The following is a 55,725-nucleotide window of genomic DNA, read 5'->3' as shown; positions in this document are numbered from 1 at the left end:
TTCCGGGATTTTCAACATATCAGGTGTTTGCATCTTGAGCACACACGTCCGAATGTGGCGGATGTTAATCCGACACAGGCGAACGCGTGTTAGCGAGAGCAAGCAAACAACGATATGTGAAAATAGAGGAAGACGGTCTCTTTCACTTCCGAACCTTTATTCAGCTTTGTAACTCAAATTTTTATATTGTCTATATATGGGCAATATGGTTTTTCCGCCTTGCCATATCGTATTTTCGTTGTATAATAAAAAGCAGGCACCCGCAAGACTATGTTTCATCAGTCCTGCTTCGCCTGCTTATATATTCCTTCAATACCATATTGATGTACTGGCTGAATGAGCGGTCATCTTCTTCTGCGTAATCTTTGATCGTCTGTATGATGTCGCTGTCCAGCGTGATGCTGACTTTCCCTTTTAGCGGTCTCATGCCGTTATCCTCCTTCACTTTTGTACGGTTCACAGTGTTCGCAAACTTTTTTGTACTATAGCATGAAGGCGGATTTGATATTGTTAAGTAGGATAAAGTATGATAAAGTAGGATAAAATTATTGAGGGAGATCATCCAAATGAAATACGAATCCACTTCGGATAAGCCAAATTCTTCTGATAAAAAACTATTATCCTGGGATGAACTGCTGAAAAAAGGAGCACTTTTGAAAGATACGATCCAGCGTCTCTCTCTGACGCCGGACAGGCCTTATCTTGTCACCAAATCCTGCACTGACGGAACCTTCCAGAAGGGTGATCTGATCTTTCTGGAGCCCGGCCGTGACCTTTTCTGTCCCAAAACCGGCCGCCGTATCTCCCCCGGACAATGTGCACGGGATAATCTGGATTTTATCTGCATTCCTGCAGATGTTGATTCATGATAACAGAAGGCCAGAACAGATTTTCACACCTGCACTGGCCCTCTATTCATCTAATTTCGGTTCTATTGCTTCAGCAGCGGTTCCAGAAATCCATACAGCGCCTCTTCCACGCTGGACGCATCGGTTCCTCCGCCGTAATCCAGAATGACCAGGCGGTTGTTATCACTTAAGATCAGCTCATCCAGTACAATTTCCGGCGCTTCCTCCGCTTCCGGCACAGCATTCTGTTCCTTCTGCAATTCCTCCACGGTTTTCCTGTCTGCTGTTATCACTTCCTGCGATTCCGTTTTTTCTTTTTCATCCTCTTTGCGTATGTTGTACCGATACCAGGAAATGCTCACACCGTCCGGCAGTGCGCTTAACGCTTCCGGCACTTCCAACTCCGTCACATCCCACCATCTGGACATATTCTTCGGATAGCACGTTCTTGTCTTCTGAATAATCCAGGAGAAGCGGCTTTTGTAAACCGTCACAACCACCTGATTTCCACCCCTGTCCACCTGAATATCATTGTTCTGATAACTGGCAAATGCAGTCTGTTTCCGGTTTTCATTTATCTCCTCGTTCCCGCACAGATGATCGATCACTGCCCCGGACAGCGGCACCAGAATCATGCAGAGCACAGTCACGCCGACCAGGTAACCGATCCAGTTTTCGCAGGAATCGCCGCTTCCATGCTTCCGGAGCCAGTAAAGCACCAGATATACGCTTCCCAGGATAATCAGGCTGGATATTACCGTGGTGACAACCATGCGGATGGAAAGGGAAAATGCAATGGCAAGTGACACAGAAATCAGCACTCCAAGCAAGATCACCAGTCGTTTTTTGCTTCGCAGTCGTTTCTTTAAATCCATAACCGGAAGATGACCTTCTTCTTTTAACATGCACGCACTGTCCCGCACCCAGCGAAGCAGATGCACATAGGGAATCCCATAAGAAAAGATAAGCACCAGACTAAGGGTCATGGAAAACAGCATCCAGGGATCGGTAAACAGCTTTCCCGGATTCTGAAAGTACTGATACACCAGCCAGCACTCCAGTACCACAATCAGCGGATAGAAAATACGGGTGGACCAGCCAAATACCAGGGCTTTCTGAATCAAAAACTGGTTTGCGTCACTCATTTCCTCTGTAAGCTCCAACGTTTCATCCGTAGTATAAAAAATCTGCCAGTTTGTACCACTGCACTGAAGCTTCCATCCGGCGGCTTCACAGCGTTCCCGGAATTTTCCGGCGTCCCAGGAATCCACCCCAGTCAGTACGGAGGTCTTCGGTGCCAGCATCGCCGCATAACGGCGCTTTTCCGGTTCACCCAGGCGGCATTTCATGCCGATTGTGCCAATGCTTTCCGGATACCAGCCCTCCAGGGCCAACTGTTCCAGATACTGACGCAGCGCGTCTGCCTCCCAGGGAGAAAATGTCCACCAGATGTGTTTTGTCTGTTTCATAAAATCGCCTCCTTCCGCTTTCACCCTCTGTTTTCTCTTTTCGTAACAGTTCCGTATTTTCACTGGTACGACTAAACATCCATTCTTTCTATTTTTATTATATAAAATGTTCCCCCCTCCGCAAGAACACCAAGCTTACCCTTTTCTTACATTTCTGTTACGCGTCCGCATGCTTTTCCAGGGTGTTCTTCCCTTGTTTTTTTCTGCTTTCTGTGCTACAATCCTTATCGGTTAACGGAATGCAATGTGAGGGGGAGCTCCCTGACATTACGATCAGAACGGTACGGTTTTTGCGCTGCATGAACCGAAACAAAAAACATTTATTACGATGACGAAAACCAGATTGCGAGGGAGTCCGTGTTCCGGGCTGAGAGGATCCCAGAAAGGATCGACCGTCCCCTGTCCGTACTCTGTCCAGATACGGGCTGTCAGCATTCTGTCTGAAGGTCTCGTTCAGGCATGCTGCGGCATGCCCTTTTTCATTTTGCAGGATTTCTCCCGCAGATGAAGCAAATCCGAAACGCTTTCAGCAGAATATCGCGCCTGTGCGCACAAATTTATTCTGCCCGAAACGGGCCATTGGAGGTATTATTTTATGAAAAAATTTGTTGTACCAGCACTTTCCCTGGCACTCTGCCTGGGACTTGTCACCGGATGTTCTTCCAAGACATCCGCTCCTGAAACTTCTGCCACAGAGACAACTGCCGCAAACGGCTCTGAGAGCGCAGCTTCTGAATCTACAGAATCCACCGAGCCGAAAGCCGTGGATTCCTTAAAGATCGCATTTTCCCCTTACGCTGACGCGGATACCATTACCACCGCAACGGAGCCGTTAGAGAATCTGTTAAAAGAAGAGCTTCTGACCAAAGGGTATGATGTAGCTGACATTGACATGACGGTTGGCACCAGCTACACCGCCGTCGGTGAGGCCTTAAGCGCAGGAAGCGCGGACATCGGCTTCATCTCCGGCGGAAACTATGTGCTGTTCTCCGATGACTGTGATGTGCTTCTGACCGCCCTTCGCTACGCCATCAACAAGGATTCTGAGGATCCAAAGGGCTGGAACGACGGTACCATTGAGGAAAACACCGATGCCATGAGCACCTACTACCGCTCCATCATTCTGGCCGGACCAAGTGCAAAAGGCCAGGAGCTGCTCGCAAAGGTCAACAATGGTGAAGAGCTGACCTGGGATGACTTAAACAGCGCAACCTGGGCTGTCATGGGACCAACCTCCGCGTCCGGCTACATCTATCCGTCTCTGTGGCTGCAGGAGCGTTACGGAAAAACCATCGCCGATCTGGACAATGCCGTTCAGTCTGACTCCTACACCACGTCCCTGGCACGCCTTGCCTCCGGACAGGCTGATGTCATGGTTTCCTTCGGACACATCCGTACCAAAAATGCCAAAGACTGGAAGGAAAAGCTGGGCGGAACCGATGAGATGGTAAATCAGACCGGCATCATTGGTGTTACCGAACCGATTTACAACGATATGATCGCCTACAGTAAAAACTCCGAGCTGATGCAGGATGAGGATTTCCGCAAGGCACTGGGAGATTCCTTTATTGAGCTGGCAGAAACTGACGAAGGGAAAGAAATCTTTAGTGTATTCAGCCAGATTGGCTATGAGTGGGGCGATGATGCCAACTACGATGGTGAGCGCGCCGCACAGGAGCTGTTAAAGTCTCTCAACTAACAGAAAAGCGTGGCTGTCCTGTTTGCGCACAGTCACGGACAAAACACAGGCAGGTATTTTCTATGGAACTCACATTACAGAATTCCGGGAAGCAATTTCCCGGCGGGACCGTAGCCCTGAAAAACGTAAATCTTTCCGTGTCCCAGGGAGAATTCGTATCCGTGATCGGCCCGTCCGGTGCCGGAAAAACTACGCTGTTTCGCATCTTAAACGGCATGGATACACCAACATCCGGTGCGCTTTTGATTGATGGAACCGCTTATTCCGCCATGACAAAACGGGAGCAAAAGCAGGTCCGCCGCTTGATCGGCACCATCTACCAGGATTTCTGTCTCGTAGAAAATTCCACCTGCCTGAATAATGTCCTTACCGCCTGTCTGCCGGATATGGCGCTGTTTCCCGCTGTGTTCGGTCTCTACGGACATGAGCGCCGCAAAGAAGCCTTAAAACTTCTGGACCGGGTCGGACTCTCCGAAAAAGCGGAAGAACCGGTCAAGTCACTGTCCGGCGGCCAGAAACAGCGTGTGGCCATCGCCCGCGCCCTGATGCGGCATCCAAAAATTCTGCTGGCAGACGAACCGGCCGCATCCCTGGACCCGGTCACCGGTCATCAGATTTTAGAGCTTTTAAAAGAAATCCAGGAAACGGAAGGTGTCACCATTCTGATGAACAGCCACAATCTGGAGCTTTCCCTGGAGTTTTCTGACCGGATTATCGGGTTAAAAGACGGAAGCGTGGCCTTTGACGGGAAACCGGAGCAACTGGATGAGACTATGATCCATTGCATCTATGAGAAAGACGCCTGATTTCCCAGGCAAATCACCACATTCAGAAAGGGGAACCGCCTCCACACACAGGGCAGTTCCAAAGGGTTTATTCTATGCTTCAGACCACACGGCACAATCGAAAAACTGCATATCGTCTGTCCGGCTGGCTCCTCCTTCTGGCTGTTTTCTTCGCCGCTGCAGCCTTCACCGGCTGCGAGCCGGCGCTTTTTTTTGCGCGGAAAAACCATCTTTCTGACCTGGTTTCCGACATGATCCGGCCGGATCTTTCCTATCTTCCCAAGGTCCTGACACCACTTTTTTACACCCTGCAGATGTCTGTCTGCGGAACCATTCTCGGATCAGTTCTGGGACTTCTGACAGCTCCTTTCGGTGCGGTTTCTCTTCAGTTTCCAACCGCTTTGCGCCGCCTGATCCGTCTTGTGATCCAGGTGCTGCGCTCCTTCCCGGCTCTTGTACTGGCGCTGCTTGCCACCTTTTTATTCGGGCTTGGCACCTTTGCGGGCACCTTCGCCATTACCCTTTACACCTTTGCCATCATGACAAAGCTAACCTACGAAGATGCAGACGCAGCATGCACCGCTGCCTACCGGTCACTCCGCTCCATGGGCTGTGCCTCGTTTCCGGCCTTTATCCATGCGGTCCTGCCGGAAATTCTGCCCTCCTATCTGACCAATTCCCTGTATCTGCTGGAGACTAACGTACGGCAGAGCTCCATCCTGGGTTATGTCGGTGCTGGCGGCATCGGCCTGATCCTGAATGAAAAGATTTCCTGGCGGGAATTTCAGAAGGTCGGTGCCATCCTTCTGGTTTTGTTTCTGACGGTCTGTGTCATTGAAGCCATCAGCCGTTATCTGTCTGCGCTGATACGAAGAGAATTCCTGACAGAAATCACATCCGGTCCTAAACGAAAACAGCATCTCCTGCTGCTTGGCTTAGGAACACTCCTGATATTTTGTGTCTGTCTCGCACTCCAGACACCGCCGGACTTTTCCCACACCAGCCCCGGTACCTTAAAAAGCATGGTGAGCGGTCTCTTGCAGGCCGATTGGACATTTTTCTTTTCCACTAAAAAAGACGGCCTCTTTTACCTGTTATTTGAGACCGTCTGCATTTCCATTGTGGGAACCGGAATTGGTGCGCTCCTGGCTGTTCCGTTTGCTTTTTGCGGCACCCGCCGGTTTGTCCCGGCTCCGGTATGCGCAGTTTTCCGCCTGCTGGTGATTGCCATCCGCTCCATCCCGTTTCTGATCTACGGGCTGATCTTCATCCGGGTATCCGGTCCCGGTGCCTTCACCGGAGTGCTGACCCTGGCCATGTGTAGCATCGGACTTCTGACCAAACGCTTCACCGAATGTCTGGATATGCTGGATCCTGGTCCGTACCGGGCACTCATCGCCATGGGTGTTTCCCCTCTGGCGGCCATCCGCCATGCCGTGCTTCCGCAGATTGCTCCTGCATTTGGTTCCGCCGTTCTTTACCGTTTTGATGTCAATATCCGCGAAGCATCGGTGCTGGGCCTGGTGGGTGCCGGCGGCATCGGTGCCCCGCTGATCTTTGCCATGAACAAATATGACTGGTCAAGGGCCGGAGCAATCCTTCTGGGACTGATCCTGCTGGTGTGGATGGTGGATGTGGTGTCCGGGAAGCTGGCGCAAACATAAATACAATAAAACGCAAACAAGGCATACAGAAATCTTCTGTCAGACTTCCATGTGCCTTGTTTGATACTTTTATTTTGAAAATACTGCATCATTTTTTGATAGCAGGTACACACAATACTGATTCATACTGATTCCCTCTCTCTGAGAATGTTCTGCCAGTGACCTGTGCAGACTGCGCGGAATCCTTAATTTAAACTGTCCCGAATAACCTTCAAGACTATCTGGCTCATGAATCTCAGCTCCATCTTCCAAGGCCGCCTCAAGCCATGCTTTTTTGGCATCCTGAGCATTTGCAACCGCCTGTTCTACCGTTTCGCCACATGTAATACATCCTGGCAAGTCTGGATAAGAAACTACAAATCCACCTTCGTCTTTATCTTCTACAATTTCCATGCGATAAGACATAGCCATATAATCATTCAGCGTCTTCATCATTCTTCGCCTCACTTTCTACAATCTGCCTTACCATTTCTACATATACTTTCTTGATTGGTTCATGCTTCGGTATCGTAATTGGCATACAGCCTGCTTTTCTGAATGTGTAATGACTGCTTCCGCTCCTTGGGGCATACATTTCATATCCATAACTCTCCAATACCTTCCGCAATTCGTCAAATCGGAGGTCTTTTGACAAAGTGCATATCCGCGCTATCAGTTTATCCCACTTTGACATTTTCAATACCTCCTACACTCATTATATGTGGTGTCATATATGGTGTCAACCATGTGTCTACAAAAATTTACTGAACACTCTGGATCATCTCTACAAACACAGCCTGACTTCCACCCGGTTCATAATTCAGTGAATATGCAAATCCGTCCTGCTGCCAGATAGCCAGCTTATACTGCCCGTCATCGCCTTTTAATGTCACAGACACTTCCTTTACGGTAACTTCCTTTACATCCGAATAAGTATTGTAGTCACCGGAAATATCATCCGTTCCTCTGGCTTTGCGAAACAGCACTGCTTCATCCTGGCTTTTCCCCTGGTATTCCACCTGGGCGAATTCATTCCAGCCATTTGTATACACGGTGCTGGTCACTTCAAATGGAATGTTTTTTACCTCCGGGACGGAAAAGCCGAGTACCTGGGAAAGTTCTGCCATGGGAGAAAAGCCGGCATATTCCTCTGCTTCTTCCAACGTAGCATTGTCTGTAAACGGATTCGGCATACCCACAAAATCTTCGGGATGCTGTGCCGTCACTGTCTTTCCAGTGCTGCCCTGCCCTCCACAGGCTGTCGCGGAAACTGCCGCTGCCATCATGGCCGCCAACATCACTCCACACACACGATTGTTCATCTTTCTCAGCATAATCTTATTCTCCTCTGCATTCTGAATTTTTCACGGCTGTTTTTACTTTTTATGCCGTTCTATCCTATATACAGATGAGGCATGAGAAATGTTGCAGCAAAAGAAAATTTATTTTAAAAAAACAGCAGAGTTGTGAGGAACAACGGCAGATAAGAAAACGCAGCCAGAACGCTACGATTAGATAAAAACCGGATTACAGGCTTTCGTCAGTAACGTTCTGACTGCGTTATTTATTATCCTGGCATAGCCAGTACAGCAGGAAGTGAATAAGACCGCCTTCCGGACCTTTTTAGCCCTGAATAAATCTGCTTAAGAACTCTTTGGTCTTTGCCTTCTGCGGATTGCCAAAGATATCTGCCGGTGTTCCCTCCTCCTCAATGACTCCGTCTGCCATGAATACCACATGGTTGGAGACATCGCGGGCAAAGGCCATCTCATGAGTCACGATAATCATGGTGATGCCTTCCTTTGCCAGGGTGCGCATAACAGCCAGTACCTCGCCAACCATCTGCGGATCCAACGCAGAGGTCGGCTCATCGAACAGCAGCACCTCCGGCTCCATAGCCAGGGCGCGGGCGATGGCCACACGCTGCTTCTGTCCGCCGGAGATCTGCTTCGGCTTTGCGTTAATGTACGGTGCCATGCCTACCTTTTCCAGATATTTCATGGCATTTTTCTTTGCTTCCTCCTTGGAACGCTTTAACACCTTGGTCTGGCCGATCATGCAGTTTTCCAGAACGGTCAGGTTATTAAACAGGTTGAAGCTCTGGAACACCATGCCCACCTTAGAGCGGTATGCTGGGACATTCACACCCTTATCAGTGATGTCCTTCTCATGATAAAGAATTTCTCCGGTGGTCGGAGTCTCCAGCATGTTGACGCAGCGCAGCAGGGTAGACTTGCCGGAGCCTGACGCACCGATGATACAGGTTACATCGCCTGTGTCTACTGTAAAGTCAATATCACGCAGAACCACATGCTTGCCGAAGGATTTGCTTAAATGACGAATTTCCAGTACATGATTCTCTGCCATCGTTACTCTTCCTCCTTCTTTTTCTCTTCATAACGGTACATGCCGCTGGTATGTGCCAGGGTGTCCGTGGTTGCCAGATCATAGTTGTCAGAACCGTCCATGCGGTTCTCCAGCCACCGCAGGATACGGGAGCAGGTAAAGGTCATGATGAAATACACGATCATAGTGATGGTGTAGGTCTCAAAGTTCATGTACAGGGCGCCTGCTGCGGATTTTGTCTTGTAAAGCAGCTCTGCCACACCGATCACGGAAAGCACGCAGCTGTCCTTGATGTTGATGATCAGGTTGTTGCCGATCTGCGGCATGATGTTTCTGAGTGCCTGCGGCAGAATAACGTAAAGCATGGTCTGTACATGGGTCATGCCGATGGCCTTTGCGCCCTCAGTCTGACCCAGATCAATAGAAAGGATACCGCCGCGGACTGTCTCAGCCATATAGGCACCGGTATTGATGGACAGAATGAAGTAGGCTGCCTGCCACATGCTTAAGTTTAAGCCTAAAAGCGGAAGCATACCATAGTAAATGAACATGGCCTGCGCCATCATCGGGGTACCGCGGAAAAATTCCACGTAGGCATTCATAATGAGCTTGATCACCCACAAAACACCTTTTTTGATCGGGTTGTCTTTTGCCTCAACCGGAATCGTCTGCACGATACCCACTGCAAAACCAATGATACAGCCCACAATGGTACCAACCAGTGCAATTCGGAGACTGACTCCGGCACCCTGCAGCATAGACATTCCGTATCTCTGGAATACGACCATCACACGGCCGAAAAAGTCTGTTGGCATAATACTTTCTCCTCTAAATCTGAAAACTGTAGTTTAAGCAGGCGCGCCTGACGGTGCGCCCACATAGAACCTTGATTAGTTAGCCAGCGGCTGAACGGAAATTGCCTCGTCCATCATGGCTGAGAAATCATCTTTGGTCATCTTGGTGAGGACGCTGTCGATGGCTTCTTTTAACTCTGTGTTGCCCTTCTTCATGGAAATACCGATGTTGATATCCTCATCGCTGACCTGGAAGTCCTTATCACCACCGCCAAACTCAAGCATTTTGAAATCCGGATAAGCAACCAGTGCACCCTTACCGGTCGGCTGGTCGGTTACGACCAGATCACACTTGCCCGCATTTAAGGACATGAGCATATCCGGTGCGCTTGCGGTTGCAGCCAGAATATTTGCATCCGGGATCTGCGGCAGGCAGTTCTGATACCAGATGGTGCTCTGCTGGGAGGTACAGGTTGCACCTGCCAGATCTGCAACGCTGGTTGCATCTGCATAGTTGCTGTCTTTTTTTACCAGAGTAACGATGGTTGCGTAGTAGTACGGCTCAGAGAAGTCTACAGCCTGAAGACGCTCCTGTGTGATGGACTGGCCTGCAATGACACAGTCAGCCTGACCGGACTGAAGTGCCGGAATCAGGGAATCCCAGTCAAGACGGACGATCTGCAGATCATAACCTAACGCCTCACAGATTTTCTTTGCCATCATAACATCATAGCCGTAAGCGTATTCGTTGCTGTCTGCGATCGGAACCGCACCGTTGGAATCATCCGGCTGGGTCCAGTTGTACGGTGCATATGCACACTCCATAGCTACCTTCAGAACCTTCTTCTCGCCGTCTTTTGCAGCCTCGGCTGCTCCTGCTGCGGTGGTCTCTGCCGCATCTGCCGCAGTGGTGTCTGCTGCTGAGGTAGTCTCAGTCTTGCTTCCGCCGCATGCGGTCATGGATGCTGCCATCAGGGCTGCCATAGCGGCTGCCATCAGTTTCTTTGCATTCTTTTTCATAATGTTTCCTCCTCATTCCGCAAAAAAGTAAAGAAGCCCCTTGTTTGAAGGCTCCTTTGCTTTCTTTTTCACGTATATTCTTGGTTTTTAAGCTTGTTTTATCATACAACCCGTCTGTGTCTTTGTCAATTGCTTTATTTTGTTAAGGACTAATCTTATCCACTCGTGATGCTATTTTTATGAAGCTCCCGGGCCCGGCATCTGGGAGCTTCCGGGTGCGCTGCTCACGCCGGGGCCGGATGGACTTCCCTGTGTATTGCCGGGACCACCCGGAGTACTCTGGGTCCCACCGGATCCGGAACCCGGACCGCCGGAAGATGCACTGCCGGAAGAAGACGGTGGAGTTGAGCTGTTCTGTCCCGGATATGCCTGGGCGGAACCATTGCCGGAGGATGCCGCTGTAGCCGGCTGGGACGCTGCCGTGGTCGGCTGAGCTGCTGTAGTTGGCTGAGCTGCTGCCGTAGTGGACTGTGCCGCTGTATGTGGCTGAGTTGCCGCAGATGGCTTGGAAGTGCTGCCCGGATGACTGGACGCAGTCTCATGCGTGCTTCCCTGTCCGCTCTCCGTATTCGTCTGTGCCTGCTGAGTCGGCTGTGGCTTCGTCTCAGCTGCTGACGCGCCGCCATTCTGGGCTGTGGTGCTGGTTGTACCGCTTTCAGAGCCCTGCAGATGATAGCAGAGCACCGGCATACCGGCAGAAATATTCTCATAAACCGTTTTTGCCACTGCCGGCGGCAGATTGATGCAGCCATGAGAACCATTGGTTTTGTAAATTTTTCCGCCAAAGCTGGAACGCCAGTAGGCATCATGCATACCAATGCCGCCGTTAAATGGCATCCAGTAAGAAACCGGTGTCGCGTAGTTTTGCCCCTTTAAGGTAGCGTTGCGCTGCTTATAGGTCAGCGGATATGCTCCTGCAGGAGTACTCCATCCCCGGGACTCATTGCCGGACACAAAATCTGACTCTACCACAAGCTTTCCTTCCTTATAAAAAAACAAATGCTGGGCTGTCAGATTGATCTCCACATAGGTATTTCCGTAATCATTTCCATCATGCACAGCTGCTGTCTGGCTGTAGACCGGCTCCCGCTCCTGGCTCTCACAGGAAAGAAGGAGTTGTTTTAATGCTTCAGTTTCTTCCTTCTGGTTGATTTTCCATCCGTATACACTCTTGCTGATGGTAACCGTCTGCTGCCCGTAGGATGTCTTCAGGCTTTTGGGCTTGTAGGCCGTATTGTAGGTCTGGCCCAGCCAGGACACATACTCGCCAATTTTCGATTCATCCAGCGAAACACCGCCCTGTCCGTCACTCACAAGCCAGGTGTGGATCTTCTCACCGTCCAGCACCTCATTCCGGCTTCCAAAGCGATAGGTGACTGTGGTGTGCACATATTTATTCCAGGCCGCAAGCTCTGTGTTCAGCGCTTCACTTTCTGCTGTAATCTGCGGTTTCTCATAAACCTGCGCATCCTCCAGGGAAAGATTCTCCTGGAAATTTAAAATTGCATTCTTTACTGCATCGGAAAGCAGCTGCGGATCCGGACTTGCCCCCTGCTCCTCCGGGACGATCTCATATCCTGTACCGGAAATGTAGTTGGATATGTAGGCGTTCTGTGGTGCCACGTCCCGCTCCGGGGTCAGACACTTCAGCCCGGAAACCACTGCCGAAAGCTTTGTATCATCAAAAACCGCCATGGTATCAATGGTATAATCCACATAACGGCCGATATGAAAGCCCCATGCAAGCGGACTCTGATTCTCCAGGATTTTCTCCAGTGTTCCATCAAATTCCGGATGCAGATCAATGTCGCTGCCCCGGATGGCTTCGTTTTCCCCGCCCCGCTCCTGAAGTATCATCGTATAACCGCTGGTCTCATCCGTGATCTGCTTTTTGACCTCGTCCGGGGTCAGGCCGGATACATCCAGACCGTTTATGGTAGTATTGGGGAAGTATACCCGCTTGTATTTCTGTCCCATTCCCACATAAACAGCGCCAGCAGCCACAACCGCCGTCAGGACTGTTCCCCCGACTGCTACGGCAATTTTTCTGCCGGCGTTCTTTTCTTCCTGTTTTTCCGGAGTTTCCTTTTCCGGATTCAAAAGATCCAGATGTTCCCTCTGCTGTTCCTTCTGTTTTTCTCTCTCCTTCTTTCTGCTCCACTTTCCGCGGCTGCGGCCATAGCCTTCCCGCTGATTTCCTGTTTCCATATCCTTCCTTTTCCTTTTATCTATCATATCACTTGGTGCCATCCGGCCGTTTCATCTGCCGGATGGCCGCTGTTTCTGCTTAGTTATAGCAGATTACCGGAATTCCTGTGTACACCAGGTCATAAAGAGCTGCTGCCTTGGCCGGCGGCAGATTGACACAGCCATGGCTTCCGCTGGTCTGATAAATTGCTCCGCCAAACTTACTGCGCCAGTTTGCATCGTGAAAACCGATTCCGCAATTGAACGGCATCCAGTACGATACCGGCGTTTCATATTCATACTTGCCGTCTGCCTTCTTCTGCCCGCGCAGGATGCGGTCACGCTGCTTGTAGGTAAGGCTGTAAAGTCCCGGCGGCGTTGTGTAATTCTTGGAAACATTTCCGGTCACACAAGGCGCATCCCAGACTACGGCGCCATCCTTTATCATATAGACATGCTGCGCGGTAAGATCTGTCTCCACATAGGTACTGCCCCATTCTGCCGCACTGCGGTCCACTGCCCTGGAAGCATAGACAGGTTCCCGGCTCTGGGACTGGGCGGCGCGGATTACATCTGCAAGGGCCTGCGCCTCTCCTGCCTGGTCAATCTTCCAGCCAAACGGGCCTGTCACGCTGACATCCCGTCCAGTAGCGGTGTGAAAGGTACGTGCAGTTCCGGCCGTATCGTACTTCGATGCCAGAGTCTGTACATAGGCATTCACCTGATCCATATTCAGCTGGATCTGCCCTTCTGCGCTTCCTGTGATCCAGGAGCAGATGGTTGCAGGATCCAGTACCTCGCTCTGCTCGCCAAAGGTGTATGTAACCGTCATCTCGCGGCACCGGTTCATGGTATCGCAAAGATTTTTTAAGGTTTCATCATCTTTTGTCACAGACGGCGTGTAATAACAGCCGGCTGCTTCGAGATCCACCTCAGTCTCTCCTCTTGCTGCCGCATCCCGGATAACCTGCGCGGTCTTTTCCCGGTCTACGTTATTTCCCCGCACTTCCGGAACAATGGTAAAGGGCTGGCCTTCCTGATAACCGGAGACATAGGCATCTGCCGTTGTGACAATACTGCTTCCGCCAATCGCATTCAGACTTCCGATCTTTGCATCCAGCGCCGCGCTGTCAAAACTGCCAGTCATGTCCGCGCGGTGCTTATTGTCCGCATCCGGTCCGGAAATCCGTCCGGATGCATTCTGCTGATCCAGGATCTGCTGCAGGCAGCCCTCCGGCAGACCCACGGAATACCCGATCTCCGGTCCGGAGATCACTTCTGTTTTTCCTCCCTTTTCCTTTATGGTAAGCTTATAATCGCTGGCGTAAAAATCTGCAATATGCTGAGTGGCCTGCTCTACCGTCATATTGCTGATGCCAAGCCCGTTTACCGACGTTCCGGCCACAAAGGTTGTTTCATCTGCATAGGCTGTGCAGGACAGGGCAAGCGTAAAGCCTGCGGCAAGCACCATACGTTTCACATTCCGTCTCCAGCTTTTTTTCATAATTTCATCCTCCTGACACACGTTCTGCGTATCTTCCATTGCGCCAGCCTCATTCAGGCCGGCAAAATCCGTTTTCACAGCAATCGTAACTCCCATTATAGAGACAGTCAGAAAAACCGTCAAGCGTATGCGCCTGACGGTTTTCTTACGTTTTTAGTAAAAAAGCAAACCTTATGCTTCTTCGCTGTTTTTCTTTTCTGCTGCCTGCCGCTGAAGAGCTGCGGATGCTGCGGCTGCAATAGCCTGGTCTGCGGCTGCCTGTGCTCTTGCTGCCGGATCCTGCGGAGCCGGAGCCGGACGGTTTACCGCAAGCGGAAGGTTCACACCCATAATGTTGAGCACCACGCCCTTTGCCTCTCTGTCCAGTACCTTCGGCAGCTGTGCCGCATCTACAATGACCGGCTTAAATGCCTTATTACGGTTGAACCGGCTGAATTCCACTGCATCAGTGAATACCAGCTGATATTTGTCTCCGGTATTCAGCTTAACCAGCGGAGTTCCCTTGCCATCCTGCTGAAGCGCAAAGATAAATCTGCTCTTCATAAAATCAGCTGCCATCTCCTCCTGGAGCTGCGCCATGCGCTTCTCATCCTGAACCTCTTTCGGTCTGCGCACTTCCTGCGCAAAATACAGGGCTGTCAGATGAAGCTGCGGATTTTCGATCCACTGCTTACCTTCTTCCAGCTGCGGATCTTCTCTGCGCTTTGCGAATTCATCAATCTGGATCAGATCAACCTTATCCTCATAATGGATTTCCAGTGCATTGACTCCCATAGTATAAAGGTTGGTAAAGAACAACAGCATATGGCCGGAAAGAATCTTTGCTGCTCCAACCGGAATCTTCTCTTCCTTCAGTGCCTCTGCCTTAGCCTTGGCAGCCTCTTCCTCCATATATACAAACACTTTATCATCGTAGGTTTCTTTATCACATTCTACATACGGTTCCTTTGTAAATCCAGATATCAGCACATATACTGCACCCTCTGCATCTTTCATCTGCGCCAGCAGTCTGTCTTTTCCTTCACTCATGATATGCTCCTGTCTGCGGTTTCACATGGTCGTTTCTGCGATCCGCCTGTCTTTTCCCGTGAACCACTTTCCTGCTGCTTCACGGTCTGCACCTAATTATACAGGCTTTTCCCCTCTTTTTCAACCAATGTTTTCCGTTAGGAATATGTCAGCTTCGCTGACCAGAATCACGCGCCAAGTCTCACGGACGTTCGACTTGAATCGGCACACGGAATCAGGACCAGTTCATCCGGCCATAGCGCAGGGTCATGCTGCGGATTTCCTGCTTTAAGCCTTCTGTCAGGTCAGACTCTGCCAGACGCCATTTCCAGTTGGTTCCCACCGTGGAGGGCTTGTTGATCCGGCTCCGGTTGTCCAGCCCCATATAATCCTGCATCGGGATCACACAGAGAGCTGACCGGCTCCGGAGGATCAGGCCGATCAGGGATTTTCCAAGCTTCGACTGCGGAGTATACTGGTCGCAGAGATAATCCCGTACCATCTTCTGTTCTTCCGGAGTAATACTCTTCCACCAGCCGGCCAGGGTCTCATTGTCATGAGTTCCCGTGTAGGCTACGGAATTTTCTGTATAGTTGTGCGGCAGATAGTCGTTGGCACAGCCGGAATCCCTGGAATCAAACGCAAATTCCAGCACCTTCATGCCCGGAAAACCGCTTTCCTGCACCAGACGGCGCACCGAATCCGTCACATACCCAAGATCCTCGGCAATGACCTGCTTCCAGCCAAGAGCCTGCTCCACTTTCCGGAACAAATCAATGCCCGGTCCCTTTTCCCAGTGTCCGTTCACGGCAGAATTTTCACCGTAAGGAATGGAATAATACTCGTCAAAGCCGCGGAAATGATCGATGCGCACGACATCGTAAAGCCGGAAACAATGGGCCAGTCTTGAGATCCACCACTGATATCCGGTCTCGCGGTGATAGTCCCAGCGGTACAGCGGATTTCCCCAGAGCTGTCCGTCTGCGGAGAAACCATCCGGCGGACAGCCGGCTACCGCAAGGGGCACATTGTCTCTATCTAACTGAAACAGCTCCGGATGCGCCCAGGCATCCGCGCTGTCCATGGATACATAGATCGGAATATCTCCGATCAGCTGGATACCCCGCTCATTGGCATAGGTTTTCAGCTGGTTCCACTGGCGGTAAAACTGGTACTGCAGGTACTGCTGGAATTCAATATCGAAGTACAGCTCCCTGCGGTAATAATCCATGGCATTGCCCCAGCGCAGTCGGATATCCTCCGCCCACCTGGTCCACGCTGCCCCGTCAAAACGGTCCTTGACTGCCATGAAAAGAGCATAATCCGAAAGCCACCAGTTATTTTCGGCAACAAAGTTCCGGTAATCCTGATTTTCGTGGATACAGCTGCGCTCATAGGCTTTCCGAAGCAGCGGATAACGGCCAAGATAAAGCTTTTCATAGTCGATATCCCGTTCTTTCCTGCCAAAATCTACCGCATCGCATTCTTCTTCGGTCAGAACACCTTCCTCGATCAGTGCTTCCAGACTGATAAAGTAGGGATTGCCCGCAAACGTTGAGAAAGACTGATACGGAGAATCTCCGTAGCTGGTTGGTCCCAGCGGAAGGATCTGCCAGTAGCTCTGTCCGGCCTCCTTCAGCCAGTCCACAAATTCATAAGCACTTTTCGAAAAACATCCGATGCCGTATTTGGACGGCAGACTGCTGAGCGGCAGTAAAATTCCTGCTGATCTGTTCATATGTTCAATACTCCCTTATTGTTTTATCATAACACCAAAATGATCGGATACCACCGGATACAGCGTTCCGTTGCAGATCACTCTGCTGGAACGGATCCGGACCGGATTCCGGCTGAAAATATAATCCAGACGGCAGCTCTCCCCCTCTGTCATCTTATCTCTCCAGCCATCGATCACATGATCCACGGTCGCGCCGTCATCCTTCTTTTCTGCCAGTAAATAGCTGTCCAGCCATCCGGTCTTTCTGATGCAGTCATATCCCTCACCGGACACCGCGGACGGGCTATTAAAATCTCCCAGAAGCCAGACATTTTTCCCGCGTTCCAGCCTGCCCTTTTCCAGCAGGCAGCGGTTTAGCTGTTCCCACTGTCCTGTGAACGGATCTTCTACATCATCCCACCATCCCATATGAACGGTGTAAAACCAGATATCCGGATCTGCCTCCGTAGAGATGCCAAGCGTCTTTCTGGTCTTCCAGTAATGATAGTCAGAGGAACGGCTGATCTGAAGCTGGTCCGTATCCGCGATGGGCGATAAGCTGAAGACAGCCATGCCTTCATCGTAACGGTCATAGCCCAGCTTTGCCGAGATCCAGGTCCAGGAATAGGAAAGCCCGGAATCCTTTAAAAGCTCTGCAAGCCTTCCCGCATGATTTCCTCTCCGCACAGGAAGCAAAAAGCCACGACAGCGCACAAATCCCGGCAGCTCCTCATCCGGCCAGATTTCCTCACAAGCCAGCTGATTTACCTCCTGCAGGGCCAGAATATCCGGTTTTTCTTTCCGGACCATCTCTGCAAATGCATGCAGTTTTTCCTCGTAATGTTCCTCAATGAGACTATGTGTATTCAATGTGATCAGTTTCATGTTCTGTCCCCTTTTTTCTGCCGCACAGGATTTCCATGGATCGTCTGCAGCTGTTTTATTACAGGATATCGTTGATATCGGATTTCAGTACATCAGCCTTCGGTCCGTAAACAGCCTGGATTCCCTGATCTTTTTTGATCAGTCCCAGCGCCCCTTCTGACTTCCACTCCGGAAGCTCTGCCACTTTGGAAATATCTTTAACCGTAACGCGAAGGCGTGTCATGCAGGCATCTACCAGCACAATATTCTCTCTTCCCCCAAGCAACGCGATGATGCGTTCTGCCTGGCTGTTTCCATTCCTGCCTGCTGCACTGTGGTCTGTCGTCTGTGCTCCATCCTCCGGCGCTGTCTCATCAGTATAATTGCCAAGGCGTCCCGGAGTTGCAAAACGGAATTTTCCGATCATGGCATACGCAACCACATAGCCGATTATGAAAAATACCACCACGCAGATCACAAAGTTAATGAGATCGCCACCCAGACCTGCTTTTAAAGACATCGGAATACGGGTGATGAATTCCAGGTTTCCAAAGGAATGGAGACGCAGGTGGATCACACCGGCCATGGCAAAGGCACAGCCCTGCAGTACGGCGTAAACCACGTAGAGCGGCAGTGCGCAGAACATAAACATAAACTCCAGCGGTTCCGTTACACCGGTCAGGAACACGGCCAGAACAGTAGAAACAAACATGGAACGGTAATTCTGACGCTTGTCGGCATCAACACGACGGTACATGGCCAGAGCGATACCAAGCAGCAGTCCTGTAGCTCCGATCATCTGGCCTACCTTGAACCGGGCCGGTGTTACCGTGGTAAGAAGCTGCGTGTAGGCATCCATATCGCCCGCATTCTTAAAGTTGATCAGGTCTGTTGCCCATGCCAGCCACAGCGGATCCTGGCCAAATACCTGGCTTCCTGCGTTCACACCGGTAGCAATGGTGTAGGTGCCGCCAAAGGAGGTATAGTTCATCGGAATGGTCAGCATATGATGCAGACCAAATGGCAGCAGCAGACGCTCCAGCGTTCCGTAGATGAATGGTGCCAGGATCGGAGATGTGGAGGAAGAATTCGCGATCCACACACCAAAGGCATTGATTCCGGACTGTACAACCGGCCATACCAGCGCCAGGATCAGGGAAATGATCACAGACCAGGCAATGCAGACCATCGGCACAAACCGTTTACCGTTAAAGAATGCCAGGGCATCCGGCAGCTTTCGGAAATTATAATAACGGTTATAGATCACACCTCCGGCAAAACCGGAAATGATTCCCACAAACACACCCATATTCAGAGCCGGAGCGCCAAGCACAGAGGTAAAATATCCATTTACCAGGATTTCCTGACCAAACAATGTGTGGGTCACGGCCTCCGGATCACTGAGCATGGCTGAGGTCACCCCGAAAATGGAACCGGTGATCTGGTTGATCAGGATAAAGGTGATGATTGCCGCGAACGCGCCGCCTGCCCGTTCCTTGGCCCAGGAACCGCCAATTGCTACCGCAAACAGAATATGAAGATTATTGATCACGGCCCAGCCGATATTCTCCATCGTACTGCCAACCGTCATCAGCACAGACATATCTGCTCCCGCCATCTGAACCAGCTTTCCAAGGCTGATCATAAGACCTGCTGCCGGCATGACCGCAATGACCGTCATCAGCACCTTGCCAAGCTTCTGAAGAAAATCAAAGTTAAAATTCAGATGCGGCTTTTTGTCCGGTTTCCCATCAGCGCCCACCGCTGCTTTTTCTGTGTTGTCTGCGGTCGCCTCTGTGACCTCTGACAGCTCCATCAGTACCGTTTTACCGGCCTGAACCGGACCTGCTGCAGCGTTTAACTGCTGCCCCTGAAAACCGCCGCATACCAGAACCGGTGTGATCGGATTGATCTCGCGTTCCTTTAAATAAGCCAGATCCACCTCAGCCAGAAGGTCCCCGGCCTTGACCTTGTCACCTGGCTTTACAAAAACCTGAAAGCATTCCCCATTTAAATGTACCGTCTCCAGACCCACATGGATCAAAAGCTCCAGGCCTTCTGCCGTACGCAGGCCATACGCATGCTTTGTGTCCGCCACGGAAACGATCTCGCCGTCCACCGGACTGAGCAGTTTTCCCTCGGACGGGATCACTGCCATGCCATCCCCAACAATTTTCTGGGAAAATACCGGATCCGGAACCTCGCCAAGTCCCACAGCCTCTCCTGTCATCGGAGAAAGAATCTTGCTGCACTTCATAAAAATATCCCCCTCATGTTTTTTTCTGACCGGTCCTGCGCTCTGTGCTGTCCTGTTTGCAAGATTGTTTGCGCAACTAATGCAACCGTTTGCATTAACTATAATTGTTTTGCACAATGATTGCAATCTATTTTTTGTTTTTGGCGTGCTTTCTCCACTTTTCACAACTTTTCAGCGCCGTTTTTGTGCGTATTGTCCATGCATCCTAAAGCAAAATTCTATGCAATTTTTGCATGAATTCGCGCACTGACATTGACTTTTTTTCCGCAATCCCGTAAAATTAAGAAAAAACAGACGAACCATCCGGTTCCATATTTTATAAAAGTAGAAAGGAAGCTGGAATCATGTCCGTGACAATCAAGGATGTAGCCGCACTGGCTGGTGTATCTGCCTCTACGGTTTCCCGCACCTGTAAAAACAGTCCTTCCATCAGCGAAGAAACAAAACGCAAAGTAAGAAATGCCATGAAGGAGCTGGGCTATGAACCAAATTTCCAGGCCAGCAATCTGGCCTCCCGAAACACACGCACCATCGGCATTATCCTTCCGGTATCTGCCCGTGAGGTCTATGAAAACTCCTTTTATCTGGAAGCGATCCGCGGCATCAGCCAGGTCTGCAACCATCAGCATTATATCAGCACCATCGTAACCGGTCAGGATGAGGATGAAGTGTTGGATGCTGTCCGGTCCATGTCCCGCATCGGGCAGGCAGACGGCTTTATCCTGCTCTATTCCAGGCAGAATGATCCCGTGATCGAATATCTGCACCGTGAAAAACTCCCCTATGTTCTGATCGGGAAAGCCTGTCAGTACGCCAACCAGACCATTTACATTGATAATGATAATCTGCTGGCAGGAGATGAGGCGACCGAATACCTGTATCAGCTCGGACACCGGAAAATCGCCTACCTTGGCGTAGATAACAGTCTCGTTTTTTCGGCCGACCGCCGAAACGGCTACCAGCTGGCACTGACCCGCCATGGCATTGTGCCAAAACCGGAATACTGCGTAGAGCTCCCCTCCATTACTGCCGGGGAAGACACACCGGTACATGCGCTGCTCCGGTCTGCCAGCCGGCCGACTGCCATTGTTGTCAGCGATGATATCCTTGCACTGACCCTGGAACGCATCTGCACGGAAACCGGACTTTCGATCCCGGCTGATCTTTCCATTCTTTCTTTTAATAATTCACTGTTTGCGCGTCTCACCTCCCCCCAGCTGACTTCCATCGACATCAACTCCTGCCAGCTTGGCATGGAAGCCGCCGCACAGATGATCAGCCATATTGAAAATCCGGGGCTTCCTGCCACCAAGATCCTGGTACCACATCAGCTGATCGAACGGGACAGCTGCGCGCGTCCTGCATCACATGAGTAAACATAAGGGGATTTACCAATGAGTATGAATCGAAGAAGTGACATTGATATTGCCAAGGGCTTCGCCCTGTTTCTGGTGGTGCTGGGCCACGTTGTGACCATGCACCACACCATATTCCGGTGGATTTACGCATTCCACATGCCAGCCTTTTTCTTTCTCTCCGGCATGACCTTCCGTCCGGAAAAATATCCATCCTGTCTGGATTACATAAAAAAGAGAGGGCGGACACTCATCCTTCCCTATTTTGCGATCACCCTGACTGCGTTGGCTGTCTGCACCATCCGGCCCTATTATCATCAGGCTATCAGCGAATACGGATGGAAGCACATTCTGAAATGGATTTTCTATTATGGGCAGCCCCAACAGATCTACACCGGCCAGCTGTGGTTTTTGCCGGCACTGTTTTTCGCTGGTCTTTATACACTGGTCTGGCTGCGTATTTTTGATCAGAAACATATCGTCACCCGCTGTTATGCCCTGACTGCCCTGATGCTGGCCGGAACCTGCATCCGCCTTGCAGATCCTCTGATCCCGGTCATGGAACGGCTTCCATGGAAACTGGATTCTGCCCTTTGTGCAGCTGTATTTCTGATTGCCGGATACTATACAAACCGGACAAAACTTCTGGAAAAGATGATGCCATACACCGGATTTCTGATCCCGTTTTTCGTGGTCTTAAGCTTCTTTTTCGGCCCGAAGCTCAGCGAATATGTAAACTTATGCGACTGTCGTTACACCGCACCGCCTTACTATTTTGGTGCTGCCTTTTCCGGTATTTTCGCGCTGCTTCTTACTGCAAAGCTGGCTTCACTTCCGGCTATATCAAACAGTGCATTTTCCCGTTTCTGGCAGTTTTGCGGCCGCCGCTCCATGCTTCTTTTTTCCATTCAAAGCTTTGCCCTGTACTTCTTTGTAGAGCTCATTCTTCGCACCACCGGCGTGGAATTAAAACCAATGGAATGGATGCCGACCCGGCTTTCCACCTTCGCCCTGACTGCAGCCACATTCGGTCTGATCTGCCTGATCGGCTGGCCCTGGGACTGCTATAAGCGCAAAAGGGCAGGCACCTGATTTTTCCAGGTACCTGCCCTTGTTTTTCTGTCACATACTCTATACCGTAATACTTTTCAGTGATTTTTTCAGCTGTGTGATTTCTTTTTCCAAAGCAGCTTTTTTCTTTTGATCTGCCTCAAATTCTGCCATCTCTCCGGTCTGGGTCTCCTCACCTGCAAAGCTCAGAAAGCCCTGGGTAAATACCGACGGATATTTGAATTTCTTATCCGCTTTTTCAAAATGCACCAGCAGGGTTCCGTTATCATTTGACTGGACTACACCGACACCATAAGTCTTATGGCGTACCTGCTTTCCCACAACATCCGGCAGACTGACCGGCTTGTCCTGCAATTCTTTCAGGCGCTTCTCCTTTAATGCGATCTCCTGGGCCAGCTTCTCCTGAGCAGCCTTGGCTTCTGCTGTCTTTGTACGCTCCCGGGATGGGATCTTACGGATATCCATACCTGCATAATAACGATACAGGCTTGCGCAGTCCATGATATCGTAAACCAGAATATGAAGCTGATCCTCGTAACCATCCAGCTCTTCTTCAAACAGCCCACTGTAAAGACCGGTCAGCTCCTCATTCTCACGAATCGCGTCGAGAAGCTCATCACACATCTGGTAATAGCTGGCCAGCGAGAAATTCTTGCTGCTGAAATCACCGTCATACTCAGCACAGGCAGCCCAGCCTGCAGCGGAAACTGCGTCAAATATATAGTTTTCCTCCGGCTTCCACAGATTCAGGTAATAGATCACATGATCCCGGGTCTGTAAATATTTTTTCGTTCCGCGCTCGTAGTAACGAACCCGTTCATTGATCTTGTCTGCAAAGAACTCTGCACGGTCCTGGCGTTTCTGAAGATCACTGCCGTCATCACTGAATAAAAAACGGAAGCACTCACGCACATATTCAACCTCAGCTTCCCGGGCAAGAAGCATCCGAAGTCCTGCTACCGGCTGCATGGCAGCATCATCCAGAAGATTGCCGGCCTCCCGCATGGCTTTTTCAAACATACCGGCAAAGTCTGCCGCATCCAGATTCCAAAACCGCTTAAAGCAGCCCACAGCACGCCATTTGTAGACCTGATCACTGTCATCTGCCTGCTCAAGTCCGGCCAGACGTCCCATGTACTGTTCTAATACTGTTTCAAAATTCTTCCTGTTCATATTCCTCACCTGTTCATTAGATTTGCAGTTTGATTTCCAGTTTCTGCATATTATTCTTATTGGATTCTCATTATATAGCAGAGATTATTCTCATTCAAGACTTGACATCGCTTTCACAATGTGCCTAACGCCAAAGAGATAGAATTTTATCTGTGAGCCATGCTCTCCCGGTAATAACAGTTTCCGCTGCATCCTTTTGAAAACAGGGTCTGCTTCATTATTTTCTGATACATTTCTTCTGAATCACACTGCTCCAGAATTTTCAGGGCTTTTCGCAGATTTCTGATATCGCGCTCCATGAAATCCGTATAATTTCCACGGCCAACTAATTTTAAATGGGTAATCCCTGCCCTCTGAAGCTGATACAGGGCGCATAGGCCGCAGCCGGTGGCGCCGCAGAGATAGCCCTCCTCATCGTAGGGCAGCCGCTCCGGAATCTCTTCGGTAAACCGTTTCTGTTTTCCAGGGCAATCCGCCTCCTGTCCCAGACGATAGGGCACCCGACACAGATATCCAAGCTCATCACAATGAAGGGAATTGCAGAATGCACCGCTGAAATGACAGAGCTCATTCATCACAAAGGCTTCATATTCGGTTATCACCCTCTCGCGTTTTCCCGCCTTATCTCCTGGATTCTTTCCATGCTTTACCACACTTTCCATATCAGAAAAACTATTCTTCCGGTGAAAGATCAGGCGCTGAACCGGATACTTTCGAAAGACAGAAAGCATTCGGCTGTTCACCTCACCGATTTCACCGCTCAGGTGAATCTCACAGATTATTTTCTGCTCATTCAGATACTCCATCAATGCCGGATCTGCCAGAATAAAGCTGGTAAATCCCAGGCTCATGCATCTGCGGATGATATCTGCGATTTCCGGGTACTGCTCCGGAATATAATACAATGCATTGAAGGTCAGATGCACAGGTTTGTCATATTTTCGGATCATTCCTGCCAGGATTTCCAGCTCAGAAAGGGAGCCAAGCTGTACATTGCTGCAAAAAACCTCCCGTCGATTCAAAGGCAGGACTGTCCCATATTTTTTATTCCATTCATAAGGCACATACCCTGCAAAAAATTCATCTGCACCTGCTTTGCAAAAACGGATATATTCATCCACAGAGCCAAGACCCGCTACAATTTTCATTCTTACATCCAACATGGTAGCACCAGCCTTTTTACTTGATTTTCCCTGCAAAATTCCTTTGTCTTTTCTGCATCATATGGTGCGATCCCGGTGCGCATGAGAATCTCAGGATCCTTTCCAAACAAAGAATTATAACGCCCCACCATATCCAGATGGCGCGGATACAGATAGGTCTGCCATTCACATCTCCGGTCGCAGCCGGTCACAAGCTGCTGCCTGCCCCGGTCCCCGAACACACTCCCCGCATACAACGTGCAGTATTGCGAGGTATTCATCTGGTAAAACGGCAGATGCAGATGATGTTCCACACTCCGGCCGGCAGCCGGTTCCGGGAATTTCTGCGCATAGCCGCAGCTTTCCCACTCAAAACACCGGATACCAAATTCCTGCTCCAGATACTCCAGGTAAAACTTCGCATTGAGATTGTTTTCCTGCAAAAGCTTTACATTGCCCTTTTTATATGCCATACGCGGATCTTTTTTCCGCTTGTTTAACAATCTTCCATAGCATGGGATCAGCTCCGGAAAATCACTTTTCAGCATGTCTGCCATTGCCCAGTCATTGACCTCAATTTCCAGTTTTCTGTTCTCTTTCCGGCACCACTGACTCAGTTTTTCCAACAGTTTCTCCGTCTGTACCAGCTGATATTCCCGCACATAAGAAAAGGTAAAAGTGACCTGCAGCAACTCCTTTTCTGCCTTTTCAAGCAACGCAAAAAGCTGTTCTGTTTCCGGAAAAAGCAGGTGGCAGAAGGCATTCCCAATATAAAACCGATTCACATTCCTGCCCTGAAGCCAGTCCCGAAAAACCGGATAACGTTCCTGATAGTCTTCCAGAAATTCTTCTCCACTCTTCTGTAAAAACAGTGTGTATGCCCGCGGATGATCCAGTTCCAGCGCCAGCTCCGGTTCTGTTCGATTTGCGTCTGACTGCAAAATTTCTGAATCTTTCCCGGCTTGCTTCACCCTCTCCTGTTTTATTTCTTCCCGCTCCATACATTCCGTTCCAAACCATTCCACCATCTGTTCCTGAAAAGAATCCGCAAACAGATCATCCTCTTTTGCCGGATACCCGGTCATCTGCTCTGCCAGATCACTGTCATCCTCCTCCAGCTTCAGACGGATATAACGGTCATACTGGCAAAACAGCGCACGCACCGCTTTCCGGTAGTCTTCCTGCTGTACTGCCACCGCATAGCTGGTGAAAAATTCTGTTTTCTGCTCTGTCCGCCAGGCAACAGGGATCACCGGAATTTCCCGATACCGGCTCTGCCTCAAATCATAAAAACAAAAACGGAATGACTTCTCCAAACCGCAAAACTTCTCCGCACTTCGAAAGCAAAAGCCCTCCTCTGCCAGCTTTGTGATACGGATTTCCTTTTTACCATAAAAACCAGTCAGCAGACCAAAAGGGATCATCTCCACCGCGCTGTCTGTCCACTCCCAATTTATTTCCCGTTCCACCATCTTTTCTCCCAAACAGAATTCTCGTTCCCGTGACGTTGTCACTCGATTGCCTCGTCGTTTGCCATAACCGTACAAGCACGCTTCTGGCTCTCTTGTACTCGTTATATTATAACAAAGTCTAAATAGGAATCATATGGGAATTTATATTTGCCTTTTTCCATGAAATACGCTATTGTTAAAGAAAAAAACAGGAGATTCTGAATTATGGCAAAAATCGATCATGCGGCGATCCGCACCACTTCTTATGAGGACACCCAGAAATTTTTTGAAGATGTATTTGAGATGCATATGTGGAGAGAAATCGGCGAGAAACCGGCCCGCAAATGCTGGTATAAGGAAGGAATCCAGCTCTGCGAGGTGGAAACCGTCAAGCCAGACGGTCAGAATGGCTACGACCACATTTCCATCGCCGTAGACTCTGTAGAGGAAACTATGGAAAAGATTAAGGCATATCCAACCACAACAATCAATGACCACTGGTTTTCCCTTCCGAATGGGACTAAAATTGAGTTAAAGCTTCTGGAGAACTGAAAACTGAACGACTAAAACCTGCAACATTATATAATTTTCAAAACAACTTAAAACCACAAGAGTGATGGCAAAAAACAACATCATTCAGCATATTGCAATATTGAGACATAACCACATAAGGTCCGAAGTTTCAGTCAGACCATACAGAACCTTCTGCTGTATTGGTTATTCTACGATAATAAACGCAGCCAGAACGTTGCTGACGAAAGCCTGTAATCTGGCTTTTATACGATAGTAGCGTTCTGGCTGCGTTTTTTTATGGCAGAGTTAATATAGCCTGTAGCTATTATTTTTTGTAGCGAAGCCAATACAGCAGGAAGTGAATGAGATCGCTTTCCGGGATTTTCAGCATATCAGGTGTTTGCATCTTGAGCACACACGTCCGAATGTGGCGGATGTTAATCCGACACAGGCGAACGCGTGTTAGCGAGAGCAAGCAAACAACGATATGTGAAAATAGAGGAAGGCGGTCTCTTTCACTTCCGGACCTTTATTTAGCTTTGTAACTCAAATTTTTACAGCAGAATATACTTGAGTACAAACAGCACCGCCAGCACATACATCAGCGGCGTAATATGCTTTTCTTTTGCCTTTTCGGTTACCAGGTTAATCACGACATAGGAGATGATTCCCATTGCGATTCCCTCAGAGATGCTGTACATAAACGGCATTGCGATCACTGCCACATAAGCCGGGATTGCCTCGGTATAATCCTCGAAGTTTACCTTAAGGATAGAGGTCAGCATCAAAAATCCTACCACGATCAGGGCCGGTGCCGTTGCAAAGGACGGGATAGCCAGGAAGATTGGGGACAGGAACAGGGACAGAGCGAACAGAATTGCTGCTACCACTGCGGTTAAACCGGTTCTTCCGCCCTCTGCCACGCCAGACGCACTCTCAACGAAAGTAGTAGTGGTGGAAGTACCAAGAACAGCGCCGACTGCGGTACCAACAGAGTCGGAAAGCAGCGCACCGCGGATACGCGGCAGATGCCCCTGCGCATCCAGCATGTTGGCCTTGGATGCCACGCCGATGAGGGTTCCCAGGGTATCAAACATATCTACGAACAGGAACGCGAACATGACTACCAGGAAATCCAGGGAAGCCACACGGCTGAAGTCCATCTTCATGAAGGTCGGTGCCAGGCTCGGAATGGAAATTCCGTTGGAGAAATCCGGAAGCAGGCTGTAGAATCCGGCCTCAGGATTGATCTGGTACAGTCCGGTCAGCTGGCATACAATACCAAGTGCCCAGGTGATCAGGATGCCCCAGAGAATGTTGCCCTTTACGCCTTTTACTAAAAGTACGCCGGTGATCAGAACACCGATGAGTGCCAGCAGCACGGTGATGCCTTCGCTGGAGAACATACCGTTTGCAACGGATGCCTTGAAGGAGTACATTCCAACCAGAGTCGCGCTGTCCACTACAATGTGGGCATTCTGCAGACCAATGAACGCGATAAACAGGCCGATACCTGCGGATACCGCATACTTTAAGTTCATCGGAATAGAGTTGAAGATCTGCTCACGCACGTTGGTCAGGGACAGAGCCAGGAAGATGATACCTTCCACAAATACGGCTGCCAGTGCCATCTCCCAGGTGTATCCCATGGAAAGAACAACCGTATAGGCAAAATAGGCATTCAGTCCCATGCCGGGTGCCAGTACGAACGGATAGTTGGAAAGTGCTGCCATAAGCAGAGTTGCGATCGCAGACGCAAGGGCGGTTGCCGTGAACACCGCGCCACTGTCCATGCCGGACGCGCTTAGGATGCTCGGGTTAACGGCCAGGATATAGGCCATGGTCATAAATGTGGTTATACCGGCCATTACTTCCGTCCTGACATCTGTGTGGTTCTCCTTGAGATGAAATAGCTTCTCCAAATTCATAAAATCCCTCCTTTTAATAAAAAGTTTTGCAACTTTAAAACGATAATTATATTCTATCACTTATTCTTATTATTTGCTATTCATTTTCGCAAAATTCTGATAAGCCATCAAACTTTTTCTAATAAAAAAAAGCTGTTTTCACTGCATACTATGCAATGAAAACAGCTTCCATGAATTCATGTTACCTATTCGCCGCAGCTTACTGGATTACCTTTGCCGGGCACTTTGCTGCGCACTTGCCGCAGTTGGTGCACTTCTCGTAATCGATGACTGCCACATTATTCTCCATATGAATAGCATCGAACTCACACTGCTTGGTGCACAGGGTACATCCGATACAGCCAGCGGTGCAGACTTTCTTGACAGCCGGTCCCTTGTCGTGGGAAGAGCACTGTACAAGATGCTCTGCCTTGTAAGGAACAAGCTCGATCAAGCCCTTCGGGCAGGTAGCTACGCACTTGCCGCAGGCTACGCACTTCTCTTTGTCAACGACTGCAACACCGTCTACTACATGGATTGCGTCAAACTGACATGCCTTCACGCAGGAGCCATAGCCCATACAGCCGTAAGCACAAGCCTTCTCGCCGGAACCCGGTGCTACGGTTACCATGGAACAATCGGTAATTCCATAGTAATTGTACTTTACGTTTGTCTTGTCGCAGGTACCTTTACATTTTACGAAAGCTACCTTCTTTTCGGAGCTGCCGCTCTCAACACCCATGATCGCAGCGATCTTGTCTGCTACCGGAGCGCCGCCGACCGGACATCCGTTAACCGGAGCGGTGCCTGCAGCGATTGCTGCAGCCAAACCGTCACATCCCGGGAAGCCACAACCGCCACAGTTGTTGCCCGGAAGTTCTGCACGCACCAGAATTTCTTTTTCGTCAACCTCAACCTTAAACTTCTCACTGGCAATTCCCAGCAGCACACCGATAATGATACCGATGGCGCCGATGACAACTGCCGCTAAAAGCAAACCTGTCATATTCTGTTACCTCCCATTAAATCAGTCCGGAGAAGCCCATGAAGGCAATCGCCATCAGACCAGAGGTAATCAGTACGATCGGAGAACCCTGGAAATTATATGGGATATCATTGTCTTCAATACTCTCACGAATGCTTGCCAGCAGTACGATTGCGACGGTAAAACCAACCGCAGTACCAAGTCCGTTTGCTACACTGAAAATGAAGTTATAACCCTTCTGTACGTTGGTCAGGGCAGAACCCAGAACTGCACAGTTGGTCGTAATCAGCGGAAGGAATACACCCAGCGCAGAATACAGGCTCGGCATGCTCTTCTTTAAGAACATCTCAACGAACTGTACCAGTGCTGCAATTACCAGAATGAAGGCAATCGTCTGTAAATACTCCAGGTGCAGCGGAACCAGCACCAGAGCGTATACAAGGTTCGTAGCAATACTTGCCAGCGTAATTACGAAGATAACGGCTGCACCCATACCAATGGAGGTGTCAACCTTCTTGGAAACACCAAGGAACGGACACAGGCCCTGGAACTGGCTCAGGATGATGTTGTTAACCAGAGCAGATCCGACAATAATTAAAATTAACTCTTTCATCTAACCTGTCCCTCCTATTCGTCTTTCTTTTCAGCCTCGGCTGCTGCCTTAGCTGCCTCTGCTGCCTGCTTCTTAGCCAGAGCTGCTGCAGCTGCCGCCTTCTTGGCCTCTTCTGCCTTCTTCAGCTCTTCTGCCTTTTTCTCTTCCAGGACAGAGTGGTTAGAGGAACATGCAGAACCGCTGCATGCTGCGCAGTTGCCGCCGCATGCCAGTGTGGACTGCGGTACGGAACCGTTGGTTGCACTCGGAGCTTTGAATTTGTTCTGCAGTGCGGTCAGGCAGGCCAGTACAAAGAATGCACCCGGTGCCAGGCCGATGATGGTTACGTGGAAGTCCTCCGGAATGATCTCCATGCCGAAGAAGGAACCACCGCCAATGAGCTCACGCACGATTGCGATGCAGGTTAAACCTACGGTGAAACCAAGGCCCATACCGATACCATCGAATGCGGACTCGATCGGGCCGTTCTTTGCTGCATATGCCTCTGCACGGCCCAGGATGATACAGTTAACAACGATCAGCGGGATGTAGATACCCAGTGCGCTGTACAGGCTCGGTACATATGCCTGTAAAAGCAGCTGAACGATGGTAACCAGGGATGCTACGATTACGATGTATGCCGGAATACGTACACGATCCGGAATAATCTTCCGCAGTGCGGAAATAATAAGGTTAGAGAAAACCAGAACCGCCGTGGTGGACAGTCCCATACCGATACCATTGATCGCGGTGGTGGTTACTGCCAGGGTCGGACACATACCAAGCATCAGGACGAAGGTCGGGTTTTCTTTAATAATACCGTTGTATAAACGTTCGATACATTTATTCATGACTTCCTACCTCCTACTGTGCCAGGCAGTTATCTACAAAATAAACTGCCGCATTCACCGCACCAGTGACTGCTTTTGAAGTGATGGTCGCACCACTGATTGCGTTGATCTGATCATCGGAAGATGCACCGTCTTTGGTAACGGAGAACACATCTGCCTTCTTGCCTGCAAACTGACCTTTCCACTCAGGCTTCTGAGCATTCATACCAAGACCAGCAGTCTCAGCCAGGGTCAGGAATTCGATACCATTTACAGTACCGTCAGACTGGATACCTACAGAAACGGTAACAGCACCGCCGTAACCGTCATTGGAAGTAGCGGTAACTACGTATCCTGCAACAGAACCGGAAGCATCGGTTGCCTCAACAGCCTCATCCACAGACACATTGCCATATCCGAGGGTTGCGATAGTCTCATTTGCTGCAGGAAGCTTGTCTGCAAGGTCTGCAGCCTCAAAACCAGCCGCATCTGGGAATACGGTACGGTAAGCAGCTTCTTTCGCTGCCTGGTTTGCTGCAGCGATCGGATCCTTCGTCATTTCATAAACGCCGCCCAGACATGCACCTGCCACAAGGGTAATGGCACACAGGATTACGGCATCCTTCATAAATCCACCTTTACTCATGCCTTTTTGCCCTCCTTTCCAAATGCCACCGGAAGGGTATAGCGCTCAATCAGCGGAACCATCAGGTTGCTAATGATGATTGCGTAGGAAACACCCTCTGCGGAACCACCGAACAGACGGAATGTTCCGGTCAGCACGCCAAGCAGAATACCAAATACGATCTGTCCCTTCGGGGTGATCGGGCTGGTTACATAGTCGGTTGCCATGAAGAATGCACCGAAGATCAGTCCGCCGCCGCAGATATGAGCCAGAACAAAGTTCAGATCCTGTCTGCCGAAGATGAATACGAATACTGCGACCGTTACGATGTAGGTTAACGGAATGCGCAGGGAAATGACTTTCTTAAATACCAGGTAAGCAGCGCCGATTAACAGGGCTACTACAGAAACCTCACCGATGGTTCCAGGGATCTTACCGATGAACATAGCCATAAGGTCTACGCCCAGATTGGACTCGCCGGCCTTCCATGCAGTCTTCATCACGTTCAGAGGAGTAGCGGTGGTTACGCCATCCAGAGTGAAGGAAGACATCTTGCCTGCGAAGGAGATCAGCAGGAAGCATCTTGCTGCCAGTGCCGGGTTCATGAAGTTCTGGCCAAGGCCGCCGTAGATCTGTTTTACGATCACGATTGCGAACACACCGCCCAGCATCGGGATCCATAACGGAATCTCAGACGGACAGTTTAATGCCAGGATCATACCGGTTACAACGGCACTGAAATCACTGATGGTCACGGTTCTCTTGGTTACTTTCTCAAATACGTACTCGCTGACTACACAGGCAAATACGGTAGCAATGATAACGAGCAGGGCATGCAGGCCGAACTGGAAGACACCGAAAGCGGTGGCCGGCAGCATGGCAATTGCCACGTCCATCATGATGCTGCGGGTTGTTTCCTCGCTCCGCACATGCGGGGATGAGGATACGTTAAATAATTTAGCCATGGTTTACTTTCCCCCCTGTGCTTTTTTTCTGCGGTTTGCTGCAACCGTTTTTCTCATTTCCTTGAAAGCCTGGGTCAGAGGACGTTTAGCCGGACATACGAAGGTACAGCTTCCGCACTCCATACACTCCATACCATTGAGTTTCTCAAAGGTATCGCAGTCGCCCTTTAATGCTGCTTTCATCATCATAACCGGAACAATGTGGCTCGGGCATGCGCTTACGCACTTACCGCAGCGGATACACGGAGTCTCCACGCTTGCTGCCACCTGGTCTTTGGTCATGCACAGGACGGAACCGTTGGTCTTGATGACCGGAACGTCTAAATCGAACATAGCAAAGCCCATCATAGGACCACCGGAAATAACCTTCTCCGGCTCGGACTTGAAGCCGCCTGCTGCCTCGATCAGTTCCTGGGTGTTGGTTCCGATCTTAATACGGAAGTTTCTCGGATCTGCGATCGCGTCACCGGTTACGGTGAATACACGCTCGATCAGAGGAGTGGTCTTGCATACTGCATCATAAATAGCGATCACAGTACCAATGTTGTCCACGATGCAGCCTGCGTCTGCTGGAAGCATGGAGGAATTTACAGATCTGCCGGTAACAGCGTAGATTAAGGAACGCTCACCACCCTGCGGATACTTGGTAAGCAGCTCACATACCTCGATACGCGGCTCATCTTTTACTAACTCTTTCAGCTTTTTGATTGCTTCCGGCTTGTTGTTCTCGATACCGATCACACCCTTAGCCTTGTCAAAGAGCTGCAGAACAACCTTCAGACCGCCGATGATCTTTTCCGGATCTTCCATCATGCAGCGATAGTCAGATGTCAGATACGGCTCACACTCTGCACCATTAATCAGAATGTATTCAATTGCATCTTCGTTCTTCGGAGAGAGCTTTACGTTGGTCGGGAAACCAGCGCCGCCCATACCTACGATACCAGCTGCTTTTACGATATCGCGGATCTCCTGTTTGGACAGAGTAGCCGGGTCACGGTCTGCACCCATGCCTTCTACTGCTTCATACTGTCCATCGTTTTCAACTACAACGGAATTTACCATGCCGCCGCTGGCAACACGTCTCGGCTCTACTGCTTTGACAGTACCGGATACGGAGCAGATTACGTTTGCAGAAATAAATCCGCCTGCTTCACCGATGATCTGACCAGCCAGGACTCTGTCGCCCTTCTTTACCAGCGGGTTCGCCGGTGCGCCGATTCCCTGTGACATCGGGAACACCAGATCTCCCTTCGGCATCAGGACCTGTACCGGCTTGTTCTCGGACAGTTCTTTGCCCTCGTAAGGGTGAACGCCGCCTTTAAATGTAGCCAATCCCATTTTCCTTTACCCTCTTTCTATACATTTTCAACTTGCTATCGACAAAATCTCTCGTTTTGCCATCACGGTCAGTATAGCATAATTCGCGATTCCAGACAATCAAAAATTACATATTGTATACAATGTAACTATCGGCTTTTCCTGAAAAACAGAGCAGATTCACAGTTTTTGACCAGAATTTTTGTTAATCCGTAAACAATGTTAGCAGAAGGAAACCGCCTCTTGTTTTTGTAAAAAAACATGTTGTATTCGACACATTTCCCGGATAGTTTGGAATCTGGTTTCTGCCGGAATTTCACTGGAATTTGTTCGTATTTTTCAGAATTTTGTTTTGTTAATTTTTAGTCGAGGAATATGTACTTTTTTTCGCTTATCAACATTTATAGTTTTTACTTATAAGTATTATCTGCAACACTTATAAGTATGAACCTATCCGGCCTACAGTCTTCCTCCTATGCCATACTTCTGTCTGCCTGCCTTTACTGATTCTTTTCATCCCGTAATTTTTTCTTTTCTGCAATAAAACCTTCGTTCTCTGCATTATCCATATGAACGGATGAAAAGATTCCTGTTCCGTAAAAGCAAACAACGCAAAACCAATCACAAATCAAACTATTTACGAAATCCTTTGATGCATTACACTCTATCACACCCGCTGCGTTTTCTTTTCCGGACATGGCCATTTTCAAAAAACCTTAAAAAAAGAACTACCGCATACCAAATTGGTATGCGGTAGTCTTCTTATTTCAGTTTCTTTTCATATTCATTTGCTATTTCATTCCAGAGATCAGCATTTTTTATGCCGCAGTTGTCTGGTCGGAAAATAGGATCCTTTCCATCCTTAAATTGTTTTTCATAATCGTTCCAAACTTTTCTCACAATTGGGAACATAAAAATTACTGCAATTAACGTAACCCAACAAGATGCTCCAGTTCCAATATCCGCACACAACCATGCAAATTCTGTACTTGAAATACATCCAATAAAGATTGGAATCAAAAACCATATTTTGAACAAAATCTGTGCAGTCTTACTTTTTGAATATCCCTTGAACATATAAATCAAATCAGATTCAGAAATATTAAAGCAGCCTACTAATGTCGTAAATGAAAATAATGCCAGCATAACCGCTATCATTGGATAACCGAAACCATGAATTACAGAATCCAGTGCTCCCTGTGTAAAACCAACACCAGCATTGACTCCGCTAATACCTTCATACAATACACTCCCCGCCGCATCTGTTACATTATATGTACCGGCAAGTAAAATCATTAAGGCTGTTGCGGTACAAACCAGTAATGTATCAACATATACGGATAAAGCCTGTGTCAAACCAACCTTTGCCGGGTGAGATACTCCCGCAATTGCTGCTGCTTGAGGTGTAGTTCCCATACCTGCTTCACTTGAATAGACACCTCTCTTGATACCATATGCAATTGCTGATCCCACCATACCACCAAAAATTGCATCTTTACCAAATGCACTTTTAAAAATAAGCGCAAATACTGCCGGAATTTTAGTGATATTAACGCCAAGTACAATTAAAGTAACTCCCAGGTACAGAAGGCACATGATCGGTACAATTTTTGATGTAAATCGAATAATACTTTTTAAGCCACCTGAAATGATAATTGCAGCTATAATTACCATGATAACTCCCACAATCCAGTGTGGAACACCAAAAGCATTATACATTGCATCAGCAATGGAGTTCGGCTGTGTTGTATGCAAAATGCCACAATTCAAAAGGCTGCAAAATGCAAATACGGTTCCAAACCATCCCAGGCCAAGTCCCTTTTTTACAAAAAATGAAGTACCACCCCGATACATTCCGTCAACCTTTTCTTTATACACCTGAGCTAACGTATTTTCTGCAAAAGATGTTGCCGCTCCCAGAATTGCCATAACCCACATCCAGAATACTGCACCAGGGCCACCTGCTGCAATTGCAGTTGCAACTCCGACGATGTTTCCCGTTCCAACTCTTGCCGCAACAGTCAAAGCAAATGCTTCAAATGATGTGGAGGATTCACTATCTGCACTCTTTTCAAAAACGCTATTCACCATTTGTTTTAAGTATCGAACTTGAAATCCCTTTAAGCCAACAGTATAGAGAAGTCCAACAAAAATGGAAATATAAATTAACGGGCTGCTCCACAAAACGGTGTCAAAAAAATTTAAAATGCTGGTAAGCACTTCCATACCAATCTCCCTTTCTCCTCTGTATTCAGTAAATTACACTTCTGGTTTCAATGCTTTATGAATCCGTTCCATACATTCTACAATCATACTTCTTGGACTGGCCATATTAATTCTTTCAAAGCCCTTTCCCTCATCCCCAAAAATATAACCTTCATCCAAGGCAACCTTCGCACTCTCGTGCATAAGCTTCTCCAGCTTTTTCTCATCATTGCAATATGCTCTGAAATCCAACCATATTAAATACGTTCCCTGTGTATCTGACATCGTAACTTCAGGCATATTTTTCTGAAGGAAATCATGTACATAAGCAATATTTTCATCAATATACTCTCGAACCTGATCAAGCCATTCTTCCCCGTGTGTATATGCAGCAATCATTGCAGAAATTCCCAGGGGTGCAGCCATCAAACCAAAGCAATCGTCTAACAGAAAATCAAATTTTGCTTTATATTCTTTATTCGGAATCACAATATTAGATATCTGCATTCCTGCCAAGTTAAATGTTTTACTTGGTGCAGTACATGCAATAATCTGATCTTTATAATCTGGTGCCACAGTTAAAAGTGGATGATGCTTCACGCCCTTTCTTGTCAAATCACAATGAATTTCATCAGAAATAATCCATTTATTGTATTTCTTACAAAGATCCACTAACTGTCTCAACTCATCTTCAGTCCATACGCGACCTACCGGATTATGTGGACTGCAAATAATAATTCCCTTATTTTGCGGATTTTTCAATTTCTCTTCAAGATCAATATAATCCATCCTATACGTATTTCCATCATGGATCAGCGGATTATTTACAACCCTTCTTCCTGCATTTTCAATTTTAATTGTAAATGGGTAATATACTGGCCGCTGAATGATGATCCCATCTCCCGGCTCTGTTAAAGCCCGAATCAGAAATGCAAGCGCAGGAACAACTCCAGGACTAAATGATAGTTCTTCTCTTTCTATTTTCCATCCATATTGTCTCATAAACCATCCTGATACAGCCTCATAGACATCTTGATTGTCATATGCTGTATAACCGTATATCTTTCTATCAATTCTTTGATGCAGTGCTTCTATAACAGGATCAGCACAAGGAAAATCCATATCTGCAACCCAAAAAGAAAGACTGTCTTTAGGTGCTCCTTCAGGCAAACAATCTCTTTTAAAGCTGTAGGTATTGCTTCTGTCAATAATTTCATCAAAATTATACTTCATTTTTCCTCTCCTTTTGTATTATTTAGATACTTAATAATCTTATGGTAAGATAATATCATCTTTCCTTGCATATGTAAACACCTTAAATAAACAAAATAAAACATGCACTTTTGTGCATGTTTTACATTTTGCTATCCTCTATATCTAATTTAAATGTTTGGTTCATCCTATCCAATATCCTGCATACTACTTCTATTTCTTTTTCTGAAAACTCTGCTAAATATTCAAATGTCCGTTCATAGCAATGTTGCTCAAATTTTTCTCTTGCCTCATACAAGCTCCATCCAGCAGACGTCAAATTTAAAAAAGTATTTCTCCTGTTTTTTTCATTTTTTATTTGTTCAATCAATCCTTTTGTCTGCAGTTTTTTCACCATCTGACTCGCTGCACTGCTGGTTTTGTTCAAATCTTGTGCTATATCTGAAACCGTCGTTCCTGGATGCTCTCCGATATATTTTATCAAATGAGCTTCAACCTGATATAAAATCACTTCCCCATATTTTCTCGATATAGAATCATATTCTTCCATTAAATCATATGCCCGATCGATTTGGTTCAACAATTCATCTAATAGTTTTGCCCGTTCCTTCTCCATTGACTTTTTTCATCCCTTCTTTATTCTTTTTATGGCATCGAAAACCCGTAGACTATTTACAGCCTACGGGTTAACTCTATTTAGAAAAAAGTCCCTTTTTCTTATGTTTTCCTTCTGTCGGCGCTTCTCCATGCATAACCGCATCGAAATTCCTCAGCGCTTCCTTCTGTGCCTCCGTCAGACGCTCCGGCACCTGAACAACCAGAGTCACATAGTGATCGCCGCGGAGATTGCGGTTACGTAAGGACGGTACACCCTTGCCCTTTAAGCGGACACGCGTATCGGTCTGGGTTCCTGCCTTGACCTCGTACTCGACCTCTCCGTCTACCGTCTTGATGCGGATCGGACCGCCCAGCGCTGCTGTTGCGAAGGAGATCGGTACGGTAGAGAAGATGTTGACATCCTGACGCTTGAATACCGGATGCTGGGATACAACTGCCTCAACCAGGAGATCACCTCTCTCGCCGCCGTTCACGCCAGGCTCACCACCGCCTGCGCAGCGTACACTCTGGCCATTATCGATACCAGCCGGAATGGTAACCTTAAATTTCTTCTTTCTGGTAATATAACCGCTTCCATAGCAGTCAGAGCATTTTTCTTTGATCACCTTGCCCTTGCCGCCGCAGTCCGGACAGGTCTGGACATTCTGCACCTGACCGAAGAAGGACTGCTGGGTGTAGATGATCTTACCCTTACCGCCGCACTTCTTACAGGTTTCCGGTGAAGTGCCTGGCTTTGCCCCGGTACCGTGACAGGTCGCACACTCTTCTTTGTAATTGATCTCAATTTCCTTTTCGCAGCCGAATACAGCCTCCTCAAAGGTAATGCGAATCGCGGTTCTCACATTGGCACCACGCATAGGGCCATTATACTGGCTGCCGCCGCGGCTTCTTCCGCCACCGAAGATATCTCCGAAGATATCTCCGAAGATGTCTCCCATGTCAGCTCCGTTGAAATCGAAACCGCCAAAGCCGCCGGCACCGCCGCCTGCGCCGCCCTCGAATGCAGCATGACCAAACTGGTCGTACTTTCTTCTCTTCTCCGGGTCACTTAACACGCTGTATGCCTCCGATGCTTCCTTGAACTTACGCTCGGCCTCGGCATCGCCCGGGTTAGCGTCCGGATGATATTTTTTTGCAAGGACACGATATGCTTTCTTTAATGCAGCCTCATCGGCGTTCTTCGGAACTCCCAGGACCTCGTAATAATCTCTCTTAGTCTCTGCCATGATGCTTTTTCCTTCCTCTTTCACTTAAGACGCATCCGCGCCCTTCTTTTTCTATACTGTCAATCAGCTTTTGGGGTTCAAAAATTTCCCTGTCTCCAGGCATACTTTCATGAACCATAATGTCTTTCAGACACCGAAATGGCTGTCGCCTCTTGCGAAAGTCCCGGAGCAAACGCTCCTGAGATTTTCGGAAAAAGCGCCAGCCTCTCCCGGCAATACTCCGGATTGGCGGAGAGACCTTGCGGTCTCCCCGTTGGTCCGTTATGCCTTACTATATGGATTATACCTCTTTGAAGTCACCGTCGATGACATCATCGTTATTTCCAGCGCCTGCGTTACCGCCTGCTGCGCCTGCCGCACCCTGTGCACCTGCTGCGCCCTGTGCGTTTGCGGCACCCTGAGCTGCCTCGTAAACCTTGCTGAACAATGCCTGTGCGCTGTTCATCAGTTTCTCCTTGCCAGCCTTGATGTCCTCAACCTGGGCATCGGTCATGTTGTCGATCGGAGCACGGTTGATAGCTTCCTTCAGGGCATTTAAGTCAGCCTCTACAGCAGCCTTGTCGTTTGCGTCGATCTTATCGCCAACCTCGCTTAATGCTTTCTCGGTCTGGAATACCATAGCATCTGCATCGTTTCTGGCATCAATTGCCTCTTTTCTCTTCTTATCCTGTGCTTCAAACTCAGCAGCCTCTTTCACTGCCTTATCGATATCAGCCTCAGACATGTTGGAGCCGGAGGTAATGGTGATATGCTGCTCTTTGCCGGTGCCAAGATCCTTAGCGGATACATTTACGATACCGTTTGCATCGATATCAAACGTAACCTCAATCTGCGGAACACCTCTTCTTGCCGGAAGGATACCGTCCAGGCGAAACTGGCCAAGGGTCTTGTTGTCACGTGCAAACTCACGCTCACCCTGTACAACGTGGATATCTACTGCCTCCTGGTTATCAGCTGCGGTAGAGAAGATCTGGCTCTTCTTGGTCGGAATGGTAGTGTTTCTCTCGATCAGTCTGGTAGCAATGCCTCCCATGGTCTCAATGGACAGTGACAGCGGAGTTACATCCAGAAGAAGGATATCACCTGCGCCGGCATCGCCAGCAAGCTTACCGCCCTGGATAGCAGCACCGATGGCTACGCACTCATCCGGGTTTAAGGACTTATTCGGCTCCTTGCCGGTCATCTGTTTTACTTTCTCCTGAGCTGCCAGCATACGGGTGGAACCGCCGACTAACAGAACCTTTCCAAGCTCAGCGGTGGTTACGCCGCCGTCTTTTAATGCGTTCTGTACCGGAACTGCTGTTCTCTCGATGAGGTCGTGGGTCAGCTCGTCGAATTTTGCTCTGGTCAGGTTCATATCCAGATGCTTCGGGCCCTCAGCGGTTGCAGTGATGAACGGCAGGTTGATGTTGGTGGTGGTTGCGGTAGAAAGCTCCTTCTTTGCCTTCTCTGCGGCCTCTTTCAGTCTCTGCATTGCCATCTTATCGCCGGACAGGTCTACGCCCTCAGCCTTCTTGAACTCGTCAACCAGCCACTGGGTAATGCGGTTATCGAAATCATCACCGCCTAAGTGAGTATCACCGTTGGTGGAAAGAACCTCGATTACGCCGTCACCAATCTCGATGAGGGATACATCGAAGGTACCGCCGCCTAAGTCGTATACCATAATCTTCTGCTCATTCTCGTTGTCCAGGCCGTATGCCAGCGCTGCCGCGGTCGGCTCGTTGATGATACGCTTTACATCCAGACCTGCGATCTTACCGGCATCCTTAGTTGCCTGACGCTGTGCATCGTTGAAGTATGCCGGAACAGTGATAACAGCCTCGCTTACGGTCTCACCCAGATAAGCCTCTGCATCTGCTTTTAACTTCTGCAGGATCATAGCGGAGATTTCCTGCGGAGTATAGCTTTTACCGTCGATGGTTACTTTATAGTCTGTACCCATATGTCTCTTAATGGAAGCAATGGTTCTGTCTGCGTTGGTAACTGCCTGACGCTTTGCCGGCTCACCTACCAGACGCTCACCGGTCTTGGTGAATGCTACGACAGACGGTGTGGTTCTGGAGCCTTCCTGGTTCGGGATAACTACCGGTTTACCACCCTCCATAACTGCTACACAGCTGTTTGTGGTTCCTAAATCAATACCAATAATCTTACTCATAATGTTTTCCTCCTGCTCTATTCAAACAATTTTTGATAATACGCTAAGTTTCGCAGCTGGTTTAGTTTGCAACCTGAACCATGCTGTGGCGTACCACGCTGCCGCGGTACTTGTAACCCTTCTGCAGTTCCATGGCGATCTCATTCTCGCCGTATTTCTCATCCTCCACATGCATCACTGCGTTGTGCAGGTTCGGGTCGAACTGCTTGCCTACTGCCTCGATCGATTCCACTCCGGCATCTTCCAGAGTTTTCACGAACTGCTTGTAGATCTTTTCAATGCCTTCGGCAAAGGAAGAACCCTTCTCATCCTCCGGCACGGCTGCCAGGCCTCTCTCGAAGTTATCTAACACCGGAAGGATCTTCTCGATGATATCCTTCGCTCCGATCTCGTACATGGCTGCCTTCTCTTTTTCCGTACGCTTGCGGAAATTATCAAACTCGGCCATCTGGCGTTTTAATCGATCCTGAAGTTCCTCAATCTGAGCATCTTTTGGATCTTTCTTTGCGTCCTTTGCTTCTTTTGCTTCGTTTTCCCTGGTTTCTGCCTCCTGGTTTTCGGTTCCTGCGGAGGTTTCGCCATTATCTGCTTCAGTGTGCTCAGTCTCAAGATTTTCGTTCTCGACCTCAGCGGCACTCTGCTTTACTTCTTTTTCTTTCTGACTCATGGTTTATCGCCTTTCTTTATCGGCGTCATCTCTGACACACTAACTCTCATTTTTATAGGTGGCATCCAGCTGCTTCATCAGATGCTTCAGCGTACTGAGTACTCTTTCGTAATCCATCCGCTTTGGTCCGATGATACCAATGGTACCGCGGATACCCTCTCCCAGCTCATAGTTGGCAGTGACCACGCTGCAGTCCTTCATGGTCTGAAGCGGTGTCTCGTCTCCAATGTAAACCTGGATTCCATTGCTGTCTTCCGACTCATTTACATCTGCAATGAGCTCCTGGAGCTTATCCTTCTGTTCCAGTGTACTGATTAGCTGGCTTGCTTTCTCACCGTCGCTCAGCTCCGGATATTTGAAAATATTGGTAGCACCGCTTGTGTAGATCTGAAGATCTTCCTCATCGGCCCGGATTGCTCCGGCTACTTCATTTAATACAAGATCCACAATCTGACTGTGAACGCCGGCCTGCTGTTTGAGCTTTGTGATAACATCCAGATTGATCTGCTCAATGGTGAGACCGTTAAGCGCGCTGTTTAAAAGGATGTTGAGGTTCAGGATATCTTCCTGGCTCACCGACTCCGGTACATTCACCATGGCATTCTTAATGAGGTTTCCCTCTACCACGATGACCACCAGGAGTTTGTTTTCCTCCATCCGGGACAGCTGGATGAATTTCAGCTTGTTCTGGTGATACTGCGGACCACTGATCATGGCAGCATAGTTGGTGTTGTTAGCCAGAAGCTGTGCCAGCTTCTTTAAGACCAGTTCCACACGGTCAACCCTTTTGATCATCAGGCTTTTGACCTCCGTGACTTCCTGTTCTTTTTCCTGCATGATCTGGTCTACATAGAAGCGGTAGCCTTTATCGGATGGGATCCGTCCCGCCGATGTATGGGGCTGCTGGATATATCCCATCTCCTCCAGATCCGACATTTCGTTTCGGATGGTTGCGGAACTCAGTTTTAAATCCGTATATTTGGAAATGGTTCTGGAACCCACCGGCTCACCTGTTTCCAGATAAGTCTTGATGATAGCTTTTAATATAGTAACTTTACGATCATCCAGTTCCATTCTGCCGCCTCCTTCTTCTTGTTAGCACTCATCATCAAGGAGTGCTAACATTCTGTGATTAATATACTTTACCCTATGTAGTTTGTCAAGAGGTTTGCCTGAAAAATCTGTGTTTTTTCTGTGACTTTTTGTATTTTCCAGGGCAGAAACAGACCTGCTTTTCGTTTTTTCCTTGACAAATCAAAAAAAATGTGTAAAATAAGGACTTATCGTTCATATGTTACAAATTTGTTACATATATTTAATTTGTGTGAATTGAATATTTCGTTTTTGTGGCACACAAACCTGTAACAGATTCTGGAAAAGAAAGGACTGATTTTATGTTAAAAACCAAAAGAATGTTTGTCACCTTACTGATCTCAGCCATGTTCCTGATCGGAGGTGCCTTTACTGCTCTGGCAGCAGCCCCGGATGGCTCCTTTGATGCATTCGAGGGCAATACCATTGTCGGCTGGGCGTGGGATTCCTCCATGCCGAACACCGGCGTTCCGGTCAGCGTAACCATTACCAATAAAGAAACCGGTGAGCAGGTTAAAAGCTATCACCAGACCGCAGTCACCTACCGTTCTGATCTGAAAGGAAACGGAATCGGCAATGGGAATCACGGTTTCCGCATCAGCATAAACTGGGACGCGCTGGCAGACGGCACTTATGTTGTAGAAGGCGCGGTAGACGGCAAAGCGCTTTCCAATCCGAAAACCTATGTAAAGGGAGAATCGGCCCAGACTGCTGCTGAAAGCACTTCTGCTGAGGAAAGCCACGAACATACCGGTTTAAAATCCCTCGGCTTCTTCCGCACCACCGGCTACTGTCCATGCAGACAGTGCTCCGAGGGCTGGGGCCGCCACACCAGCACCGGCACCATCGCAACCTCCGGACGTACCATTGCCGTGGACCCGCGCGTCATTCCTTACGGAAGCAAGGTCATGATCGGCGGTATCATCTACACCGCAGAGGACCGCGGCGGCGGCGTCAAGGGCAACCACGTGGATATTTTCTTTGATACTCACGCACAGACACGGCAGCACGGAAAGCAGACGCAGGAAGTGTTCCTGGTGCTGGGGTAAAATAACCATTTGATTCACTTTAATAGGGCCGTGTGAGTTGCCTTTCGGCAACTCACACGGCCTTTGTCATATACTTATATTGTTATTTACATCACCAGTCTTTTACAGATCCATCGAATGCCCGGTGCGCTGCATTGCTGCCGCGCTCTTTTGCCGGATACAGTTCTTCTGCATCGTCGGCAAGTTCAATTCCGATTCCCGGTGCTTCCGGAATCATCATACAGCCATTCTCAAAATGGAATGGTTCTTTCACCATCTTGTCTTCCGCTCCATTTAAGCAGAAGCCCGGGAGTTCCTGGATCCCAAGGTTCGGAATGGCTGCGCAGATCTGCAGGCAGGCTGCCGTGGATACCGGTCCAAGCGGGTTATGCGGAATCACCAGTACATCGTGTGCTTCTGCAAGCGCACAGATCTTCTTGCTGGTGGTAATGCCGCCAACTGCGCAGACATCCGGACGGATATACTGGCATGCATGGCGTGCCATCAGCACTTCAAATTCGCGCAGATCGATGGCTCTCTCACCGGTTGCGATCGGAACCCCGATCTTGGATGCCACCTCTGCCATCGTATCCACATTGTCCGGCGGAACCGGATCTTCCAGGATCATCGGGCGGTATGGCTCTACTGCACGACCAAATGCGACAGCCTCTGGCAAAGTCATGCCGCGATGCACTTCCAAAACGAAATCAAAATCATTTCCGACTGCTTCCCGGCAGACACGGACTTTTTCTACTTCCCGCTCTATACGGCTGGCGAAGAACTCTCCCTTTCCATCCGCGCTGCTCTTCGGTCCGTTGCAGAAAATCTTGGCAGCGGTGAAGCCCATCTGCTGTAGTTCCTGATACTGCTTTGCGAGTTCTTCCTTATCATCGGTTATATGCATGACGGAAGCGTAAACGCGCACCTTATCGCGGGTTTTTCCGCCCAATAATTCATAAACCGGAACGCCGAGTGCCTTTCCTTTAATGTCCCAAAGCGCAATGTCAATAGCGGAAATCGCACTCATAATGACAGAACCGCGGAAATACACGGATCGCAGAAAGTTCTGGTTAAAATCTTCAATACGGAACGGATCTTTTCCAATTAAGTAATCCGCAAACTTTTCAATGGCTGCTGCCGTTGCCTGCAGATATCCCCAGTTTCCGGCTTCTCCAAGACCGGTAATGCCGGCATCGGTGTAAACCTGTACGAAAAGATAATGTTTGGCAAAGCGCAGCTTTACGTCTGTAATCTTCATAGTTTCACTCCTTTAATGTTCTACATTCTTTCATTTTATCGGTTTATATGTTCCAAAAAGAAACGATCATGCAGTTCTAATGCTCGTTCCCATCCAGGTGTCCGGTTGGTTGTAAATCCGTGCATAGCTTCTGGAATCCTCTGCATGGTTACACAAACTCCCGCCTTTACCAATCGCATTCCAAAGTTTTCCGTATCATCTCTCAGGCTGTCTTCTCCTGCAGATAAAATCAAACAGTCTGGAAATGCAGCCAGGACCTGCTCCGTTGCAAAAGCAGGGGAACAGCATGGATCAGATGCATCTGCATCTCCCACATAAAAATCTGTATACAGTTTCTCCGTTTCCGCGCGTTTCACCCAGAATGGATCCTGTTTTAATTCCTCCGACAGCCTTTCTACCGGATTCGCGGTATTGTCTGTTGGGAAATACTCCATCAAGGCGCAACATGGATGAAATGCTTTCGTTTCCGCATTTTTCACCAGAGCCGATGCCACAAGATTGCCTCCGGCACTATGTCCGGCAAGCATGATTTTTTCCGGATCGATACACAGTTCTTCTGCATGTTCAAACACATACTGTATGATTCCATAGCTTTCTTCTGCAGCATAAGGGAACGGTTTTTCCGGTGCAAGACTATAATCAACATCCCATACCAGAGCATTCGTTGCTTCCATGACTGCACAGCAATATCTGCGCTCACGATCCGTGCGTCCTTTTAAAAATCCACCACCATGAAAGTTTAATAAAATTGGGGCCCGATCCGGCAAAGCTTCCGGCCGTTCTTCAAAGACATGCACACAATAACCGTTTTTTGTCTGAATCCAAAGTTCTGTTTCTTTTCCCGACAGTGCCGCTAACTCTTCCTGACTCACAGGACCAAAACGATCTCTGTGCCGCACAGTCTCTGCAATAGCAATTTTTTCTTCCTGTGTCATATCCACGTCACTCCCTTTCTTTTAAAATGCAGGGAATACTGTCATGGTATAAACGATATAGATAAATGGCAAAATCAATGTAATCAGTGCGCCGCTCTTAAAGATGGCCTTCAAATCATAACCGCCATCAGCCATGCACATCGGAACCGCCGGTGTCGCCATCGGAGTGAGGAATGCCGTCAGGGAACCTGCATTGACTAACAGAACCAGTCCTGTCGGATTTGCACCCAGTGCGGAACAGGTCAGCAGACAAATCGGAACAAATACCGCAGATACAGAACGGTTCAGCATAAACTGAGTCAGTGCAAACGGGATCAGGAAGAATAACGCACCGAGCACATAGTTATTGTGAGTACCACCAACGGCTGTTGCCAAAGCATTTCCAATCATATCGCCTGCTCCGGTGTTCGTCAGGGCGGTTCCAAGTGCCAGTGCACCTACAAACAGCATTAACATATCCCACGGGATATCACGCAGTGCAGATTTCTGATCTACCACACCAAATAAAACCATCAGAAGGCTTCCGGTCAATGCCACAGACCAGGTGGTAAGATGAAGCTGGCTGGAAAAGATCAGGCATAAAATGGTTCCAAAAAATACGGCAATTCCAATCTTATCTACAACCGGGCTGAGTTTCTGTGCCTGCTTTCCAGAATTGCGGTTTTCCAGTGCTTCAATCGGGACAATCGGAGCCTTTGGTGTAAATTTCGGTCCGATAAACAGTGCCCAAAGCGGAACAATGATCAAAATCGGCCAGGTGCCAATGGTAAAGTCAATCGCACGGATGCTCATACCGGTAAATCCATAGGTTTCCATAAATCCGGTAAACTGTCCGGCCTGCTGGATCGCAGTTGAAAGCGGCAGAATCCCGCAGCATGCCACACACACGACCATAACCGGGAACATATACTGGGAACGGCTATGGTTCGTATTGTCACAGAGTGCTGCCAGAAGCGGGCTTACGATCGCATAAACTACCATCGGGCTCGCAATAAAGTTTGTCAGAAGCACTGCCAGCAGAATATAACCAAAATATGCGGTCACAAAACTGCCTCTTGTGAGCTTCATGATTGCTCCGCACATACCGTCTACCAAAGATGTGCGCCGAAATCCTGCTGCCACAATAAACATGGTTGCCATCAAAAGCGTATTTACATTTGAAAAACCAGACAAAGCACCTGCCGCATCAATACAGCCGGTAAAATATAACGCTGTCAGAGAGATCATTGCCGTAAGCCACATTGGAATCTTGTTCAGCATGTAACTAACCAGCGTTGCCGCAAAGATTACCATGCAGATCATCATTTGAGTATTCATAGTTTCCCCTTCCATTATAACATCATTTTTCGAAACTCCATAAGCACTTGGCTGCCCGGGCACAGGCTTGTTGTCGTTGTGCTTATCCTAACAGAGGAAAACTCGTTTGTCGCTGCAAATATTCGCAGGTTTCCGTTACGCTTTTCTTTTCCTTTAACCTCATTTTCTTTTTATGCAGGCATATCTGACAATACGAAATCCAAATATTTTCCCTGTGCAATCTGTCGTTTTCTGCATTTTTTCTTTGTACTTTTTGCCAGTTCTTCATTTCCCGGGCTTGTACAAATTCCGAAACAATAATTGACTTTTCTGGTTTTATCAGGTATCCTAAAAGCAATTTAATCAGATTCCATGTTTCATTTCTGAATTTTATGACAGAGAAAATATTTGGATTTTTAAGGAGAGAAAAAATGGATCAGACCAACTATGAGCTGGATCTTCCCCGGGAAAATATCCATCTGCGCTGTTTTGCACACAACATTATGAATTACCGCTATCACTGGCATACAGACGAATATGAGCTGAGCATTGTTCTTCAGGGAAACCAGCAGTACTGCCGCGGCACCGATACGCACACGCTTCTCGAAGATGATCTGATTCTCACTGCCCCGGGCAATGGCCATGCGTCTACGCGCCAGCAGCCGGATACCCGGGCACTCGTTCTCCATTTTCCGGCAAATGCATTGAAGTTTCTGAACAAGAAGGGGTACATCTACCAGTTTCCATCCTGTCTTTCCAACGAAGGAAACCGTTACGAACCCAGATTTTGCCAGCTTCGTTTTTACGCAGCCCAGATTTGGAATGCCGTCGAGCAGGGTGGTGCTTATGCACAGTTAAGCGCAAAAGCCAATCTGGAACTGCTGCTGATCAGCCTTTTCACCAGGTTCGACCCGCAGCAGCTTAACCTCATCTCGGAAGATGACAAGCGTCGTTCTACCATGCGTCTTCTGCTGACTTATGTGGAAGAACATTATGCTGAAAAACTGGCACTGGAGGATCTGGCAGACTATGCCCAGTATAACCGCACTTACATTTCTACTTTATTTAAACAGATGGTGGGAATTAATTTTCATGAATATCTCACGCGTGTCCGATTCCAGCATGCACTAAATGACCTGACCTACACCAAAGATAATCTTACCGACATTGCATTAAGAAATGGATTTCCAGATTTAAAAACGCTGACGGCACGCTTCCGTTCCACGTTGCTTCGCACGCCTGCCGAATACCGCGCAGCCTTAAAGCCAGGAGATGTGCTTTATGAAAACCAGCGTCAGTTTCTGGATCCTGCAGACAGCGTGCTGCGGCAAAAATTAAAAGAATACACTAAAATCGGACTGTAATAAACAAACCCCAAAAGATGTAACGTTGCCGATCGCCAAATTTGAAATCTGGCTTTTCGCAATGATACATGTTCCGGGGTTTTCCGTTATAGGACTATTCCATTATTTTAACTGCTCTTTATAAATTGCAATCACATTCTTCATGGCTTCCTGTCCAGGAGCACCGATGGTGGTTCTCTTCTCGACACAGGTCTTCATGCTGATTGCTTCGTAAACATCTTCCTCAAATACCGGGCTGATCGCCTTGAATTCCTCTAACGTCATGTCATCCAGTGCAATGCCCTTATCGATGCAGAACAGCACCAGCTGGCCTACAATCCCGTGCGCATCGCGGAACGGAACACCGTGATTTACCAGATAGTCAGCAGCATCGGTCGCGTTAGTGAATCCGTTCTTTGCGCTTGCCTCCATGACTTCTTTATTAAATGTCATGGTGGAGATCATGCCGGTAAACAGAGCCAGGCAGCCTTTCACGGTATCGATGGCGTCAAAGGTCAGCTCCTTATCTTCCTGCATGTCCTTATCGTATGCTAACGGGATTCCCTTCATGGTGGTGAGGATCGATACCAGAGCTCCGTAGACACGTCCGGTCTTGCCGCGTACCAGCTCGGCGATATCCGGATTCTTCTTCTGCGGCATGATGCTGCTGCCGGTGCTGTAAGCGTCATCGATCTCTACAAAACGGTACTCGTTGCTGTTCCAGATGATGATTTCCTCAGAGAAACGGCTTAAATGCATGGCAATGGTGGACAGGGCAGATAACAGCTCGATGACGTAATCGCGGTCGGATACGGAATCCATGCTGTTTAAGGTCGGTCCGTCAAAGCCAAGCAGCTCTGCGGTATATGCGCGGTCAAGCGGATAGGTGGTGCCAGCCAGGGCGCCGGAGCCCAGCGGGCAATAGTTCATGCGCTTGCGGATGTCATGCAGGCGGCTTCTGTCGCGGGAGAACATCTCAAAATAAGCGCCCATATGATGAGCCAGGGTAACCGGCTGTGCCTTCTGCAGATGGGTAAAGCCCGGCATATAGGTGTCGATATTGGCTTCCATGATCTTTAACAGCTCTTCTAACAGGTTCTTGACCAGAACATCAATCTCATCGATCTCGTCGCGGCAATAAAGCTTCATATCCAGAGCAACCTGGTCATTTCTGCTGCGGCCTGTGTGAAGACGCTTGCCGGCATCGCCGATGCGCTCGATCAGGTTTGCCTCCACGAAGGAATGAATATCCTCGTGTTCTTTGGTAAATACCAGTTTTCCGGACTCAATATCAGCCAGAATGCTGTTCAGTCCGTCAATGATGGCTTTCCGGTCATTCTCAGAAACAATGCCCTGCTTGGCCAGCATCGTCACATGGGCAATGCTGCCCTGGATATCCTGATGATAAAACTTCTGATCAAAAGACAATGACTCGTTAAAATTGTGTACCAGCTGATTTTCCTCTTTTGTGAAGCGTCCGCCCCATAATTTCATAATGTTAGTCTCCTCTTCTTGTATTTCTATCATATTTTACAACACAGTGTGCTGCAGGTTACCTTTCATCCGTCTCGTCCCGGTAACGGCGGAAGAAATATCCGCCTGCCGCAATCAGAGCCAGACACATGGCACTGACCGCCGAAACAACAGCACCCGGGATCAGTCCGTTCGGCGTATATTTCATAGCCACTGTATGAGGTCCCGGTGTAAGCCTGATACTCACAAAGGAATCCAGAATTTTTTCCGTTTCCTGTTCTTTTCCGTCTACAAGAACCTTCCACCCTGTATCGTACGGGATAGTCGTAAACAGCCAGCCCTCCTGATCGCAGGAAATACTTCCCTCCAGAGAGGTGTCGGTCCAGCTCGTCAGCTTCCATGGATGCGCGGATAATTTCGCAGCTACAGAGCCGAGGCCATTCTCTGAAAAACGGTACACATCTGCCCACATTTCTTCGTTGCTGTCCTCTGCCGTCAGTGTTACCATCTCTCCGGCCGCACAGTAACCAAGCTCCAGCAGATATCCCCGGTCCACGTTGGTAAAGGTCTTTGTTCCCTTCCAGGTTGTAGCTGTGACTTTTTCAATCTTTTTATTTCCAACATAGGCATAATACTCACCCCCAGTTTTCGGGGTAAAGGTCAGATCACTGCCTTCTGTTCCGGTGTCCATGACCAGCTCCAGCACCTGCTCTGCCCCAAGGGCATCGGACAGGCTGTTCTGCACATCGGCCGGATTGCCGGTCTCCAGATTCCAGCGGGATTCAAAATCAGAATCCACATAAAAGCCCACAGGCAGGGTGTAATTGTTCTGGTACAGCCAGATGCCGTCCTGTTCTCCCACTGCAGTCCGCAGCGTGGTATCCTCCGGCTTTTCCGAATAAATACCATACTTCACAGAAAACAGGGCATCGATGAGCGGTGTACCGCCTGTGATGCTGTAGGCGTTGGTAGAGCTTTCACAGCCCAGCTTTTTAAAGAGCGCCGACAAATCGGCATTGGCCGTGGAAGAAAACAGGGAAACTGACGGAAAATGCATCCACGCTCCGTCATTTTTTGTTTTTCTGGATACCTTTTCCATACGAAAGAAGCTGTCGTTCGGCTGAACGGAATCCACAAGCTGTTCCACTGCCTCATTATCCTCGGTATAAGCAGTACGGCTGGTCGTTGGTACGCTGGTCACCGCAGTATTAACCGCAGCCTCAATCGAAACGACCGCCAACGCATAAAACAATGCCGGAAAATAATAGCGTTCTCCCTTCTGATAAAGGGCAATCGCTCCCAGATACAGTGCCAAAAACAGAATTGCCACATAATACACAATAAAATGGAAATGATCTTCCGTTACCAGCTTCTGTGCCAGCAGCACAAAGACCACCGCTCCGGCAAATGCCGCAGTCACATGCTTCCATGGCGTTTCCCGCAGATTCATGTAGGCCCGGTAGCAGACAAACAGCACCAGAAAAATATAGATGTAGGACTGTCTGCAGGGCAGGCTGTTCGGATAATGAAAGCCATGCCAGATAAAGTTGAGTATATTGAAGGAAAAGCTTGCAAAAAAGAATAACAGCATCACACAGTAAACCGCTTTTTCCTTCGCTGGAATCCGTTTGCACAGCAAATACAGGATAAAGAACATCAGTACAGCCACGCCACAGTACACATTCGGCCAGTGATCCAGGCCTATTTCCGTCTCAACGTTGCCGATGTGACGGGCAATCATGTCAAAAATCGGGAAATACTGGGAAAAGGTCTTCGGAAAACTCACATCGCCCGATGCCGTCATCTGCAGGGCAAAAATTTCCGGAAGCAGTACCACCGCTGCCAGGCCTCCCGCCAGCAGAGAATACACAGCAAACTGAAAGCCGCGGCCAATGAATTTCTCCCAGTGCATCTCCTCATCCAGCACCAGCAGGGCTATGAAATACAGCACCATAAAAATGCAGGTCATGATGGAGATATAATAATTGGAAAGGATCGACAATCCAAGGGTAATGCAGTACAGCATTCCCTTTCCGTCTTTTACCAAATGCTCCAGTCCCAGCACGATAAGCGGGAACAGGATGATGCAGTCCAGCCACATGATGTTCCAGCTGTAGGCTGCCATATAACCGGATAAAGCATAAAAAATACCGAAAAAGGCAACGCCGAAATCACGGGTACGGCAGTGCTTTCTCAAATAGTACGCCATGGTCAGGCCGCTAAGACCAATTTTGAATACGATCTGACAGGTCATAAACTCAATGACCAGTCCTTTCGGACACAAAATCAGAAGCCAGTTAAATGGGCTTGCCAGGTAATAGGCATATAAAGCTGAAAAGTTCACGCCCATACCAACATCCCAGCTGTACAACAGACTGCCTCCGTGGGTCAGCTTATACTGGAACTCCGAAAAGAACGGTGCATACTGATGGTACATATCCGTGCGCAGAAAGGTTTCCTCTCCAAACGGGAAAATGCCCCGCTGCACAAAGATGAGCAGCATAATCACCATCGGAATGACAAATGCTGCGATCAGGGCATCCGCGGAGTGAAGCAGGCCTTCATCCTCCTGCCTGCACAGACGCTTTTTTGCGCGTTTTTCCGACCGGGAAGCATAATGCGTTTTTATTTTCCGCATCCTTGCCGGTTCCGATGTTTCCGTCTCCGGTTCTGAGTTCTGCGGTTCTCGTCTTTGCAGCTCCGGTTCTGGTCCCTGTGGCTCTCGTCTTTGTAAATCCGGCTCCTCCGGTTCTGGCTCCTGTGGCTCTCGTCTTTGTGAATCCGGCTCCTCCGATTCCGGTTCCTGTGGCTCTCGTCTTTGTAAATCCGGCTTCTCCGGTTCTGGTCCCTTCGGTTCTCGCCTTTGCAGCTCCGATTCCTGCTGCTGACCAGCCTCTTTTTCCCGCTGTGCCTCCACTCTCGCCACCGCTGTTTCCATTTCTTCCAGCAAATCCGCTACACTTCCGCTATTCTTCGGAAATGTGCCTCTTTCTTCTTCCATCATAAGCAGATCCTCTAGTTCTCTCGTAATACAGGCGACTTTCCCGCTTTGCATGCTACAGCTCCTTACTTACGATTCTTTTTTTCTGAAAATAAACCATTTGCTGAAGATGTAGTTCAGCACCAGAGAAATTGCCGACACTACAATCTTACAGATGAAATCCTGTCTGATTCCCAATCCGTCTACCATAACAATCATAGCCACCATGGTAAACGCACCCGTAGCGGCCCGGCAGGCTACAAAAGGCACAAACTCCGCCCATACCTTCTTCGGATGCAGATCAAAGCTGGCAAACACAAACAGCTTATTTGTCACAAAGGCAAACAATACTGCCGCCGCCCAGGATCCCGCTGTTGCTGCCCTGTAGTCAATCCCGAGACGACGCATATACCAATAGCTGATCCAGTCCACCAGCGTTGTCAGTACGCCAAAAATCAGGTAGGAAATCGTCTCCCGATTTACGAGTTTCTTCCATATTTTATCTATCATCATGTTCTCCATTTTCCGCTGCTGCGATGCCTTTTCCGACCAGCATTCCAACGGCAGTTACATATGCCCCATTATAGGGCACGAAGCCGGAATTGTAAAGCAGTCCCCGTATCATCAAAAAAATTTTATAAGTTTTTTTAATAAAAGACTTGCTATTTATTTGTTTTGCGTATATTCTATTACCAGAAGCTGTCTGCATCCGCAGGCAGTCCCCACAACCAAAACTCTACAGTAAAAAATTTATCCACAGCGAGGTATGAAGATGAAACCTGTTAAAGAAGGAAAGGTACGCGAAATCTATGACAACGGTGACAGCCTGATCATGGTGGCCACTGACCGCATCAGCTGCTTTGATGTGATTCTCCACAACACAGTAACCAATAAAGGCAAAGTTCTGACCCAGATGTCCAAATTCTGGTTCAATCTCACCCAGGACATCCTGCCGAACCATATGATCACCACCGACGTAAAGGAAATGCCGGAATACTTCCAGTCCCCGGAATTTGATGGCAAGACCATGATGTGCCGGAAGCTGACCATGCTTCCTCTCGAGTGCATCGTCCGCGGCTATATCACCGGAAGCGGCTGGGCAAGCTACAAGGAAAACGGTACCGCAAACGGTGTCAAACTGCCGGAGGGCTTACAGGAATCCCAGAAACTGCCGGAGCCGATCTATACTCCTTCCACAAAAGCAGAGATTGGTGATCATGACGAAAACATCACCTATGAACAGAGCATTGATCACCTGGAGAAATACTTCCCGGGCAAGGGTGCAGAGTACGCTGCAAAGCTTCGCGACTGCACCATCGCGCTTTACAAAAAATGCGCAGACTATGCTTACAGTCATGGAATCATCATTGCTGATACCAAATTTGAGTTCGGCCTCGATGAGAACGGCAACATCGTTATCGGTGATGAGATGCTTACCCCGGACAGCTCCCGTTTCTGGCCGGTAGAAGGCTACGAAGTTGGTCACAGCCAGCCATCCTTCGACAAGCAGTTCGCACGCGACTGGCTCACATCCCATCCGGGCAACGACTGGACTCTTCCGGAGGACGTCGTTCAGAAAACCATCGATAAATACCTTCAGAGCTATGAAATGCTCACCGGAGAAAAGCTGAAATAAAAATTTGAGCTACTAAGCTGAATAAAGGTCCGAAAGTGAAAGAGACCGCCTTCCTCTATTTTCACATATCGTTGTTTGCTTGCTCTCGCTAACACGCGTTCGCCTGTGTCGGATTAACATCCGCCACATTCGGACGTGTGTGCTCAAGATGCAAACACCTGATATGTTGAAAATCCCGGAAGGTGGTCTCATTCACTTCCTGCTGTATTGGCTTCGCTATGAAAAATAGCGGCTACAGCCCATATTAACTCTGCCACAAAAAGAAAACGCAGCCAGAACGCTACTATTAGATAAAAGCCGGATTTACAGGCTTTCGTCAGTAACGTTCTGGTTGCATTTATTAATATCGTAGAATAACCAGTACAGTAGAAGGTTCGGTCAGACCATACAGAATAAGCAGATGCGTTGGAATTTTCTTCATGAGCGAGCATAGCGCCAGACCGGAGAGCATTGTCTGAGCGTGCAGAGCACGCGAGTTTTGCTCGCAGGTCTGGCAATAGGCGGCGGAGCGAATGAAGTACAAAA

At 48.7% G+C, this 55,725-nt stretch carries 48 protein-coding genes; 10 read left to right on the top strand and 38 right to left on the bottom strand.

What is annotated here, in order from left to right; all coding sequences use genetic code 11:
• Nucleotides 1-268: 268 nt before the first annotated feature.
• Nucleotides 269-427: a DUF6364 family protein gene (locus ACMP1L_RS01625; protein ID WP_118733849.1), complete on the bottom strand. Its 159-nt coding sequence runs from the start codon at nt 425-427 to the stop codon at nt 269-271.
• 139 nt (nt 428-566) lie between these two features.
• On the opposite strand from ACMP1L_RS01625, the gene ACMP1L_RS01620 reads away from it, so the two are divergent.
• Nucleotides 567-869 carry a hypothetical protein gene (locus ACMP1L_RS01620; RefSeq protein WP_118733848.1) on the top strand — a complete coding sequence of 101 codons (303 nt, stop codon included), beginning with the start codon at nt 567-569 and terminating at the stop codon, nt 867-869.
• A 62-nt stretch (nt 870-931) separates the two neighbouring features.
• Here the strand turns inward: ACMP1L_RS01620 and ACMP1L_RS01615 are convergent, their stop codons facing one another.
• A complete protein-coding gene (locus tag ACMP1L_RS01615; RefSeq protein WP_418451823.1) occupies nt 932-2,317 on the bottom strand; it encodes a hypothetical protein in 1,386 nt (461 codons plus the stop codon).
• A gap of 595 nt (nt 2,318-2,912) precedes the next feature.
• Between ACMP1L_RS01615 and ACMP1L_RS01610 the strand changes: the two genes are divergently transcribed.
• The 3 genes from ACMP1L_RS01610 (at nt 2,913) to phnE (ending at nt 6,465) form a co-directional block, all read left to right on the top strand.
• A complete protein-coding gene (locus tag ACMP1L_RS01610) occupies nt 2,913-4,016 on the top strand; it encodes a PhnD/SsuA/transferrin family substrate-binding protein (RefSeq protein WP_418451822.1) in 1,104 nt (367 codons plus the stop codon).
• 62 nt (nt 4,017-4,078) lie between these two features.
• A complete protein-coding gene (phnC, locus tag ACMP1L_RS01605; RefSeq protein ID WP_418451821.1) occupies nt 4,079-4,822 on the top strand; it encodes a phosphonate ABC transporter ATP-binding protein in 744 nt (247 codons plus the stop codon).
• A 74-nt stretch (nt 4,823-4,896) separates the two neighbouring features.
• Complete coding sequence (phnE, locus tag ACMP1L_RS01600; RefSeq protein ID WP_418451820.1) at nt 4,897-6,465, top strand: phosphonate ABC transporter, permease protein PhnE; 1,569 nt, start codon at nt 4,897-4,899, stop codon at nt 6,463-6,465.
• A gap of 69 nt (nt 6,466-6,534) precedes the next feature.
• Here phnE and ACMP1L_RS01595 read toward each other — a convergent pair whose 3' ends face one another.
• The 12 genes from ACMP1L_RS01595 to ACMP1L_RS01540 all read right to left on the bottom strand — a co-directional run bounded on the left by ACMP1L_RS01595 (nt 6,535) and on the right by ACMP1L_RS01540 (nt 20,141).
• Nucleotides 6,535-6,897 carry a type II toxin-antitoxin system HicB family antitoxin gene (locus ACMP1L_RS01595; protein ID WP_118733843.1) on the bottom strand — a complete coding sequence of 121 codons (363 nt, stop codon included), beginning with the start codon at nt 6,895-6,897 and terminating at the stop codon, nt 6,535-6,537.
• Complete coding sequence (locus tag ACMP1L_RS01590) at nt 6,881-7,138, bottom strand: type II toxin-antitoxin system HicA family toxin (RefSeq protein ID WP_118733842.1); 258 nt, start codon at nt 7,136-7,138, stop codon at nt 6,881-6,883. The genes ACMP1L_RS01595 and ACMP1L_RS01590 overlap by 17 nt, the downstream gene beginning before the upstream one ends.
• A 67-nt stretch (nt 7,139-7,205) precedes the next feature.
• Nucleotides 7,206-7,778 (bottom strand): hypothetical protein, encoded by a 573-nt coding sequence (locus ACMP1L_RS01585; RefSeq protein ID WP_118733841.1) that lies wholly within the window; start codon nt 7,776-7,778, stop codon nt 7,206-7,208.
• A gap of 289 nt (nt 7,779-8,067) precedes the next feature.
• Entirely contained in the window at nt 8,068-8,811 is a 744-nt protein-coding gene (locus tag ACMP1L_RS01580) for an amino acid ABC transporter ATP-binding protein (RefSeq protein ID WP_177303766.1), read from the bottom strand.
• A gap of 2 nt (nt 8,812-8,813) precedes the next feature.
• On the bottom strand, nt 8,814-9,605 hold the full coding sequence (locus ACMP1L_RS01575) for an amino acid ABC transporter permease (RefSeq protein ID WP_118733839.1): 792 nt from the start codon (nt 9,603-9,605) through the stop codon (nt 8,814-8,816).
• A 75-nt stretch (nt 9,606-9,680) separates the two neighbouring features.
• A complete protein-coding gene (locus tag ACMP1L_RS01570) occupies nt 9,681-10,604 on the bottom strand; it encodes a transporter substrate-binding domain-containing protein (protein WP_418451819.1) in 924 nt (307 codons plus the stop codon).
• A gap of 177 nt (nt 10,605-10,781) precedes the next feature.
• Complete coding sequence (locus ACMP1L_RS01565; protein ID WP_418451818.1) at nt 10,782-12,812, bottom strand: L,D-transpeptidase family protein; 2,031 nt, start codon at nt 12,810-12,812, stop codon at nt 10,782-10,784.
• Between the two features lie 79 nt (nt 12,813-12,891).
• A complete protein-coding gene (locus ACMP1L_RS01560; RefSeq protein WP_418451817.1) occupies nt 12,892-14,295 on the bottom strand; it encodes a L,D-transpeptidase family protein in 1,404 nt (467 codons plus the stop codon).
• Between the two features lie 171 nt (nt 14,296-14,466).
• Nucleotides 14,467-15,324, bottom strand: coding sequence for an SseB family protein (locus ACMP1L_RS01555; protein WP_118733836.1), 858 nt, complete (start codon nt 15,322-15,324; stop codon nt 14,467-14,469).
• A 214-nt stretch (nt 15,325-15,538) separates the two neighbouring features.
• Nucleotides 15,539-17,041 (bottom strand): 4-alpha-glucanotransferase, encoded by a 1,503-nt coding sequence (gene malQ / locus ACMP1L_RS01550; RefSeq protein ID WP_177303761.1) that lies wholly within the window; start codon nt 17,039-17,041, stop codon nt 15,539-15,541.
• Between the two features lie 15 nt (nt 17,042-17,056).
• Nucleotides 17,057-17,905, bottom strand: a complete 849-nt coding sequence (locus tag ACMP1L_RS01545; RefSeq protein WP_418451816.1) for an endonuclease/exonuclease/phosphatase family protein — start codon at nt 17,903-17,905, stop codon at nt 17,057-17,059.
• Between the two features lie 58 nt (nt 17,906-17,963).
• A complete protein-coding gene (locus ACMP1L_RS01540) occupies nt 17,964-20,141 on the bottom strand; it encodes a PTS transporter subunit IIBC (protein WP_177303759.1) in 2,178 nt (725 codons plus the stop codon).
• Nucleotides 20,142-20,485: 344 nt separating this feature from the next.
• On the opposite strand from ACMP1L_RS01540, the gene ACMP1L_RS01535 reads away from it, so the two are divergent.
• On the top strand, nt 20,486-21,517 hold the full coding sequence (locus ACMP1L_RS01535) for a LacI family DNA-binding transcriptional regulator (protein WP_418451815.1): 1,032 nt from the start codon (nt 20,486-20,488) through the stop codon (nt 21,515-21,517).
• A gap of 18 nt (nt 21,518-21,535) precedes the next feature.
• Nucleotides 21,536-22,588, top strand: a complete 1,053-nt coding sequence (locus ACMP1L_RS01530) for an acyltransferase family protein (protein ID WP_118733831.1) — start codon at nt 21,536-21,538, stop codon at nt 22,586-22,588.
• A gap of 39 nt (nt 22,589-22,627) precedes the next feature.
• Here ACMP1L_RS01530 and ACMP1L_RS01525 read toward each other — a convergent pair whose 3' ends face one another.
• The 3 genes from ACMP1L_RS01525 to ACMP1L_RS01515 all read right to left on the bottom strand — a co-directional run bounded on the left by ACMP1L_RS01525 (nt 22,628) and on the right by ACMP1L_RS01515 (nt 26,366).
• Nucleotides 22,628-23,740: a hypothetical protein gene (locus tag ACMP1L_RS01525; protein ID WP_418451814.1), complete on the bottom strand. Its 1,113-nt coding sequence runs from the start codon at nt 23,738-23,740 to the stop codon at nt 22,628-22,630.
• Between the two features lie 146 nt (nt 23,741-23,886).
• Nucleotides 23,887-24,888, bottom strand: a complete 1,002-nt coding sequence (locus ACMP1L_RS01520; RefSeq protein WP_418451813.1) for a U32 family peptidase — start codon at nt 24,886-24,888, stop codon at nt 23,887-23,889.
• Nucleotides 24,889-24,890: 2 nt separating this feature from the next.
• On the bottom strand, nt 24,891-26,366 hold the full coding sequence (locus ACMP1L_RS01515) for a hypothetical protein (protein ID WP_418451812.1): 1,476 nt from the start codon (nt 26,364-26,366) through the stop codon (nt 24,891-24,893).
• 192 nt (nt 26,367-26,558) lie between these two features.
• Between ACMP1L_RS01515 and ACMP1L_RS01510 the strand changes: the two genes are divergently transcribed.
• Nucleotides 26,559-26,885, top strand: a complete 327-nt coding sequence (locus ACMP1L_RS01510; RefSeq protein ID WP_418451811.1) for a VOC family protein — start codon at nt 26,559-26,561, stop codon at nt 26,883-26,885.
• 515 nt (nt 26,886-27,400) lie between these two features.
• On the opposite strand, the gene ACMP1L_RS01505 is transcribed toward ACMP1L_RS01510, so the two are convergent.
• The 14 genes from ACMP1L_RS01505 to hrcA form a co-directional block, all read right to left on the bottom strand.
• Complete coding sequence (locus ACMP1L_RS01505; RefSeq protein ID WP_418451810.1) at nt 27,401-28,774, bottom strand: NCS2 family permease; 1,374 nt, start codon at nt 28,772-28,774, stop codon at nt 27,401-27,403.
• A gap of 199 nt (nt 28,775-28,973) precedes the next feature.
• A complete protein-coding gene (locus ACMP1L_RS01500) occupies nt 28,974-29,759 on the bottom strand; it encodes an RnfABCDGE type electron transport complex subunit B (protein ID WP_118533970.1) in 786 nt (261 codons plus the stop codon).
• A gap of 16 nt (nt 29,760-29,775) precedes the next feature.
• Nucleotides 29,776-30,351, bottom strand: a complete 576-nt coding sequence (gene rsxA, locus ACMP1L_RS01495) for an electron transport complex subunit RsxA (protein WP_118533969.1) — start codon at nt 30,349-30,351, stop codon at nt 29,776-29,778.
• A 14-nt stretch (nt 30,352-30,365) separates the two neighbouring features.
• The gene (gene rsxE, locus ACMP1L_RS01490) at nt 30,366-31,181 is read right to left on the bottom strand and encodes an electron transport complex subunit RsxE (RefSeq protein ID WP_118732813.1); all 816 of its coding nucleotides are present in this window, start codon (nt 31,179-31,181) and stop codon (nt 30,366-30,368) included.
• Between the two features lie 13 nt (nt 31,182-31,194).
• Nucleotides 31,195-31,806: an RnfABCDGE type electron transport complex subunit G gene (locus ACMP1L_RS01485; protein ID WP_118533967.1), complete on the bottom strand. Its 612-nt coding sequence runs from the start codon at nt 31,804-31,806 to the stop codon at nt 31,195-31,197.
• Nucleotides 31,803-32,750, bottom strand: a complete 948-nt coding sequence (locus ACMP1L_RS01480; protein ID WP_118732814.1) for an RnfABCDGE type electron transport complex subunit D — start codon at nt 32,748-32,750, stop codon at nt 31,803-31,805. The genes ACMP1L_RS01485 and ACMP1L_RS01480 overlap by 4 nt, the downstream gene beginning before the upstream one ends.
• 3 nt (nt 32,751-32,753) lie before the next feature.
• Nucleotides 32,754-34,091, bottom strand: coding sequence for an electron transport complex subunit RsxC (gene rsxC, locus ACMP1L_RS01475; protein WP_177304173.1), 1,338 nt, complete (start codon nt 34,089-34,091; stop codon nt 32,754-32,756).
• Nucleotides 34,092-34,832: 741 nt separating this feature from the next.
• Nucleotides 34,833-36,296: an alanine/glycine:cation symporter family protein gene (locus ACMP1L_RS01470; protein WP_373243388.1), complete on the bottom strand. Its 1,464-nt coding sequence runs from the start codon at nt 36,294-36,296 to the stop codon at nt 34,833-34,835.
• Nucleotides 36,297-36,329: 33 nt separating this feature from the next.
• Nucleotides 36,330-37,508, bottom strand: a complete 1,179-nt coding sequence (locus ACMP1L_RS01465) for a MalY/PatB family protein (RefSeq protein ID WP_118732818.1) — start codon at nt 37,506-37,508, stop codon at nt 36,330-36,332.
• 121 nt (nt 37,509-37,629) lie between these two features.
• The gene (locus ACMP1L_RS01460; RefSeq protein ID WP_118732819.1) at nt 37,630-38,103 is read right to left on the bottom strand and encodes a MarR family winged helix-turn-helix transcriptional regulator; all 474 of its coding nucleotides are present in this window, start codon (nt 38,101-38,103) and stop codon (nt 37,630-37,632) included.
• 76 nt (nt 38,104-38,179) lie between these two features.
• Nucleotides 38,180-39,331, bottom strand: a complete 1,152-nt coding sequence (dnaJ, locus tag ACMP1L_RS01455) for a molecular chaperone DnaJ (protein ID WP_118732820.1) — start codon at nt 39,329-39,331, stop codon at nt 38,180-38,182.
• A 280-nt stretch (nt 39,332-39,611) separates the two neighbouring features.
• Nucleotides 39,612-41,492: a molecular chaperone DnaK gene (gene dnaK, locus ACMP1L_RS01450; RefSeq protein WP_118732821.1), complete on the bottom strand. Its 1,881-nt coding sequence runs from the start codon at nt 41,490-41,492 to the stop codon at nt 39,612-39,614.
• A gap of 61 nt (nt 41,493-41,553) precedes the next feature.
• Entirely contained in the window at nt 41,554-42,159 is a 606-nt protein-coding gene (grpE, locus tag ACMP1L_RS01445; protein ID WP_118732822.1) for a nucleotide exchange factor GrpE, read from the bottom strand.
• A gap of 39 nt (nt 42,160-42,198) precedes the next feature.
• Nucleotides 42,199-43,233, bottom strand: coding sequence for a heat-inducible transcriptional repressor HrcA (gene hrcA, locus ACMP1L_RS01440; RefSeq protein ID WP_118732823.1), 1,035 nt, complete (start codon nt 43,231-43,233; stop codon nt 42,199-42,201).
• Between the two features lie 320 nt (nt 43,234-43,553).
• Between hrcA and ACMP1L_RS01435 the strand changes: the two genes are divergently transcribed.
• On the top strand, nt 43,554-44,300 hold the full coding sequence (locus ACMP1L_RS01435) for a 3D domain-containing protein (RefSeq protein WP_418451808.1): 747 nt from the start codon (nt 43,554-43,556) through the stop codon (nt 44,298-44,300).
• 91 nt (nt 44,301-44,391) lie between these two features.
• Here ACMP1L_RS01435 and ACMP1L_RS01430 read toward each other — a convergent pair whose 3' ends face one another.
• The 3 genes from ACMP1L_RS01430 to ACMP1L_RS01420 are packed head-to-tail and all read right to left on the bottom strand — an operon-like array spanning nt 44,392 to nt 47,789.
• Entirely contained in the window at nt 44,392-45,537 is a 1,146-nt protein-coding gene (locus ACMP1L_RS01430; protein WP_418451806.1) for a mandelate racemase/muconate lactonizing enzyme family protein, read from the bottom strand.
• A 35-nt stretch (nt 45,538-45,572) separates the two neighbouring features.
• Complete coding sequence (locus tag ACMP1L_RS01425) at nt 45,573-46,472, bottom strand: alpha/beta hydrolase (RefSeq protein ID WP_118732825.1); 900 nt, start codon at nt 46,470-46,472, stop codon at nt 45,573-45,575.
• A 21-nt stretch (nt 46,473-46,493) separates the two neighbouring features.
• Nucleotides 46,494-47,789 (bottom strand): SLC13 family permease, encoded by a 1,296-nt coding sequence (locus ACMP1L_RS01420; RefSeq protein ID WP_243025687.1) that lies wholly within the window; start codon nt 47,787-47,789, stop codon nt 46,494-46,496.
• Between the two features lie 410 nt (nt 47,790-48,199).
• Between ACMP1L_RS01420 and ACMP1L_RS01415 the strand changes: the two genes are divergently transcribed.
• Nucleotides 48,200-49,132, top strand: coding sequence for an AraC family transcriptional regulator (locus tag ACMP1L_RS01415; protein ID WP_118732826.1), 933 nt, complete (start codon nt 48,200-48,202; stop codon nt 49,130-49,132).
• 102 nt (nt 49,133-49,234) lie between these two features.
• Here the strand turns inward: ACMP1L_RS01415 and argH are convergent, their stop codons facing one another.
• From argH to ACMP1L_RS01400, 3 genes are all read right to left on the bottom strand, one after another.
• Complete coding sequence (argH, locus tag ACMP1L_RS01410) at nt 49,235-50,605, bottom strand: argininosuccinate lyase (protein WP_118732827.1); 1,371 nt, start codon at nt 50,603-50,605, stop codon at nt 49,235-49,237.
• Between the two features lie 58 nt (nt 50,606-50,663).
• On the bottom strand, nt 50,664-53,588 hold the full coding sequence (locus tag ACMP1L_RS01405; RefSeq protein ID WP_418451803.1) for a YfhO family protein: 2,925 nt from the start codon (nt 53,586-53,588) through the stop codon (nt 50,664-50,666).
• A gap of 66 nt (nt 53,589-53,654) precedes the next feature.
• The gene (locus ACMP1L_RS01400) at nt 53,655-54,077 is read right to left on the bottom strand and encodes a GtrA family protein (protein WP_347560188.1); all 423 of its coding nucleotides are present in this window, start codon (nt 54,075-54,077) and stop codon (nt 53,655-53,657) included.
• A gap of 259 nt (nt 54,078-54,336) precedes the next feature.
• Between ACMP1L_RS01400 and ACMP1L_RS01395 the strand changes: the two genes are divergently transcribed.
• Complete coding sequence (locus tag ACMP1L_RS01395; protein WP_177304167.1) at nt 54,337-55,200, top strand: phosphoribosylaminoimidazolesuccinocarboxamide synthase; 864 nt, start codon at nt 54,337-54,339, stop codon at nt 55,198-55,200.
• 340 nt (nt 55,201-55,540) lie between these two features.
• Here the strand turns inward: ACMP1L_RS01395 and ACMP1L_RS01390 are convergent.
• Nucleotides 55,541-55,725: hypothetical protein (locus ACMP1L_RS01390; RefSeq protein ID WP_418451799.1), on the bottom strand; the 185-nt coding region annotated here is incomplete at its 5' end.

It is taken from the genome of Ventrimonas sp. (assembly GCF_048380235.1).
Classification (GTDB): domain Bacteria; phylum Bacillota; class Clostridia; order Lachnospirales; family Lachnospiraceae; genus Brotaphodocola.
This window is presented reverse-complemented; position numbering and strand designations above follow the sequence as displayed.

Coding starts and splice junctions, on each gene's coding strand:
- ACMP1L_RS01400 (WP_347560188.1), bottom strand. CDS start 54,077: ATGATGATAGATAAAATATGGAAGAAACTCGTAAATCGGGAGACGATT.
- ACMP1L_RS01525 (WP_418451814.1), bottom strand. CDS start 23,740: ATGAACAGGAAGAATTTTGAAACAGTATTAGAACAGTACATGGGACGT.
- ACMP1L_RS01545 (WP_418451816.1), bottom strand. CDS start 17,905: ATGAAACTGATCACATTGAATACACATAGTCTCATTGAGGAACATTAC.
- ACMP1L_RS01465 (WP_118732818.1), bottom strand. CDS start 37,508: ATGAAGTATAATTTTGATGAAATTATTGACAGAAGCAATACCTACAGC.
- ACMP1L_RS01510 (WP_418451811.1), top strand. CDS start 26,559: ATGGCAAAAATCGATCATGCGGCGATCCGCACCACTTCTTATGAGGAC.
- ACMP1L_RS01405 (WP_418451803.1), bottom strand. CDS start 53,588: ATGATGGAAGAAGAAAGAGGCACATTTCCGAAGAATAGCGGAAGTGTA.
- ACMP1L_RS01430 (WP_418451806.1), bottom strand. CDS start 45,537: ATGAAGATTACAGACGTAAAGCTGCGCTTTGCCAAACATTATCTTTTC.
- ACMP1L_RS01460 (WP_118732819.1), bottom strand. CDS start 38,103: ATGGAGAAGGAACGGGCAAAACTATTAGATGAATTGTTGAACCAAATC.
- ACMP1L_RS01555 (WP_118733836.1), bottom strand. CDS start 15,324: ATGAGTGAAGGAAAAGACAGACTGCTGGCGCAGATGAAAGATGCAGAG.
- ACMP1L_RS01585 (WP_118733841.1), bottom strand. CDS start 7,778: ATGCTGAGAAAGATGAACAATCGTGTGTGTGGAGTGATGTTGGCGGCC.
- hrcA (WP_118732823.1), bottom strand. CDS start 43,233: ATGGAACTGGATGATCGTAAAGTTACTATATTAAAAGCTATCATCAAG.
- ACMP1L_RS01625 (WP_118733849.1), bottom strand. CDS start 427: ATGAGACCGCTAAAAGGGAAAGTCAGCATCACGCTGGACAGCGACATC.
- ACMP1L_RS01530 (WP_118733831.1), top strand. CDS start 21,536: ATGAGTATGAATCGAAGAAGTGACATTGATATTGCCAAGGGCTTCGCC.
- ACMP1L_RS01590 (WP_118733842.1), bottom strand. CDS start 7,138: ATGTCAAAGTGGGATAAACTGATAGCGCGGATATGCACTTTGTCAAAA.
- ACMP1L_RS01615 (WP_418451823.1), bottom strand. CDS start 2,317: ATGAAACAGACAAAACACATCTGGTGGACATTTTCTCCCTGGGAGGCA.
- grpE (WP_118732822.1), bottom strand. CDS start 42,159: ATGAGTCAGAAAGAAAAAGAAGTAAAGCAGAGTGCCGCTGAGGTCGAG.
- rsxE (WP_118732813.1), bottom strand. CDS start 31,181: ATGAATAAATGTATCGAACGTTTATACAACGGTATTATTAAAGAAAAC.
- ACMP1L_RS01580 (WP_177303766.1), bottom strand. CDS start 8,811: ATGGCAGAGAATCATGTACTGGAAATTCGTCATTTAAGCAAATCCTTC.
- ACMP1L_RS01595 (WP_118733843.1), bottom strand. CDS start 6,897: ATGAAGACGCTGAATGATTATATGGCTATGTCTTATCGCATGGAAATT.
- ACMP1L_RS01480 (WP_118732814.1), bottom strand. CDS start 32,750: ATGGCTAAATTATTTAACGTATCCTCATCCCCGCATGTGCGGAGCGAG.
- ACMP1L_RS01520 (WP_418451813.1), bottom strand. CDS start 24,888: ATGAAAATTGTAGCGGGTCTTGGCTCTGTGGATGAATATATCCGTTTT.
- ACMP1L_RS01470 (WP_373243388.1), bottom strand. CDS start 36,296: ATGGAAGTGCTTACCAGCATTTTAAATTTTTTTGACACCGTTTTGTGG.
- ACMP1L_RS01435 (WP_418451808.1), top strand. CDS start 43,554: ATGTTAAAAACCAAAAGAATGTTTGTCACCTTACTGATCTCAGCCATG.
- ACMP1L_RS01540 (WP_177303759.1), bottom strand. CDS start 20,141: ATGAAGTGCAGCAAGATTCTTTCTCCGATGACAGGAGAGGCTGTGGGA.
- ACMP1L_RS01505 (WP_418451810.1), bottom strand. CDS start 28,774: ATGAATTTGGAGAAGCTATTTCATCTCAAGGAGAACCACACAGATGTC.
- ACMP1L_RS01415 (WP_118732826.1), top strand. CDS start 48,200: ATGGATCAGACCAACTATGAGCTGGATCTTCCCCGGGAAAATATCCAT.
- phnE (WP_418451820.1), top strand. CDS start 4,897: ATGCTTCAGACCACACGGCACAATCGAAAAACTGCATATCGTCTGTCC.
- ACMP1L_RS01560 (WP_418451817.1), bottom strand. CDS start 14,295: ATGAAAAAAAGCTGGAGACGGAATGTGAAACGTATGGTGCTTGCCGCA.
- ACMP1L_RS01570 (WP_418451819.1), bottom strand. CDS start 10,604: ATGAAAAAGAATGCAAAGAAACTGATGGCAGCCGCTATGGCAGCCCTG.
- ACMP1L_RS01535 (WP_418451815.1), top strand. CDS start 20,486: ATGTCCGTGACAATCAAGGATGTAGCCGCACTGGCTGGTGTATCTGCC.
- argH (WP_118732827.1), bottom strand. CDS start 50,605: ATGAAATTATGGGGCGGACGCTTCACAAAAGAGGAAAATCAGCTGGTA.
- malQ (WP_177303761.1), bottom strand. CDS start 17,041: ATGAACAGATCAGCAGGAATTTTACTGCCGCTCAGCAGTCTGCCGTCC.
- rsxC (WP_177304173.1), bottom strand. CDS start 34,091: ATGGGATTGGCTACATTTAAAGGCGGCGTTCACCCTTACGAGGGCAAA.
- phnC (WP_418451821.1), top strand. CDS start 4,079: ATGGAACTCACATTACAGAATTCCGGGAAGCAATTTCCCGGCGGGACC.
- ACMP1L_RS01610 (WP_418451822.1), top strand. CDS start 2,913: ATGAAAAAATTTGTTGTACCAGCACTTTCCCTGGCACTCTGCCTGGGA.
- dnaK (WP_118732821.1), bottom strand. CDS start 41,492: ATGAGTAAGATTATTGGTATTGATTTAGGAACCACAAACAGCTGTGTA.
- dnaJ (WP_118732820.1), bottom strand. CDS start 39,331: ATGGCAGAGACTAAGAGAGATTATTACGAGGTCCTGGGAGTTCCGAAG.
- ACMP1L_RS01485 (WP_118533967.1), bottom strand. CDS start 31,806: ATGAGTAAAGGTGGATTTATGAAGGATGCCGTAATCCTGTGTGCCATT.
- ACMP1L_RS01425 (WP_118732825.1), bottom strand. CDS start 46,472: ATGACACAGGAAGAAAAAATTGCTATTGCAGAGACTGTGCGGCACAGA.
- ACMP1L_RS01420 (WP_243025687.1), bottom strand. CDS start 47,789: ATGAATACTCAAATGATGATCTGCATGGTAATCTTTGCGGCAACGCTG.
- ACMP1L_RS01575 (WP_118733839.1), bottom strand. CDS start 9,605: ATGCCAACAGACTTTTTCGGCCGTGTGATGGTCGTATTCCAGAGATAC.
- rsxA (WP_118533969.1), bottom strand. CDS start 30,351: ATGAAAGAGTTAATTTTAATTATTGTCGGATCTGCTCTGGTTAACAAC.
- ACMP1L_RS01565 (WP_418451818.1), bottom strand. CDS start 12,812: ATGGAAACAGGAAATCAGCGGGAAGGCTATGGCCGCAGCCGCGGAAAG.
- ACMP1L_RS01620 (WP_118733848.1), top strand. CDS start 567: ATGAAATACGAATCCACTTCGGATAAGCCAAATTCTTCTGATAAAAAA.
- ACMP1L_RS01500 (WP_118533970.1), bottom strand. CDS start 29,759: ATGACAGGTTTGCTTTTAGCGGCAGTTGTCATCGGCGCCATCGGTATC.
- ACMP1L_RS01395 (WP_177304167.1), top strand. CDS start 54,337: ATGAAACCTGTTAAAGAAGGAAAGGTACGCGAAATCTATGACAACGGT.